Origin of the sequence: Leclercia sp. GLN_9 (genome assembly GCF_043105735.1) — a bacterium.
Classification (GTDB): Bacteria; Pseudomonadota; Gammaproteobacteria; order Enterobacterales; family Enterobacteriaceae; genus Enterobacter; species Enterobacter adecarboxylatus.
In genome coordinates, this window is the sequence record NZ_JBICLV010000034.1 from 1 (window position 1) to 53,570 (window position 53,570).

Below are 53,570 nucleotides of genomic sequence, written 5' to 3' on the forward strand. Positions count from 1 at the left end.
GGCTTAACTCACTAGCATTACAACCCTGATTGCCGCTCTGCTTTTACCGCGCCATAAGGCAATGCCATCAGCACAGCTCTAACTGCAACTTATGATCACGAATCACCTTTAACACCCCTTCAGGCGGCATCACATCGGTATAGATGGCGTTCACCATGCTGATGCTACCCATATTCACCATCGCGTTACGCCCAAACTTGGAGTGATCCACCACCAGCATGACGTGGCGCGAGTTCTCGATAATCGCCCGCTTGGTGCGGACTTCGTGATAATCAAACTCCAGCAGTGAGCCGTCGGTATCAATGCCGCTGATGCCGAGGATGCCGAAGTCGAGGCGGAACTGGGAAATAAAGTCGAGCGTCGCTTCGCCAATAATACCGCCGTCGCGGCTGCGCAGCTCGCCGCCTGCCAGGATAATGCGGAAATCCTCTTTCTGCATCAGGGTGGTGGCAACGTTCAGGTTGTTGGTGACGACGCGCAGGTTCTCATGGTTCAGCAGGGCATGGGCCACGGCTTCCGGCGTGGTGCCGATGTCGATAAACAGCGTCGCGCCGTTAGGGATCTGGCTCGCCACCTTGCGGGCGATACGCTCTTTCTCAGAGGTCTGCGTCGCCTTACGGTCATGCCAGGGCGTATTCACCGAGCTGGACGGCAGCGCCGCGCCGCCGTGGTGGCGCAGAATGCGGTTCTGATCGGCCAGATCGTTGAGGTCACGACGGATGGTCTGTGGGCTGACGGCAAACTGCTCCACCAGCTCTTCGGTACTGACGTATCCCTGCTTTTTCACCAGATCAATAATGGCGTCATGGCGTTGTGTTTGTTTCATCAGTGTTCCCTGCCAGAATTATGTTCGTTTTCGCGCATTTAGCGTATCGGCAAACGCCATCGCCAGCCCGACCGCCAGCCCGGCCACGTGTGCGCCGTTGGCAATCGCCATGCCAAACAGATCAAACCATCCGGCGATAATCCAGATTAATGCAAAGGTCATTAAACCGCGTTGCAGGTAGATGCCGCTCTGCGGATCGCGCTCGCCGCGCAGCCAGACATAGCCCATCAGCGCGTAGACCACGCCGGAGAGGCCACCAAACCACGGGCCGCCAAATTTATGCTGGATAAAGCCGCTGAGCAGCGCGCTGATCAGGGTGAGCACGATGAGCTTGCCGCTGCCGAGCCGCTTCTCTACCGCCCCGCCGAGATACCACCACCACAGCAGGTTAAAGAGGATATGCAGGAACGAGAAGTGCATCAGCGCGTGGGTGAAGTAGCGCCAGAACTCGAACTCAACGGAGGCGTCATACGGCCAGGCCAGCAGCAGCATGATCTGCTGATCGCCCACCACACTCATCAGAATGAAGACCAGAATGCAGGCCGCCATGAGTCCCAGGGTAAACGGCCCGGCGCGTTCTCGCACGGTCGCCAGAAAAGGAAAGCGCTGGTAGCGTAGCCCGCTGCCGGTATGGCCCGCCTGCCAGCTCGCCGCCAGATAGCGCGCATCACCGGGGTTTTCCAGAAAACGCGCCAGCTCGGCGTTGACCCGGGAAGCCTGGCTCTCATCGGCCAGCCAGACGTCGGTCTGGGTATGTTGTTGAATGGTGAGGATAACACCCTGCGTCGCCATGTAGTCGACGAACGCCTGGGCGACGCGCGGGTTGGTAAAAGAGGTAATCATCAGCATCGGCGGCAGTCGCTTATTCCACACAAAAGGGGACAGTATATACCCTAAATGCCCGCATGCTCGACTTCTGCCGGGAAATGGCGGTGCCAGGCATCGAATCCACCGTCCACGCTGTAGACCGCTTCAAAGCCCTGTTGCAGCAGGTATTGCGCTGCGCCTTTGCTGCTATTGCCGTGATAGCACATCACCATCACCGGGGTCTCGAAATCGTTATCACGCATAAACTCACTCAGGGAAGCGTTGGTCAGGTGAAACGCGCCCGGCGTATGGCCCATCGCGAAGCTTTGCGGATCGCGAATATCCACCAGCACCGCCAGCCCCTGGTGCATCTTCTGGTGGGCTTCTTCTACGTTAATGCATTCAAATTGTTCCATGGTGATCTCTGTTGTTTGTTCAGGTGCAGTGCAGCCTGTGCCCCTCGCCCCGTGGGCGAGGATTGGTAAGGCATCAGACCACACTATTTTACTGGGTAGTGTACGTCCTGGCGGCGGGTAAACGCCATTATGTTAGCTGTATCACTCAAAATTGTTTTTTTGATGTTACTAAAATCCATTTCCTTTGCTAATATGAGCGATATCGAACATTTTTGAGCTTTAACGAAAGTGCGTGAGGATACAATGGAAACCAAAGATCTGATTGTCATCGGTGGCGGAATCAACGGGGCGGGCATTGCGGCGGACGCTGCCGGCCGCGGATTATCTGTCCTGATGCTGGAAGCGCAGGATCTCGCCTGTGCCACCTCCTCCGCCAGCTCTAAGCTGATCCACGGTGGCCTGCGTTATCTGGAACACTACGAGTTCCGCCTGGTCAGTGAGGCGCTGGCCGAGCGTGAAGTGTTGCTGAAGATGGCTCCCCATATCGCTACGCCAATGCGTTTTCGTCTGCCACACCGCCCGCATCTGCGTCCGGCGTGGATGATCCGCATTGGTCTGTTTATGTACGATCACCTGGGTAAACGTACCAGTCTGCCCGCCTCTGCGGGTGTGCGTTTTGGCGCAGACTCGGTGCTTAAGCCTGAAATCGTGCGCGGATTCGAATATTCCGACTGTTGGGTGGATGATGCCCGCCTGGTGCTCGCTAACGCGCAAATGGTTGAACGCAAAGGCGGCGAGGTGAAAACCCGCACCCGCGCGATCTCCGCTCGCCGGAAAAACGGACTGTGGATCGTCGAGGCAGAAGACATCGATACCGGCGAGCGTTTCAGCTGGCAGGCGCGCGGTCTGGTGAACGCTACCGGCCCATGGGTGAAGCAGTTCTTCGACCAGGGCATGCAACTGCCATCGCCTTATGGCATCCGCCTGATTAAAGGCAGCCACATCGTGGTGCCGCGGGTACATACCCAGAAGCAGGCCTATATCCTGCAAAACGAAGACAAGCGCATCGTGTTTGTGATCCCGTGGATGGATGAGTTCTCCATCATTGGCACCACGGACGTGGAATACAAAGGCGATCCGAAAAACGTCGAGATCGACGAGAGCGAAATCAGCTATCTGTTGAATGTGTATAACGCGCACTTCAAAAAGTCGCTGGTGCGTGACGATGTGGTCTGGAGCTACTCCGGGGTGCGTCCACTGTGCGATGACGAGTCTGATTCACCGCAGGCCATTACCCGTGATTACACCCTCGATATTCACGATGACCACGGCAAAGCGCCGCTGCTGTCGGTGTTTGGCGGCAAGCTCACCACCTATCGCAAGCTGGCGGAGCATGCGATGGAAAAACTGGCGCCGTACTATAAAGGTATTGGCCCGGCGTGGACCAAAGGCGCGGTGCTGCCTGGCGGTGATATCGACGGTAACCGCGATGACTACGCGGCCAAACTGCGCCGTCGCTATCCGTTTATCAGCGAATCCATGGCCCGTCATTTTGCCCGTACCTACGGCAGCAACAGTGAGGTGATCCTGGGTGACGCGAAAGATCTTACCGATCTGGGCGAGCATTTTGGTCACGAGTTTTACGAGGCGGAGTTACGTTATTTAGCCGACCACGAATGGGTTCGCCGCGCCGACGATGCGCTGTGGCGTCGCACCAAAGAGGGGATGTGGCTGAATGCGGAGCAAGTGTCCCGCGTGGCGCAGTGGCTGGCCCAGCATACGGGAAAGCGGGAGCTGTCGCTGGCGTCGTGAATCATGTTAACGAGCAGGCGTAATGCCCTCCCCGTGTGAGAGAGAGCAAATACAAAAACGGCGACCCTGAGGTCGCCGTTTTGCTTTTACAGTTTCACCGGATCGATATGCCAGATGGTATCGGCATACTCTTTGATGGTGCGGTCGGATGAGAAATAGCCCATGTTGGCGATGTTGTGCATCGCTTTAGTGGTCCACTCTTCCGGCTTGCGGTACAGCTCATCGACCCTATCCTGACAATCCACATAGCTGCGGTAGTCTGCCAGCACCTGGTAATGGTCGCCGAAGTTAATCAGCGAGTCCACCAGGTCGCGGTAGCGGCCAGGCTCATCCGGGTTGAAGACCCCGGTGGCGATCTGCGTCAGCACCTGGCGCAACTCTTCATCCTGCTCGTAATAGTCACGCGGCGAGTAGCCTTTGGCGCGCAGCGCCTCGACCTCTTCCGTGGTGTTACCAAAGATGAAGATATTCTCTTCGCCCACGTGCTCCAGCATCTCGACATTTGCGCCATCCAGCGTGCCGATGGTCAGCGCGCCGTTCAGGGCAAACTTCATGTTACTGGTGCCGGACGCTTCGGTGCCCGCGGTGGAGATCTGCTCGGAGAGATCGGCCGCCGGAATGATCAGCTGGGCCAGACTCACGCTGTAGTTCGGGATAAAGACGACCTTCAGCTTGTCACCAATCTGCGGATCGTTGTTGATCACCTTCGCCACGTCGTTGATCAGGTGAATGATGTGCTTCGCCATGTAGTAGGCCGAGGCGGCCTTACCGGCAAAGATGTTCACTCGCGGTACCCAGTCGGCATCAGGTTCGGCCTTAATGCGGTTGTAGCGGGTGATCACGTGCAGCACGTTCATCAGCTGACGCTTGTACTCATGGATACGTTTGATCTGCACATCGAACAGCGCTTTCGGGTTGGCGACCACGTTCAGGTGCAGCGCCATCCACACCGCCAGCCTCTTTTTGTTCAGCAGCTTGGCATCACGCACCGCTTTGTTCACCGTCGGGAAATCGGCGTGCTGTTCAAGCTCGCTCAGCTGGCTTAAATCGGTACGCCAGTTGCGGCCAATGTTCTCGTCGAGTACGTCGGAGAGCGGCTGGTTTGCCAGCGCCAGCCAGCGGCGCGGCGTGACCCCATTGGTCACGTTGCAGAAACGCATCGGGAAGATCTTCGCAAAGTCGGCGAACAGCGACTGCACCATCAGGTTGGAGTGCAGCTCTGACACGCCATTGACCTTGTGGCTGATCACGACCGCCAGCCACGCCATGCGCACCCGGCGGCCATTGGATTCATCAATGATCGAGGTACGGCTTAGCAAGCCGGTGTCGTGCGGGTACTGCTCCTGCACGGTTTTCAGGAAGTAGTCGTTGATCTCAAAAATGATCTGCAGGTGGCGCGGCAGGATTTTGCCGAGCATGTCCACTGGCCAGGTTTCCAGCGCTTCGCTCATCAACGTGTGGTTGGTGTAAGAGAAGACCTGGCAGGTTACCTCAAACGCCTCGTCCCAGCTGAACTTATGTTCGTCGATCAGCAGGCGCATCAGCTCCGGGATCGACAGCACCGGGTGGGTGTCGTTGAGGTGGATGGCGGTTTTTGCCGCCAGGTTAGCGTAGGTTTTATGCAGCTGGTAATGGCGGTTCAGGATATCCTGGATAGTCGCGGAGACCAGGAAGTACTCCTGACGCAGACGCAGCTCGCGCCCGGAATAAGTAGAGTCATCCGGGTACAACACACGGGAGACGTTCTCGGAGTGGTTTTTGTCTTCCACCGCCGCGAAGTAGTCGCCCTGATTGAATTTACCGAGGTTAATCTCGCTACTCGCCTGGGCATTCCACAGGCGCAGCGTGTTGGTCGCGTCAGTGTCGTAGCCGGGGATGATCTGGTCATAAGCCACGGCCAGAATCTCTTCGGTTTCGACCCAGCGGCTCTTTTTGCCTTCCTGCTGAATACGGCCGCCAAAGCGGACTTTATAGCGGGTGTTGTGGCGTTTGAACTCCCACGGGTTGCCGTACTCCAGCCAGTAGTCCGGGGACTCTTTCTGCCGTCCATCGACGATATTCTGTTTAAACATGCCGTAATCGTAGCGAATACCGTAGCCACGTCCCGGCAGGGCGAGCGTTGCCAGCGAATCGAGGAAGCAGGCCGCCAGGCGGCCAAGACCGCCGTTACCTAAGCCGGGGTCGTTCTCTTCGTCAATCAGCTCTTCTAAATCCAGCCCCATCTCTTCCAGTGCGGTTTTTACGTCGTCATAGATACCCAGCGACAACAGCGCATTGGAGAGGGTGCGACCAATCAAAAACTCCATCGACAGATAGTAAACCTGACGGGTCTCCTGTGAGAGCTGGGCGCGGTTAGAGCGCAGCCAGCGTTCCACCAGCCGATCGCGCACGGCAAACAGCGTGGCGTTGAGCCACTCATGTTTGTTGGCAATCACCGGATCTTTGCCGATGGTGAACATCAGCTTGTAAGCGATGGAGTGCTTTAACGCCTCAATGCTTACCGTGGGAGACGCATAGGAAAAAGGTGCATTCATATCTCTGATTCCAGGATTGTTACATCAAGCGTTGATAAAGATCGCGGTAGGACTGCGCCGCAACTTGCCAGCTAAAATCCATGGCCATTGCCTGGCGCTGAACAAAACGCCACAACGATGGACGAGACCACAACACGAAGGCACGACGAATCGCACGCAATAACGACCAGGCATTACTGTCTTCAAAGACAAAACCGCTGGCGATGCCGTCTGCCAGATTCTCCAGCGAGGTGTCAGATACCGTATCCGCCAGCCCACCGGTACGACGCACCAGAGGCAACGTGCCGTACTTCAGGCCATACAGTTGGGTTAAACCGCATGGCTCAAAACGGCTTGGCACCAGGATAACGTCGGCACCCGCCATGATGCGGTGCGAAAACGCTTCGTGATAGCCAATCTGTACCCCAACCTGACCCGGATGTTCGGCGGCGGCGGCGAGGAAGCCCTCCTGCAATACCGGATCGCCTGCACCCAGCAGCGCCAGCTGTCCACCCTGCTCCAGCAGGCCCGGCAGCGCTTCAAGCACCAAATCCAGCCCTTTCTGGCTGGTCAACCGGCTCACCACGGCGAACAGCGGCACCTTTTCGTTGACCTTCAGCCCCATGGCGATTTGCAGCTGACGTTTGTTCTCAGCCTTATCTTCCACGGAATCACGGTTGTAGCGCGCGGTCAGCAGCAGATCCGACTCCGGGCTCCAGATTTTTTCATCCACGCCGTTGAGAATGCCCGACAGTCGCCCTTCGCGCTGGCGTTGTGCGAGCAGCCCTTCCATGCCGTAGCCAAACTGCGGCTCGGTGATCTCCCGCGCGTAGGTCGGGCTGACGGCGGTGATGTGATCGGCGTAGTACAGCCCGGCCTTCAGGAACGAAATCTGCCCGTTAAACTCCAGCCCATGGATATTAAAGAACGACCATGGCAGTTCGATTTCATCCATGTGTTTGGCTAAATACAGCCCCTGATACGCCAGGTTGTGTACGGTAAAGACCGACTTCGCCGGATGGCCACGCGCCGCCAGATACGCCGGTGCCAGCCCGGCGTGCCAGTCGTGGGCATGCACCACGTCCGGGCGCCAGAACGGATCCAGGCCGGAGGCCATCTCCGCCCCGACCCAGCCGAGCAGCGCGAAACGCAGCACGTTATCGGTATAGGCAAACAGGTTAGTGTCGTGGTAAGGACTCCCTGGGCGGTCATACAGATGTGGGGCATCGATGAGATAGATGCCCACGCCGTTGTAATGACCAAAGAGTAATGTGATGCGCCCGGCAAAGGTTTCGCGGCGGCTGACGATCTGGGCGTCAGGGATGCCGCGACGAATATCGGGAAAAGCGGGTAACAGCACGCGAGTATCAACGCCACCGGCAATTTGCGCCGCCGGTAGCGCCCCAATCACATCCGCCAACCCGCCGGTTTTCAGCAGCGGGAACATCTCAGAACAAACGTGTAAAACCTGCATCATCGCTCCTGTTTGATCTGCAGTTTACGCAGCATTTCACGCGTAACCAGCACGATGCCTTCTTCTGAGCGGTAGAAACGGCGCGCGTCCTCTTCCGCGTTTTCTCCAATTACCATGCCTTCCGGGATGACGCAGGCACGGTCGATAACGCAACGACGCAGGCGGCACGAGCGGCCAACCCAGACGTCGGGTAACAATACTGACGAATCAATGTTGCAGAAGGAGTTCACCCGCACGCGCGGGAACAGCACCGACTGCACCACCACCGAGCCAGAGATGATGCACCCGCCAGAAACCAGCGAGTTCAGCGTCATGCCGTGGCTGCCGGAGCGGTCCTGGACAAATTTCGCTGGCGGCAGCGATTCCATATGGGTACGGATCGGCCAGTTGTGGTCGTACATGTCCAGTTCGGGCGTCACTGATGCCAGATCGAGGTTCGCCTTCCAGTATGCCTCCAGGGTGCCGACATCGCGCCAGTAGGGTTCTGAATTAGGATCGGACTGCACGCAGGACAGTGGGAACGGATGTGCATAGGCCATGCCAGATTTGGTGATTTTCGGGATGATATCTTTGCCGAAGTCGTGGCTGGATTGCTCATCCTTGTCGTCTTCTTCCAGCAGCTGGTAAAGGTAATCTGCATCAAAGACATAGATCCCCATACTGGCCAGCGCTTTGGTGTCATCCCCCGGCATTGAAGGCGGGTTCGCCGGTTTTTCAACGAAATCGATCACTTTGTCGTTTTCATCTACCGCCATCACGCCAAAGGCCGTCGCCTCAGCAACGGGCACAGGCATACAGGCCACGGTGCAGCGCGCCCCTTTTTCGACGTGGTCGATGAGCATGCGCGAGTAGTCCTGCTTGTAGATGTGGTCCCCGGCGAGGATCACCACGTACTCGGCGTCGTAACGACGAATAATATCCAGGTTTTGTGTTACCGCATCGGCAGTGCCGCGATACCAGTTTTCGCCGTGTACGCGCTGTTGTGCAGGTAACAGGTCGACGAATTCGTTCATTTCCTCACTGAAGAACGACCAGCCACGCTGGATATGCTGCACCAGCGTGTGTGACTGGTACTGAGTGATCACGCCAATACGGCGAATGCCTGAATTCAGGCAGTTTGACAGGGCAAAATCGATAATACGGAATTTCCCACCGAAGTGGACGGCGGGCTTGGCGCGCTTAATCGTTAAATCTTTTAATCGGGTACCGCGGCCACCAGCAAGAATCAGGGCAACAGACTTCAATGGCAGCTGACGCGCCAACATTAGAGGGTCGTTCTTATCTAACCTAACCATGATCAACTCCTTTTATTATCATCTCTGGAATACACATACACCGTGCGCAGGCCCATGCCAGGCAGTCATAACGACCGGATTATCCTCTCCGGCAAATGGGGGGATAGCCCGCCACTCCCCTTGGGGTAACGTAATTTCAACAACCTCATCTGTGGCGTTAAGCGTGATAAGCCAGCGATCCGAAAGCAGGATTTGCAGGCACGGCACGCCGCTTTGCCACTCACGCGCTTCCAACGGTTGCGCCCTTTTATTCAGCCAGCAAACATTGCCGTCGCCCTCTTCCCACCATTCATTGAGGGTGAGGGCCGGGATCTGCTGACGCAGATGGATTAGCGCAGCGGTAAAGTCCACTAATCCACTGTTTGCCTGTTGCCAGTCCAGCCAGGTTAACGGGTTGTCCTGGCAATAGGCATTGTTGTTGCCGTGCTGGCTGTGGCCATGTTCATCGCCTGCCAGCAACATCGGCGTTCCTTGCGACAAAAGCAGCGTGGTGAGCAGTGCGTGCACGCTGGCGCGGCGCCGCTCAATCACATCCAGATTGCCACTTAATCCTTCTACACCATGGTTAAAGCTATGGTTATTGAAGGTACCGTCACGATTTTCTTCGCCATTGGCTTCATTGTGTTTCTGATTGAAACAAACGCAGTCACGCAGGGTAAAACCGTCGTGCGCCGTGACCAGGTTGATCGACGCAGAGGGCAGACGCCCGTTGCGCTTGAACAGATCGCTGGAAGCGGCAAAGCGCCCGGCAAACTGGCCGAGTGACATATCGCGGGCCAGCCAGAAGCGACGCGCGGTATCACGATAGTGGTCGTTCCACTCGGCAAACGGCGGCGGGAAATTTCCCACCTGATAGCCGCCAGGGCCGATGTCCCATGGCTCCGCGATCAGCTTCACCCCTGAGAGCAGCGGGCAGTTTTTAATGGCCTCAAACAGCGGTGCCTGCTGGCTGTATTCCGGTGTGCGTCCAATCACGGACGCCAGGTCAAAACGAAAGCCGTCTATGTGGAACGTTTCCACCCAATATTTCAGGCATTCATACGCGTACTGCACCACCGCCGGGTGGCTGAGATTGAGGGTGTTACCACAGCCAGTCCAGTTGTGGTAATCGCCATCTTCCCTTAACCAATAATAGCTAGGGTTATCAATTCCGCGCAGGGAGAACGTTGGGCCTTCCAGATCCAGTTCAGCGCTGTGGTTAAGCACGATATCCAGAATGACCTCAATGCCCGCTTCGTGCAGCGCCTTCACCGCATCACGAAACTCATCCCGCGCCCGCTCAGGATCCGAGGCATAGCGCGGATCGAGGGCAAACATCGCCATCGGGTTATAGCCCCAGTAGTTGCTAAGACCGAGGCGCTGCAGACGTGGCTCGGAGGCAAAATGCGCCACCGGTAATAACTCCAGGGCGGTGATACCGAGGTGCTTAAAGTAAGCAATCATCACCGGGTGTCCGAGCGCCCTGTAGGTGCCGCGGATCGCCTCGGGTATGCCAGGGTGCAGCCACGTCAGCCCTTTAACGTGGGCTTCATAGATAACGGTTTTGCCCCAGGGGGTAGCAGGGGCCGTGTCCTCTTCCCAGTCGTAACGATCGTCGCTGACCACCACGCTTCTGGGTGCCACCGCCGCACTGTCGCGGTGATCGGGCGTGGCTTTGCCGGCATGCAGCAGCACATCATCGTTCAGCGTGCCCTCAACCTGATGCGCACAGGGGTCGAGCAGCAGCTTAGCCGGATTAAAGAACAGCCCTTTTGCCGGATCCCACGCACCATGCACCCGAAAGCCATAGTGTGTGCCGGGCCGGGCATGCTCGAGGTAGCCATGCCATATATCGCCAGTACGGGCCACCAGATCGTAGCGGTGTTCAATGCCTTTACCGTCAAACACGCAGAGTTCAACCCGATCCGCATTCGCCGAAAAGAGGGTGAAATTCACCCCTTTGCCGTCGTAGCTTGCGCCGAGCGGTGCCGGGTTACCTGCAGCGAGTTGCGTCATTCCCCCTCCCGAACCAGCCAGATCGTAGAGAGCGGCGGCAGAGTGAGGCTCAGGGAGTTAGGTCGGCCATGGCTTTCGTGTTCATCGCTCTGTACCAGCCCGCCATTGCCCGCATTGCTGCCGTGGTAATGCATGGAGTCGGTATTGAGCACCTCGCGCCATTTGCCCGGCTGATTGATGCCGAAACGGTAGTGATGGCGTGTCACCGGGGTGAAGTTGCTGGCGACAATGATTTCGTTGCCCACCTTGTCACGACGGACAAAGATCAGCACCGAGCGTTCGTGGTCATCCACCACCAGCCACTCAAAGCCGTAATCATCAAAGTCCAGCTCGTGCAGGGCCTTGTGGTGACGATAGGTATGGTTAAGGTCGCGCACGAGACGCTGAACGCCGTGGTGCCAGTTGTCGCCCCCTTCCAGCAGGTTCCAGTCGAGGCTCGAATCGTGGTTCCATTCGCGGCCCTGGGCGAACTCGTTGCCCATGAACAGCAGTTTTTTGCCCGGGAAGGCGAACATCCAGCCGTAGTAGGCGCGCAGGTTGGCAAACTTCTGCCATGCGTCGCCCGGCATGCGGTCGAGAATCGATTTTTTGCCGTGAACCACTTCGTCGTGGGAGAGCGGCAGGACAAAGTTTTCGGTGCCGTTGTAGAGCATGCCGAAAGTCAGTTTGTTGTGGTGATACTGGCGATGCACCGGATCCAGCTTCATGTAATCCAGGGTGTCGTGCATCCAGCCGAGGTTCCACTTGTACCAGAAGCCGAGGCCGCCCATCGACGGTGGACGCGAGACGCCCGGGAAGTCCGTGGACTCTTCCGCCATTGTCACCGCGCCCGGAGTCTGCTCCCCGAGAATGCGGTTGGTGTTGCGCAGGAACTCGATCGCTTCCAGGTTTTCCCGGCCGCCGAATTCGTTAGGGATCCACTCCCCCTCTTTGCGGCTGTAGTCGCGGTAGATCATCGAGGCGACGGCATCCACACGCAGGGCATCAATGCCGAAACGTTCGATCCAGTAGAGCGCGTTGCCCACCAGATAGTTGGTCACTTCCCGGCGGCCATAGTTGTAGATCAGGGTATTCCAGTCCTGATGGTAGCCTTCGCGCGGATCGCTGTGCTCATACAGGTTGGTGCCGTCAAACTCGGCCAGGCTAAAATCATCGGACGGGAAGTGGCCTGGCACCCAGTCGAGGATCACGTTCAGCCCGGCGGCGTGTGCGGCATTGATAAAGTAGCGGAAGTCATCGCGGGTGCCGAAGCGGCGGGTCGGGGCATACATGCCGGTCGGCTGATAGCCCCAGCTGCCGTCAAACGGGTGTTCGTTAATCGGCAGCAGCTCCAGATGGGTAAAGCCCATCCATTTCACATACGGGATTAGCTGGTCGGCCAGCTCCCGGTAGCTGAGCCAGAAGTTGTTCTCGGTATGACGACGCCAGGAGCCAAGATGGACTTCATAAATGGAGATCGGCATATCGAACTCGTTGGCCCGGATACGCTCTTCGCTCTGGGCGACTTTCTCCGGCAGGCCGCAAATCAATGACGCGGTTTCCGGGCGCATTTGCGCTTCGAAAGCATACGGGTCGGCTTTGATACGCAGCTTGCCATGGGCATCAATCAGCTCGTATTTGTAGAGCTGGCCGTTGTGCGCGCCGGGGATAAACAGCTCCCAGATGCCGGTCTCACGACGCAGGCGCATCGGGTGGCGTCGGCCATCCCAGTAGTTGAACTGCCCCACCACTGACACACGACGGGCATTCGGCGCCCAGACGGTAAAGCGGGTGCCGGTAACGCCATCCATGGTGTCGGCATGGGCGCCGAGCGTTTCATAAGGGCGCAGGTGCGTACCTTCGGACAGCAGCCAGGCATCCATCTCCTGCAGCAGCGGACCAAAGCGATAGGGATCGTCGATCAGGTTCTGCTGACCATGCCAGATAACAGCGAGCTGATAACGGAAGACATTTTTGCGGCGGGCCATCACGCCAGCGAAGAAGCCGCGTGAATCAATACATTCGAGTTTACCGACCTTGCGCCCGGTTTTGGGTTCGATTACCCACACTTCAGTCGCGTCAGGTAGCAATGCACGGACTTCCAGTCCGGCTTCAGTGCGGTGCATGCCAAGTACAGAAAATGGATCCGCAAAGTGACCCGCAATAAGCGCATTAATCACGTCTCTATCAATACGAACGGACATGGTATTCATCCTGTTTTTCTAGTTGCCGCCCCTGTCGCGCAGCGGGTACGACCTTAATGTGACCTGAACGGAACAGCACCTTGTGCATCCTCTCTGTTCCATCCAACCTCCAGGCGGAATATGTGACATCCCGCATAAAGCATAGCCAACGCTTTATATGACTCCCGAAAAATAATGAATCATTTGCGTTTTCGTCCTTTAGTACGCAAAAAAAGGGGTGATAAATCACCCCTTAGTCTTAAGTATTTATTACGCCAGTTGACGTAGCATTCTGCGCAGCGGCTCAGCGGCGCCCCACAGAAGCTGGTCCCCGACGGTAAAGGCGGAAAGGTATTCCGGCCCCATATTTAGTTTACGCAGGCGTCCAACAGGGGTAGATAATGTGCCGGTGACCGCAGCCGGGGTCAGCTCGCGCATGGTGATGTCGCGATCGTTTGGCACCACTTTCGCCCACGGGTTGTGAGACGCGAGCAGTTCTTCCACTGTCGGAATAGACACATCTTTTTTCAGTTTAATGGTGAATGCCTGACTGTGGCAGCGCAGTGCGCCGATGCGCACGCACAGGCCGTCAACCGGGATCACGGAAGAGGTACGCAGGATTTTGTTGGTCTCGGCCTGGCCTTTCCACTCTTCGCGGGTCTGGCCGTTGTCCAGCTGTTTGTCGATCCACGGGATCAGGCCACCGGCCAGCGGTACGCCGAAGTTATCCACTGGCAGCTCGCCGCTGCGGGTCAGCTGAGTGACTTTACGCTCGATATCGAGAATCGCGGATGCCGGGTTAGCCAGCTCATCGGCAACGCTGTGATGCAACTGGCCCATCTGGGTCAGCAGCTCGCGCATATGGCGCGCGCCGCCACCGGATGCCGCCTGATAGGTCGCAACAGATACCCACTCCACCAGATCCTGGGCAAACAGGCCGCCCAGCGACATCAGCATCAGGCTGACTGTACAGTTACCGCCAACGAAGGTTTTTACGCCGTTGTTCAGGCCGTCGGTGATGACGTCCTGGTTAACCGGGTCAAGAATAATGATCGCGTCGTCTTTCATGCGCAGCGAAGAGGCCGCGTCAATCCAGTAGCCCTGCCAGCCGCTTTCACGAAGCTTTGGATAAATTTCGTTGGTATAATCGCCGCCCTGGCAGGTGACAATAATGTCCAGTGCCTTCAACGCTTCCAGATCAAACGCATCCTGCAACGTGCCTGTGGTACCCCCAAAGGACGGTGCAGCCTGGCCGAGCTGGGAAGTGGAGAAGAAGACCGGGCGGATAGCGTCGAAATCGCGCTCTTCAACCATGCGTTGCATGAGTACAGAGCCGACCATACCGCGCCAACCGATAAAACCAACGTTTTTCATAGCTTTTTTTTCCTGCAGAGGGTGTGTGCTGTTTATGCAAGCCAGTATTGAACTGGGATATGCTTCACATTACAAAATGCAGCCAAAGTCGCAAGCGAAATTAATCGATGATTGCCCGGCTATCAGAAAAAGCGCTAATCATCGAAGCAACCACACAAGTATCAGGGATAATTTACAATGAGTGAAATCATTTCCGCAGCGGTTTTATTGATCCTAATTATGGATCCACTCGGAAACCTGCCTATTTTTATGTCGGTGCTGAAGCACACCGAGCCGAAGCGCCGTCGGGCAATCATGATCCGCGAGCTGCTTATCGCCCTGCTGGTGATGTTTATCTTTCTGTTCGCCGGCGAGAAAATCCTCGCCTTCCTGAACTTGCGTGCTGAAACGGTCTCTATTTCCGGCGGGATTATTTTGTTCCTGATTGCCATCAAAATGATTTTCCCGAGCAGCGAAGGTAGCAGCAGCGGCCTGCCTGCGGGTGAAGAACCTTTTATTGTGCCGCTGGCTATTCCTCTGGTCGCCGGGCCGACGATCCTGGCGACGCTGATGTTGCTGTCGCATCAGTACCCGAATCAGATGAGCCATCTGGTGATCGCGCTGCTGATTGCCTGGGGCGGGACCTTTATCATCCTGCTGCAGTCATCGCTGTTTTTACGCCTGCTGGGCGAGAAAGGGGTTAATGCCCTGGAGCGGTTGATGGGATTGATTCTGGTGATGATGGCGACCCAGATGTTCCTGGATGGGATTAGGGCGTGGATGAAGGGCTAGGTAAAAGTAAAAAGGCAACGTAAGTTGCCTTTTTAAGTTTTGTCGGTCAGGTAAGGCGAAGCCACCGCACGACAAACATACACACTCTGCGGCCTGATACCCTCTCCCACCGGGAGAGGGAGAAAAGAGCATCAGCTCAGCAGCGAAAACGCAATCATCCCGACAATCGCCCCGGTGGTGCCGAGGATGGTTTCCATCATCGTCCAGGTCTTCAGGGTTTGCGCTTCCGTCGCCCCGGTAAATTTACCGAACAGCCAGAAGCCCGCATCGTTAACGTGTGACACTACAATCGAACCACCCGCGATACAGATAGACAATGCAGCCATCTGCGCACCGGAGTAATTCAGCTGTTCAATCACCGGCATCACCAGCCCCACGGCGGTTAAACAGGCCACGGTCGCAGAACCTTGAATGATACGCACCGCTGCCGCCAGCACAAAACAGGTGACGGCAATTGGCAAGCCCATCCCGGTCAGGGCACTGCCCAGCGCCGGACCGACACCGGAATCGACCAGTACCTGCTTGAATACCCCGCCCGCACCGATCACCAGCAGAATAATGCCTGCCGGTTGCAGCGCGTGACCGCAGATCTCCATCACCCGGTCTTTCGCCATGCCCTGGCGCATCGCCAGGCCGTAAATGGCCACCAGGCACGCCACCAGGATCGCCGTGAACGGGTGGCCGATAAATTCAAACCATTCGTACGCCGTGGAGCCTTCAGGCACAAAGCGCGCGGCAATGGTTTTCAGCCCCACCAGCACCAGCGGCAGCAGGATCAGCGCGAGGCTGAAGCCGAACGACGGCATTTTGCTCTCGCCCAGATGCGGCTCGGTGATGTCGTCAGGAATATGAAGCTCAACGTAACGGCTGATGAAATTGCCCCATAGCGGACCGGCAATCAGCATTCCCGGTATCGCGGCGCACAGACCGATCAGGATCATCCAGCCGAAGTCAGCGTGCATCTGCGAGGCCAGCAGCATTGGCGCAGGCCCCGGCAGCAGGAACGCGGCAGCGGCTGCTACACCCGCAAACAGCGGAATAACCAGCTTCACGAGATTGGTGCCGGTATGGCGGGCCATGGAGAAGGCCACGCTAATCAGCAAGACGACCGCCACCTCAAAGAACAGCGGCAACGCACAGATCAGACCGGCCAGACCAATCGCATAGTGCGCCCGGCTGTGGCCGAAGGATTTCAGCATTTTGACGGCGATCTGATCGACCGCGCCAGTTTCATGCAGGATCTTGCCAAACATCGCGCCCAGTGCGACGACAATCGCCAGGAAGCCCAGCGTGCCTCCCATCCCCTTTTCCATGGTCGCGGCGATTTTGTCGAGCGGCATTCCAGAAAAGAGACCTGCACCAATAGAAACCACCATCAAGGCAACGAAGGCGTGCATGCGGGCCTTCATTACCAAAAACAGCAGCAACAGCACGGAGCCGACTGCTGTTAAAACAAGCGTTAACGTACTCAAAACTTACTGCCTTTTGTTAATGACCTCAATGGTGCTTGCAACAACACCGTCCAGTGGCTGATCGATATCGACCACCAGTACATCACTTTCATCCGCACCCGGTTCCTGCAAAGTTTCGAACTGCGTCACCAGCATCTGGGTTTTGAAGAAATGCCCTTTACGCGCTTTCAGACGGGTTTCGATCACGTCGAAATCGCCCTTCAGGTAGATGAAGGAGAGATTAGCGTTACCTTCACGCAACTGGTCGCGGTAGGTCTTTTTCAACGCGGAGCAGACGATCAGGGACACTTTGTTGGTGCGCTGCATGGCAAACGCGGCATCATTCAGTGCCTGTAACCACGGCTTACGATCGTCGTCGTTCAGCGGCTCACCAGAAGCCATCTTGTTGATATTGCTGCGCGGATGGAGAAAGTCGCCATCAAGAAACGCGGCATGGATTTGATGCGCCACTTCGCTGGCAACGGCAGATTTACCGCTACCGGAAACGCCCATCAGGACATAAACGTGGTGATCTGGATTAGTGGTGCTCAAGGTATGTCCCTCAGTGAATTGTTACGGGTAACAGTTATCGGTAACATTGTCCTGCCGGGGCTGACGAGAAGCAACATCCAAACGTGTGAGAAATGAATAAGTGTGAGCTAGTTCAAACTTGTCAGGTTAAATCGATCCACCCGGTGACAATGTGAAACCTAAATCTAACATCTTAGGGGTCACCGTCTCACCACGAATGCGCGCCAGCAGGCGTTCTGCACCGATACGGCCCATGCGCTCACGCGGGGTGAGAACGCTCGCCAGGCGCGGTTCCATGACCTGACCAATGTCGTGTCCGTGGAAACCGGCAATCGCCATATCGCCCGGGATAGCAAGCCCCAGACGCTGGCATTCAAAGGCGGCGCCGACCGCGAGGTCATCGTTGGTACAGAAAATGCCATCAAGCTGCGGGTACTCGCGACGGGCCTGACGCATCAGCTCAATACCGGAGGTGTAGGAAGAGGACTGCTCGACCATCACACTGTAGGGCGTTAAGTTGGCGTCGAGCATCGCCTGCTCGTATCCCTTCTGTTTGATGATAGTACGTTCATCCAGACGTGCGCCAAGATAGGCAATATGACGATGACCGCGGGCGATGATGGCCGCCGTCATCTGCCTTGCGGCTTCAAAGTTATCGAACCCGACGGCGATATCGAGACAGGGAGACTGGCTGTCCATCAGCTCCACCACCGGAATACCCGCCACCTCGATCATCTTCAGCGTGCGCGCGGTATGGGTGCGTTCAGTCAGGATCAGGCCGTCAATGTTCCAGGAAAGCATGGACTCCAGACGTTCTTCTTCCAGTTCCGGTTTGTACCCGTAGTGCGCAAGCATGGTCTGATAGCCGAAGGCGTCGGTGACGCTTTCGATGCCGCGGAGCACTTCCGCGAAGACCTGGTTGGTTAAGGAGGGAAGCAGGACACCTACCGCACGGCTGGTCGCATTGGAGAGAATATCGGGTGCGCGGTTAGGGATATAACCCAGTTCATCGAGAGCAGCGGCAATCTTGCCACGTAAGGCCACGGAAACCTGTTCCGGGTTACGTAAAAAACGGCTGACCGTCATTTTAGTCACACCGACGCGATCGGCTACATCCTGAAGTACGGGTCTTTTCTTTTTCATCGTCCTGAGAGAAACCGGTAGTGATAGATTCCCTCAGTTTATCACGGACAAAGACCAACCTTCCCCTGTCATAAGGGAAGGCTGGACATTAATTTAAGATTTAGACCGGCGGCAGGTCGAACAGCAGAATTTCAGCGGCGCTGTCGGCATGCACAGAGATAGCCTGCTCATCCCAGATTGCCAGACCATCGCTGGTGGTCGCTTTGGTGCCGTTAATGGTCACGTCGCCTTTTACCACCTGAATCCACACTTTGCGGTTAGCGGCGATCTGATGCACAGACTGCTCGTCTTTCGCCAGCGCCCAGCGGTAAAGCTCCATGTCCTGATGCACTTTCAGCGAGCCGTCACGGGCATCCGGTGACAGTACCAGCTGTTTACCCTGCTCGGCGTCAAAACGACGTTGCTCGTAGCGCGGGGTGATGCCTTTTTCTTCTGGAATGATCCAGATCTGGTACAGACGCAGACGGTCGGTTTTGCTTGGGTTGTATTCGGAGTGACGCACCCCGGTACCCGCCGTCATAATCTGGAACTCACCCGCCGGAACCTGCTCTTTGTTCCCCATGCTGTCCTGGTGCTCAACGGCGCCTTCCAGTACATAGGTCAGGATTTCCATGTCTTTATGCGGGTGGGTACCAAAACCCTGGCCTGCATCAATCACGTCATCATTAATCACGCGCAGTGCCGAGAAACCCATAAAGTTCGGGTCATAATAATCGGCAAACGAGAAGCTATGCCATGAGTCCAGCCAACCATGATTTGCGTGACCGCGGTCGTTTGCTTTGCGTAAGAAGATCATTGTTTTTACCCTCAGTTCGTTTCGATGAAGTAAGTGTGGACGCAATCGACCTGGGATCATAGAGGGTGAAAATTGACTCCTCTGTTCAAAATATCTGAACAAGAACAAAGGAGTCGTTCAGGCTTATCTGGCAAGGGTTACTGTGGCAGGTGAGGCCTGTTCAAAGCCCCGCTCAAGGATTTCCAGGTTGGTCATCACTTCAATTTCCTTGACGTAATTAGGGGTACCTTTTGTCAGGGTCTCATACAGCGCATCGTAGACGCGACCGTAGTCGCCGACCTCCGGTTTGATCTCCTCTTTCACCGTTACGCCCGCATCGTTAACGTACTCCAGCACGCCCACGGAATCATCCGCCGCAAACCCTGGCTCGCCCGGCATGATGTTGGCCTTCAGGCTGGTCTCCTGCTGGTCGATGCCGTACTTGATGAACGAGCCTTTGGTGCCGTGAACAATGAATTTTGGGTAGTCGGTTTTCACCAGATGGCTGGTTTTGACGATGGCTTTCAGGTCACCGTAGAACAGCTGAGCTTCGAAGGTATCGTCCGGGTTGGCTTTATTGCGCAGGCTGCGGATGTCGTAGGCCACGTGATCCGGGCGGCCAAACAGGGAGATGATCTGATCCATGGTGTGGACACCCAGGCCATAGAACGAGCCATCCTGCGGCAGGCCGGGTTTGGTCTCTGCCACCGGGCGGTAGTAATCGAAGTGGCTTTCGATCTCGACGATCTCGCCCAGCTTGCCGCTCTCAATGGCCTGTTTCGCGGTCAGGAAGCAGGTATCAAAGCGACGGTTCTGATACGGACTGACGGTCAGCCCTTTACTGCGTGCCAGTTCGAACAGCGTTTTCGCTTCGGCCATCGTCGGGGTGAAGGGTTTTTCCACCAGCACGTTTTTCCCGGCTTCCAGGGCGCGTTTCGCGTACTCAAAATGGCTGTCGGCGTGGGTGCAGACGATCACCAGCTTGACCTCGGGGTCGTTCAACACCTCGTCGAGATCGCTGGTGAAATGGATATGGGAGTACTGCGGGGCCTGCTCTTCCGGTTTCGGGTGGCGACGGAAGATGTGCGCGACATGCCAGCTGGCTTTACGGGTGAGAACGTACGGAAGGTGATAGCGGGTCGTGCTCTTGCCAAATCCAATAAATGCGCAGTGTAGTGTCATGGCTCAGTCCTTTTGGAAGGTAATTGCGTCTTACCATAGCGCAATACCTCTGCCCGCGCATCGGCCGTCGGCGTCGCAGACAGTGTGCTCACGGCAGCACGCAGCAACCGGAGCGTACTTAGCGGGCGTGGGGATGGCGAGTACATCCGTGAGGCAAAAGGGTAAGTAAGCCAGGCTGAAACAACACTCAAAAAAAAAGCCAGCAATCGCTGGCTAAAATAATACTGGAAGCAATGTGAGCAATGTCGTGCTTTCAGGTCCCCGTGTCGGTTCTCCCGAAGGCAGAGCAATAATAATCATTCTCATTCGCACTTGTCCACTGATTTTTTGCAAAAAATGCTGGTTGACTCACATTTCAAACTGACGGATGTTGGAAAGGAACCTAACTAACTGAGGATAAAGGAATGAGTGAGATAGTGATACGCCATATCGAAGCCAGCGATGCAGAAGCGTTACGTGACATCATGTCGCATCCTGGGGTTTATCACGACACGCTACAAATTCCTCATCCCTCTATGGCCATGTGGCATGAACGCGTCGCGGTAAAACCGGGAAGACGGCATCTGGTGGCGTGCCTGGACGGGCGCGTCGTTGGACATATGGCGCTGGACATCATGGAAAACCCGCGCCGGAGCCACGTAGCTACCTTTGGCATCGGCGTGGCGGCAGATATGCAAGGGCGCGGCGTCGGAAGCAGGCTGATGACCGAGATGATCAACCTGTGCGACAACTGGCTGCGCGTTGAACGCATCGAGCTCACGGTTTTTGCGGATAACGCGGCCGCTGTCGCGCTGTATCAGCGTTTCGGGTTTGAAATTGAAGGAACCGGCAGGAAGTTTGCCCTGCGCAACGGCGAGTATGTGGATGCGTATTATATGGCGCGGATGAAGTAGTTAACCTTCCCCTCACCCTAACCCTCTCCCCATAGGGGAGAGGGGACTGTAAGGTGCGGTCTTTTGCCCCTCACCCTATGGGGAGAGCGGATTTTACGGTGCGGTCTTTTCCCTCGCCACTAAGGAGAGAAGGCATTGCACGGTTCGGTCTTTTCCCCTCGCCCCTGTGAAGAGAAGGCATTGCACGGTGCAGTCTTTTCTCCCTCTCCCCTGTGAAGAGAAGGCATTGCACGGTGCAGTCTTTTCTCCCAGGCCACTAAAGAGAGAAGGCATTGCACGGTGCGGTCTTTTCCCCTCGCCCCTGTGAAGAGAAGGCATTGCACGGTGCAGTCTTTTCTCCCTCTCCCCTATGGGGAGAGGGCCGGGGTGAGGGGAAACCGTCAGTACCCCGCCGTTAAGTCATCCACCGAACGCGGATCCGATGCACCATACAGCGCACCATCCGGCCCGACCATAATGCTCTGGGTGCTGCCCATCGCCTCTTTCACCACCACTTTTTGCCCGCGCTGTTCCAGCAGCTTCAGCGTGTCCGGGCTAAAGCCCTTCTCCACGCGCAGCTCATCCGGCAGCCACTGGTGATGGAAGCGCGGCGCATTGGTCGCTTCTGCCACGTTCATCCCGTAATCGATGCTGTTGACGACCATCTGCAACACGGTGGTGATAATGCGGCTGCCGCCAGGGCTGCCGGTCACCAGCCAGGTTTTGCCGTCTTTCACCACAATCGTCGGTGACATCGACGACAGCGGGCGCTTCTTCGGCCCAACGGCGTTGGCATCCCCGCCCACCAGCCCGTAGACGTTCGGCACGCCCGGCTTGGCAGAGAAGTCATCCATCTCGTTGTTGAGCAGAATGCCGCTGTTACCCGCCACAATCCCGGTGCCAAACGTGGTGTTGAGCGTGTAGGTCACCGCCACCGCGTTGCCGTCTTTATCCACCACCGAGAAGTGGGTGGTCTGGTTGCTTTCATAGGGTGCCAGTTTGCCCGGACGGATCTCGCTCGAAGGTTTGGCTTTGTTGATATCAATCTGATCGGCCAGGGTTTTGGCATAGGCTTTATTGGTCAGCGCCTGCCACGGCACCTTCACGAAATCCGGGTCGCCCAGATACTCTGAACGATCGGCGTAGGCATATTTTTCCGCCTCGGCCATGACCTGCATCGTATCGGCACTGCCGAAACCAAACTTATGCATATCGAAGTTTTCGAGGATGTTGAGGATCTGCACGATGTGGATCCCCCCGGAGGACGGTGGCGGCATGGAGAAGACCTGATACCCGCGATAGTCCCCGCTAATGGGCGTGCGCTCCACAGCTTTGTATTCAGCGAGATCGGCTTTGGTAATTAACCCGCCGTTCTTACTCATCTCTTCCACAATCTGGTCGGCAATCACCCCTTTATAGAAGGCATCCGGGCCATTTTCGGCAATCATCTCCAGGCTTTTGGCGAGGTTCGCCTGCACCAGCTTGTCGCCCTTCTTCAGCGGCTCGCCCTCCTTCCAGAAAATGGCTTTGCTGTTCTCATGGTTGGGGAGCACTTCGCTGCCGTAGGTTTTCAGATCGTCGGCCAGCGCGTCGTTGACCTCAAAACCGTCGCGCGCCAGCTTGATGGCGGGCTGCACCACTTTGTTCAGCGGCAGGGTGCCGTACTTATCCAGCGCCAGCGAGAAGCCCGCGACGGTGCCGGGTGTGCCGGTCGCCAGATGGGAGGTGAGGGATTTTTTGCTGTCAGCGTTGCCCTGATCGTCGAGGAACATGTCGCGCGTGGCCTGGGACGGTGCCATTTCGCGGAAATCGATCGCGGTCGTCACACCATCTTTGGTGCGCAGCATCATAAAGCCACCGCCGCCGAGGTTACCCGCCTGCGGGTGCGTCACCGCCAGCGCATAGCCGACGGCCACCGCCGCATCCACCGCGTTACCGCCCTGCTTGAGGATATCCACCCCGACCTGCGTGGCGAGGGCATCCACCGAAGAGACCATCCCCTTCTGCGCCCGCACGGGATGGAACACATCCTCTTCCACGCCGTAAGAGACCGGAGGGGCAGCAGGCGGATTCGCTGCCACGCAAAACGTACCGCCTGCCGTCAGGGCAGCAATCGCTACCCAGCGTAAAAACGTTGGTTTCATCATTGTTTTTCTCCAGGTACAGGGACTCATGCTCCCGCTTAAGCCTGGTTCATAACTCTTAAAAAATCATCGTAATGCGGAAGGCGAGGTAAACTTAAAGGAGGCCTCAGAAGGAGGGAGTATCAATGAAACGACTCATTCTTGTTGCGGCGTTCCTGCCGTTTGCCGTGCTTGCGCAGCCCATCAACACCCTGAACAACCCTAACCAGCCGGGGTATCAAAACCCCAGCCAGCAGCGGATGCAAAATCAGATGATGATCCAGCAGCAGCAACAGACAGGGATGCTTAACCAGCAGCTGCAGACCCAGACACGCGTTCAGCAGCAGCATCTGCAAACGCAGATGAATAACGATACCCTGCGGGTTCAGCAGAGCCAGCCGGGAGGGCAGGTCCTGCCTAACACTAATGGCGGTATGTTGAGCGGCGTTGAGTCGTCGGGCGGCGTGCAGCAGCAACATATGCTGCCGCAGCGACAGAACGGCGATCTGCTCAATAACCCTTAGGGCTGAAAGTCCGGGCCTATCAGGGCAATCGCATCGGTACAGATGCAATCCACGCCCCAGCGCAGCAGCTCTGCTGCCCGCTGGGGCTGGTTAACGGTATAGACCAGGATATGCAGACCGGCGGCCTTAATCAGGTTTACTCGCGCCTCATCCAGCAGGCGGTGATTGAGGTGAATCGACACGCAGCCCAGTCGGGTGGTCAGCTCACGCCAGTCTTCACGCCACTCGTCCAGCAGTAAACCGCGCGGCAGCTCGGGGGCCGCAGCCTGCGCTGCCTCCAGCGCGTCGATCTCAAACGACGACAGCAGCGGTGCCGTCATCCCTTCCCATAATTCACGTGCGGCCAGCGCAATCACCTTGCCGGTCAGCGGCCCCGTACCGGTGGTCGGTTTGATCTCAATATTGGCCATCATCCCATGCTGACGGCAGCGGTCTGCCACCTCGGCCAGCAGCGGCAGCGGCTCGCCTTTAAAGTCTTTGCCGAACCAGCTTCCGGCGTCCACCTTCAGCAGATCGCGCCACGGCAACTGCCCCGCCACGCCCCAGCCGTTGCTGGTGCGCTCGAGGTTGTCATCGTGTAGCAGGAAGATCTCTCCGTCCTGCGACAATTTGGCGTCAAACTCGATCATCGTGTGACCGTAGCGCGCACCAACGTCTATCGCCGCCAGGGTGTTTTCCGGTGCCAGTTTCCCGCCGCCACGGTGGGCGACGATGTGGGGATAAGGCCAGTTACTCATACACGTTGTCCTGTTTCACCATCGAATAGATGCAGATGATTTTCCGGCAGATGCAGCCACAACGTGCTGCCCGCTTGCGGGCGCTCCTGATGCGACATACGCACCACCAGCTTCTGCTCGCCCCAGCGTCCGTGCGCCAGATTGTCGGCACCCAGCATCTCGAGGGTGTCCATCACCAGCGGCACACCGCCTTCCGACTGCGAGCTTAACGCAATATGTTCCGGGCGGATACCCAGGGTCATTTTGCGTCCGGCGTAACCGCGATAGAACCAGTTGATGGGCAGCGCCATACCGCTCTCCAGCTCAAAATGGGTGCCCGCCGTGCTGATGCGCCCTTCCAGCAGATTCATGGCCGGGCTGCCGATAAAGCTCGCCACAAAGCGGCTGGCGGGCTTTTCGTATACTTCTACCGGGGTGCCAATCTGCTCGGCGATACCTTTGTTCATGACCATCACCCGCTGGGCGAGGGTCATGGCTTCCACCTGATCGTGGGTGACGTACAGCGACGTGGTTTTCAGGCGACGGTGGAGGTGCTGCAACTCAAGACGCATCTGCACGCGCAGTTTTGCATCGAGGTTAGAGAGCGGCTCATCGAACAGGAATACCGCCGGGTCACGCACGATGGCGCGGCCCATCGCCACACGCTGACGCTGGCCGCCTGAGAGTTCGCGCGGACGGCGTTTCAGCAGGCCGTCCAGCTCCAGAATTCGGGCCGCCTCTTTCACCCGCTCTTCGATATGGCCTTTGCCCATGCCGCGGATTTTCAGCCCCCAGGCCATGTTCTCTTCCACGCTCATGTGCGGATAAAGCGCGTAGTTCTGGAACACCATCGCGATGCCGCGATCTTTTGGCTCCATCTCGGTGACGCGCTGGCGGTCGATCCAGATATCCCCGGACGTCACACGCTCCAGCCCGGCGACCATCCGCAGCAGGGTCGATTTGCCGCAGCCCGACGGGCCGACCATCACGATAAATTCGCCGTCCGCCACGTCGAGCGTCAGCGGCTGAATCACCTGGGTTTTGCCATCCCAGCTTTTGGTTACTGCCTGAAGTTTTAAACCTGCCATCTTATTTCTCGCTATCGACCAGGCCGCGGACAAACGCGCGCTGCATGGCTAAAACAATGACTACGGGTGGGATAAGGGTGAGCAGCATCGCCGCCATCACCTGGTTCCAGAGGGTGGTGCCTTCGCCAGTGGCGATCATGCCTTTGATGCCCGCCACGGCGGTGCCGAGGTTGACGTCCTGGATAATCAGCAGCGGCCACAGGTACTGGTTCCAGCCGTAGATAAAGGTGATGACAAACAGCGCCGCCAGGTTGGTTTTCGACAGCGGCAGCACGATGTCACGGAAGAAGCGCATCGGCGAGGCACCGTCGATACGCGCCGCCTCAATCAACTCGTCCGGCAGGGTCATAAAGAACTGACGGAACAGGAAGGTGGCGGTAGCCGAGGCCATCAGCGGCAGGGTTAAGCCCGCATAGCTGTCGAGCATGCCGAGGTTGGCGATCACCTCCACCGTCGGGAAGATACGCACCTCCACCGGCAGCATCAGGGTGATAAAGATCATCCAGAAGAACAGGTTACGCAGCGGAAAGCGGAACCAGACGATGGCGAAGGCTGAAAGCATCGACACCGTGATTTTGCCCACCGTAATGCCGAACGCCATGATGAAGCTGTTGAGCATCATCAGCCAGAACGGGGCGCTGTTCGCCCCCACGCCCTGGGTCCAGATGGTCGCCATGTTCTCGAACAGATGGCCGCCGGGGATCAGCGTCATCGGGGTTTCAAATATGGCGTTGCGATCCAGCGTGGCGGCGACAAAGGCCACATACAGCGGGAACAGGATGACGACGATCCCCAGGATCAGCATGGTGTGGCTGAAAATCGTCAGCCCGCGACGGTTCTCAATCATTGGTAGCGCACCTTACTTTCGACATAGCGGAACTGCACCACCGTGAGGATGATGACGAGGAACATCAGCACCACCGACTGGGCGGCAGAGGCCGAGAGATCCAGACCGGCGAAACCTTCGCGGTAGATCTTATAGATAAGCGTTGTGGTGGCCTGCACCGGGCCGCCTGCGGTGGCCGCATCGATCACCGGGAAGGTGTCGAAGAAGGCGTACACCAGGTTGACCACTAACAGGAAGAAACTCACCGGCGCGATCAGCGGCAGCGCCAGCTTAAAGAAGCGGCGAACCGGGCCTGCGCCGTCAATCGCCGCGGCTTCCACCAGCGAGCGCGGGATGGATTGCAGGGCGGCGAAGAAGAACAGGAAGTTGTAGCTGATCTGCTTCCATACCGACGCGAACACCACCAGGAACATCGCCTGGCCGCTGTGCTGGGCGTGGTTCCAGTCATAGCCGAACTCGCCAAGGAAATGGGTGATCAACCCGCGGCCAGGGTTAAAGAGGAAGATCCACAGTACGGCAGCGACCGCGGGGGCCACGGCGTAGGGCAGTAACATCAGGGTCTGGTACAGACGGCTGCCGCGCACCACGTAATCCACCAGCGCGGCGAAGAACAGCGAAGCGAGAAGGCCGCTGACGGTGACCAGGGTGCTGAATTTGATCGTCGTCCAGAAGGCGTCGATGTAATAGCTGTCGTGCCACAGCGCAGCGAAGTTATCCAGGCCGACAAACTGGCTGGATAGCCCGAACGGATCAACGCTTTGTACCGAATACCACAGCGCTTCGCCCGCAGGCCAGATAAAGAAGATTACGGTGATCACCAGTTGCGGCGCGACCAGCAAATAGGGCAGCCAGCGGGAGCGGAACACCGGACGGGATGAGGACATTGATATTCGATTCCTGAACAATGCCGGGTAGCGGCTACGCCTTACCCGGCCTACAAAACATACCCCTCACCCCGGCCCTCTCCCCAAAGGGGCGAGGGAGAAAAGACGGCTCCGTGCAGTCTTCTCTCTCCAAAGCCGCAAGGGAGAAAAGACGGCTCCGTGCAGTCCTCTCTCTCCGAAGCGGCGAGGGAGAAAAGACGGCTCCGTGCAGTCACCTCTCTCCGAAGCGGCGAGGGAGAAAAGACGGCTTCGTGCAGTCCTCTCTCTCCGAAGCGGCAAGGGAGAAAGACGGCTTCGTGCAGTCCTCTCTCTTCAAAGCGGCGAGGGAGAAAAGACGGCTCCGTGCAGTCACCTCTCTCCGAAGCGGCAAGGGAGAAAAGCCGCCTCCGTGCAGTCCCCTCTTCCCAAAGGGGCGAGGGAGAAAAGCCGCCTCCGTGCAGTCCTCTCTCTCCAAAAGGGCAAGGGAGAAAAAGATGCCTCCGCACCGTCCCCTTTCCCCAAAAGGGCAAGGGAGAAAAGACAGCTCCCTACCGTCCCCTCTCCCCTGTGGGGAGAGGGTTAGGGTGAGGGGTAAGGTTTTAATTAAGACTTCGTCGACTGCTCAAAGCGGCGCAGCAGCTGGTTACCACGCTCTACTGCGGCATCCAGCGCCTGTTGTGGCGATTTTTTACCGGTCCACACGCTCTCCAGCTCTTCGTCCACAATGGTACGGATCTGCGGCATGTTGCCCAGGCGCAGGCCTTTGGTGTACGGCAATGGTGGCTTGTTCAGCATCTGACGCGTGGCGATATCCGCACCCGGGTTCTTGTCATAGAAGCCCTGCTCGCGGGTCAGGTCATACGCGGCTTTGGTGATCGGCAGGTAGCCGGTCTTCTGGTGCCATTCGGCTGCGTTTTCTGGCTTCGCCAGGAAGTCGAGGAACTCTGCCACGCCTTTATAGGTCGTGTTGTCTTTGCCCTGCATCACCCACAGGCTGGCCCCGCCGATGATGGCGTTCTGCGGCGCGCCTTTCGAGTCGGCGTCGTACGGCATCATGCCCACGCCGTAGTTGAATTTGGCGTAGTGACGGATGTCCGCCAGCGAGCCGGAAGAGGCGGTAGTAATCGCGCAATCGCCGTTGTAGAACTTCTCGGTGGATTCGTCTTTACGCCCGAAGTAGCTGAAATCGCCCTTCTTGTTCAACTCTTGCAGCAGAGCAATATGCTTCACCTGCTCTGGCTTGTTGAACTCCAGTACCGCGTTGGTGCCGTTGAAACCGTTATTTTCGGTGGCGACCGGCTGGCCGTGCCAGGCGCTGAAGTTCTCGATCTGGATCCAGCCCTGCCAGCCGCTGGCGTAGCCACACTTCATGCCTGCGGCTTTCAGTTTGGCCGTGTACGCCGCCAGATCCTGCCAGGTTTTCGGCGGCTGCTCCGGGTCTAAACCGGCTTTCTTGAAGGCATCTTTGTTGTAGTACAGCACCGGGGTGGAGCTGTTAAACGGCTGAGAAAGCAGATGACCGGATTTGGAGTCGGTGTAGTAGCCGGAGACCGTTGGCACGAACTGGGATTCGTCGAAGTTAATGCCTGCGTCTTTAAACACTTCGTACACCGGCTTAATGGCTTTGGAGGCCATCATGGTGGCGGTGCCCACTTCGTAAACCTGTAACAGCGCCGGGGCGTTGCCGGTACGGAACGCGGCGATACCGGCGCTCAGGCTCTGCTCGTAGTTACCTTTGTACACCGGCACAATTTTGTAATCCGGGTGGGTGTCGTTGAAACGCTGCGCCAGGGAGTCAACTTCTTTACCCAACTCCCCTTCCATGGAATGCCAGAACGGAATAGTGGTGACGGCCATTGCGTTAGTCGCAAAAGCCAGACCCATTGCCAGACCCAAAGCTGTGTGTCGTAACGATGTCATTGTCATCTCTCTTATTGTGCCGGATGCGCGATATCACGCGTTTTGTGCTCGCGAGGTAACATGACATGCTCGAATTACAGAAAAATAACCGTTTGTTTACAGTGATATGACAACAAGGCGTCAGGGGGATGATGGTTGTGTGAAGGGGTTGGGTGCGGCCTGTTGCCCTCACCCCGGCCCTCTCCCACGGAGAGAGGGAGAAAACACTAAAAAGGCAACGTGCGTTGCTTTTTGCTTGTACCTTGTGCGGCCCGTTGCCCTCACCCCGGCCGTCTCCCACAGGGAGAGAGAGAAAACACTGAAAAGGCAACGTGCGCTGCCTTTTGCTTGTACCTTGTGCGGCCCGTTGCCCTCACCCCGGCCTTCTCCCACGAAGAGAGGGAGCAAACATTAAAAAAGGCAACTTACGTTGCCTTTTTGCTTTTACTATCCGCCGAGGTAAGCGCTTCTGACGGCTTCGTTCGCCAGCAGCGCCTCGCCGGTATCTTCCAGCACCACCCGGCCGTTCTCCAGCACGTAGCCGCGATCCGCAAGCTTCAGCGCCTGGTTGGCGTTCTGCTCCACGAGGAAGATGGTCATCCCTTCGCTACGCAACTGCTCAATGGTATCGAAGATCTGCTGAATGATGATGGGTGCCAGCCCGAGCGAAGGTTCGTCGAGCAGCAGCAGACGCGGCTGGCTCATCAGCGCGCGGCCGATCGCCAGCATCTGCTGTTCCCCGCCGGACATGGTGCCCGCCCGCTGAATACGACGCTCAAACAGGCGTGGGAACAGGTCATACACCCGTTTAATACGGGTCTGGAACTGTTCGCGCTCGGCAAAGAAACCGCCCATCGCCAGGTTCTCTTCCACCGTCATACGTGAAAAGACGCGACGCCCTTCCGGGACAATCGCCACGGCTTCACGCATGATTTTGGCGGTCTGCCAGTCGGTAATGTCTTTACCATCAAAGACGATACGCCCGCTGGTGGCGCGCGGGTCGCCACACAGGGTGCCCAGCAGCGTGGTTTTGCCCGCGCCGTTGGCACCAATCAGGGTCACAATCTCTCCCTGGTTGATGTGCAGGCTGACGTCGTGCAGGGCCTGGATCTTGCCGTAGTGGGCATTAACCTTGTCAAAAGATAACATCACTTTATCCATCTTATGCCTCACCCAGGTATGCGCGGATCACGTCCGGGTTGTTGCGAATCTCTTCCGGCGTACCGTTCGCCAGCGGCGTGCCCTGGTTCACCACGTAAATGCGGTCCGAAATGCCCATCACCAGCTTCATATCATGCTCAATCAGCAGGATAGTGGTGTCGTGATGGTTACGCAGCTCGACAATCAGCTCGTCCAGCTCTTTGGTCTCTTTCGGGTTGAGGCCCGCCGCCGGTTCGTCGAGCATCAGGATCTGCGGCTGCGTCACCATGCAGCGGATAATCTCCAGACGACGCTGGTCGCCGTAGGCCAGATTGCTGGCCTGACGGTTAGCGTGTTGCAGCAGGCCGATGCGGTCGAGCCAGGTGGCGGCGCGATCCAGCGCTTCATCCTGCGCCCGGCGGAAGGCCGGGGTTTTCAGCAGGCCGGAAAACAGCCCGGTTTTGAGCTGCTGATGCTGTGCCACCAGCAGGTTCTCAATCACCGTCATCTCACGGAACAGACGCACGTGCTGGAAGGTACGCACCACGCCCATGCGGGCAATCTGCTGGCCCGGCAGCCCTTCCAGATGTTTGTCACCCAGCATAATGGTGCCGCCCGTCGGCTTATAGAAGCCGGTCAGGCAGTTGAACACCGTGGTTTTACCCGCGCCGTTCGGGCCAATCAGGGAAACGATCTCTTTTTGATGCAGATCCAGCGACACGTTGTTGACCGCCAGCAGGCCGCCAAAACGCATCATCAGGCCGTTAACGGATAATAATGGCTGACTCATGCCTGCTCTCCTTTCGCTTGCCCGTTTTTCAGTTTCAGCTGTGGACGGGTCATCGGCAGCAAGCCCTGCGGACGCCAGATCATCATCAGTACCATCAAACCACCCAGCATCAGCATGCTGTACTCGTTAAAGTCACGCATCAGCTCGCGGGAGACCACCAGCAGGATAGCCGCGAGGATCACCGCGAACTGCGACCCCATCCCACCCAGCACCACAATCGCCAGCACGAAAGCAGATTCGGCGAAGGTGAAGGATTCCGGGCTGACGAAGCCCTGACGCGCGGCGAACAGCGTGCCAGCGAAACCGGCAAACGCGGCGCTGATGGTAAAGGCGGTCAGCTTGATGCGGGTCGGGTTCAGACCCAGGGAGCGACAGGCGATCTCATCTTCACGCAGCGCTTCCCACGCACGGCCCAGCGGCATACGCAGCAGACGGTTAATCACGAACAGGGTGATGACCACCAGCAGCAGCGCCACCAGGTAGAGCCAAATCACGCGGTCGGACGGGTCGTACTTAATGCCAAAGAAGTTGCTGAAGGTATCCCAGCCGCCTTCACGTGCAGAACGGCTGAACTCCAGGCCGAAGAAGGTCGGTTTCGGGATCTGGCTGATACCGTTCGGGCCACCGGTCACTTCGGTATTGTTAAGCAGCAGGATACGGACGATTTCGCCGAAGCCTAAGGTCACAATCGCCAGATAGTCGCCACGCAGGCGCAGCACCGGGAAGCCGAGCAGGAAGCCCGCTGCGGCAGAGACCAGCCCTGCCAGCGGCAGACAGGTCCAGAAGCCGAGGCCGTAATAGTGGTTCAGCAGGGCAAAGGTGTAAGCGCCGATGGCGTAGAAACCGCCATAGCCCAGCACCAGCAGGCCAGACAGACCCACCACCACGTTCAGACCAAGACCGAGGATCACGTAAATCATGGTCAGGGTGGCGATATCCACCGTGCCGCGTGACACCATGAATGGCCATGCTACAGCAGCCACCAGCAGCGCCACGAGGAACAGCTTCTGTTTAACGGTGGAGCCGTCAATCGCAGGCAATACAAACTTCGGCCCGGAGACGCTTTTCAGTGTCTTCTGGAAAACAGGACGCAGCACCTGGAAGAAAAAGACCACCGCAGTGCCCACAAAGACCCACTGCCAGCGGATATCCGCCGCGGAATCCACGACCAGCTTAGTGCCGCTCAGCTCCAGCTGAACGCCCATGAAGACGCTCGCCAGCACGAAGAACATCGCTGCCGAGAGCAGCGCCATTGCAAAATGCATCGGTTTCATACTTTCTCTACCTCCGGACGACCCAGAATACCGGTAGGCATGACCAGCAGGACCAGAATCAGCAGGGCGAAGGAGACCACATCTTTATATTCGGTACTCAGGTAGGCAGAGGAGAGCGCTTCGGCCACGCCCAGGATCAGGCCGCCGATCATTGCACCCGGAATACTGCCGATACCGCCCAGAACGGCTGCGGTAAAGGCTTTCATCCCGGCCATAAAGCCGATGTACGGGTTAATTACGCCGTAGAACTGACCGAGCAATACCCCTGCTACCGCCGCCATCGCCGCCCCAATCACGAAGGTCAGAGCGATCACGCGGTCGGTGTTGATGCCGAGCAGGCTCGCCATTTTCAGGTCTTCCGCGCAGGCGCGGCAGGCGCGGCCCATACGGGAGTAACGGATGAAAAGGGTCAGCGCCAGCATAGCGACAAAGGTGACAATCCAGATCACCAGCTGCATGGTGGTAATCGACGCCGAGAAGTTCTCGCTCGCGCCAACAATCCACTGGCCGTTGAACAGGCTTGGCAGCGCCACGTCGCGTGACCCTTCGGTCAGGCTGACGTAGTTTTGCAGGAAAATGGACATACCGATTGCGGAGATCAGCGCGATCAGGCGCTTGGAGCTACGCACCGGGCGATAGGCCACCCGTTCGATACTCCAGCCATAGGCGCTGGCAATGATAATCGCCCCGACAAACCCGGCGGCCACCAGCAGCCAGCTGCTGTCGATCCCCATCATCATCAGCGCGGCGATAATCATAAAGGAGACATAACTGCCGATCATGTACACCTCGCCGTGGGCGAAGTTGATCATGCCGATAATGCCATACACCATCGTGTAGCCGATGGCGATCAGTGCGTAGGTGCTTCCCAGCGTGACGCCGTTAAACATCTGCTGCAAAAAATAGAGAAACTGCTCGGACATAAGATAACCTTTCTAGTCCCGCCCGGTCATGCCGGGCGGTGGGATAATGATTATTTGGCGACCGAGGATGAACCGTCGGCGTGCCACTTAAAGACACCAAACTCAAATCCCTTCAGATCGCCTTTCTCGTCCCAGTTCAGCGGCCCAATCACGGTGTTTGCCCCGTGTGCTTTTAAATCTTTAATCAGATCCTGCGGTGCTTTGCTGCCGGTACGATCCATGGCAGTTGCCAGAGACTGTACGGCGGCATAGGTGATCCAGACGTACGGACCACTCGCGTCTTTCTTCTGCGCTTTCAGGGCGTCGACGATAGCAGCGTTAGCCGGATCCTGGTCATAGCGTTTTGGCATCGTCACCAGCATGCCCTCACCCGCGTCGCCGGCAATGTTCGACAGCGAGGCGTTACCTACCCCTTCCGGCCCCATAAACTGGGTTTTCAGACCGACAGCGCGTGCCTGACGGAGCATCTGGCCCATTTCCGGGTAGTAGCCACCGTAGTAAACGAAGTCGATGTTCTCTTTTTGCAGACGCGCCAGCAGCGCCGAGAAATCTTTCTCGCCTGCAGTGATGCCGTCAAAGAAGACCACGTTCGCGCCGCCTTTTTTCAGGCCATCCTGCACCGAACGGGCCAGCCCTTCGCCGTACTGCTGCTTATCGTGAATGATGGCGATACGCTGCGGCTTGACGCTGTCGATGATGTACTTCGCCGCCGTCGGTCCCTGACAGGAGTCCAGACCGGCGGTACGCATGATGTACTGATAGCCGCGCTGGGTCAGCTCAGGGTTAGTGGCGCCTGGCGTAATCATCAGGATGCCTTCGTCTTCATAGATATCGGACGCAGGCTGTGTGGAGGAGGAGCAGAGATGGCCAATCACATACTGAATACCATCGTTAACAATTTTGTTGGCGACGGCGACGGCTTGTTTCGGGTCGCAGGCATCGTCATATTCTACGCCGACCAGTTTGTCGCCTTTAATACCGCCTTTGGCGTTGATGTCTTTAATGGCCTGGCGCGCGCCGTTGAACTCCATATCGCCCCACTGGGCAACAGGGCCGGACAGCGCACCAACAATGGCAACTTTAATATCGTCCGCCGCAGCGGTATGTGAGATCGCCAGTGCAACCATCCCCGCGACTAATGTTTTCGCGTTCATTCTCATCCAGGAATCCCCATTCGTGACGTGATGTATATATTTTGTTTTATTATGGTTAAAAAGCATTCTGTACTTTTATTAAACAACGCAACTTTTGCTATTGCCTTTAATGGTTTAGCGCAGTTTTTTACTAAAAACCAGACTAAAATCTCTATATTTCAGGCGATTAAGCAAAGATAATATTCTGAAAATAGTCAGAGATAAACAAATAAAAGCGCGAGTTGCAGCATAAAATAACGGTACAAAGCGCCGAATAAAACGCTACCTTTTAGGTTAAAATTCTGGTTATTTTTCGATCCCTGCGTTTTAAGACTACGCAACGTAACGCTAAAAAAGTAATCAGCTAGAGAATGGGTTTAAAAAGTGGAAGCGTCTGACAGAATAAATTGAGTACACTGCCCGCACTCTTTTTGATTTGGACAAGCGGCTAATGAAACTGACCATCCACCGTCTGGAGAACTTTAGCGACCAGGATCACATCGACCTCAACAAGATCTGGCCGGAATATTCCCCCTCCTCACTTACCGTTGATGAAACACACCGTATTTATGCTGCGCGTTTTAATGAGCGGCTATTAGGCGCGGTGCGGGTGACGCTGAGCGGTACGCAAGGCGCGCTGGACTCCCTGCGCGTGCGTGAAGTCACCCGCCGTCGCGGCGTGGGGCAGTATTTGATTGAAGAAGTGATACGCGATAACCCGAGCGTAACCTCGTGGTGGATGGCGGATGTCGGCGTGGAAGACCGGGGCGTGATGGCGGCCTTTATGCAGGCGCTGGGGTTTACGGCGCAGGAAAATGGCTGGGTAAAACAGTAATGCGCTAGCCCCCTGAGTTTACGCTACTCATAGCGTGAAGTATGATGCAGGAGTCTCTACAGGATCATGATGATCAGGAATTCAGCATATGGAAATGTATATAGCACTGGCGGCCATTGCCGCCATTCTCATCTGGGCGGTAATCACCTACAACCGCTTTATCTCCCTGCGTCGCTTTAAAGACGAAGCCTGGAGCGGCATTGCCGTTCAGCTCAAGCGCCGTCACGATCTGGCGCCCAACCTGTTAAGCCTGGCGAAACGCTACGCCCTGCACGAAAAATCGTTGCTGGAAGAGATAGCACGTCAGCGTAGCGATCTGACGGGCAATCCCCGTGAGATCGCCGATCGCGAGCGGCACTACGCTGGTATGCTGGGGCGGTTCTTCGCCGTGGCGGAAGCCTGGCCGGAACTGAAAGCCAGCGAAAATTTTATCGCCTTACAACAATCCGTTAGCGAAATAGAAGAGTCGCTCCAGCTGGCCCGCCGCTATTTCAACGGCACGGTGCGTGATTTTAATATCCTGGTGGAATCCTTTCCCAGCCTGCTACTGGCCCGTCTGTTTAATTTCAAAGCGCAAGAGTTCTTCGAACTTGATAATCCGGCAGAAGCCAAAGCGCCACAGATGGAGTGATATTATGTCCGTTCTGCCAGGGTGGAAGGTGCTGATTTCTGGATTGCTGCTGTTTTTTATTGCCGCTCTTGCACCTGATGGGATCGTCAGCGCCTCTCCTGCCGTCCCTCACAACCAGTCCCGTTTAGCGCCAGCTTATGAACATATTCTCTCTTTCCACGCCCGGGCGCGTTTTAACGCGGACGGCAGCATGGAGGTGCAGGAAAATATTGAGGTGCTGGCTCAGGGAAATGAGATCCGTCGCGGGATATTCCGCACGCTGCCGCTTTCCTGGAACCGACAGGACGGCAAAATTTTTCGCGTTGACTACAGGGTTAAATCGGTTTTACGCGATGGTATCAATGAACCCTACAGCATCGATGATGCAGAAAAATCAGTAACCATCCGTATTGGCAGCGGCGAACGGCTCCTGAAACCGGGTATCTATAACTATGAGATCCGCTATCAGGTCAGCAACCATTTCAGCCGCTTCCCGGAATGGGATGAACTGTACTGGAACGTGACGGGCAATGACTGGGCCTGGCCTGTTGACAAGGCCAGCTTTCACCTGGAGTTGCCGGACGGCAGTCATCTGAACGGGGACGGCAGGGACGCCAGGCTACGCTCCATTGACGTCTATACGGGTGTGGCAGGGGCAAAAGAACAGCACGCAGAGATACTGGCTAATGGCGATGTGCAGACCACACGTCCTCTCAGCCGTGGAGAGGGGCTGACCGTCGTCTATACGTGGCCCCGCGATATTCTGGCCAGCGCCCCTAAACCAGAAGCCTCCTTGCCACTGGTACATCTATTATTACCCACGCAGCAAACCAGCCTAATCTGGCTCCCGTTGCTGCTGATCGGTTATTACCTGTTGTGGTGGCGTAAGAACGTGACCGCCGCAGGGCTGACAATGCCACCGGTCGTGCCGCTCTATTCGCTGCCTGCTACCCTGTCGCCGGGCTATCTGCGCTTTATTACCCGGCGTCAATATGATGATGTCGCATTCAGCAGCGATATTCTTCAACTGGTAGCCAGACGGGGCGCAACCCTCACCAGCAGTCAGAACAAACCCGCCGACCCGTGGCATGCAGATAACGGGGCTGAGCAGTGGTTATCCCGATCGTTTGTTGAAGGAACCCCCCGGCTGGATGCCAACGATAAACAGCTACTGAGCATACTGTTTAGCGGTAAACGCAAGACTATTAATCTCAGCCAGGCCCATCAAAAGCTAATGCAAAACGCACTTAAGGAGTTAGAAAAACGGTGTGAGGCGCAGCGACCAGCACTATTTCGAAAATGGTGTAAACCCCTGTGTCATTGCATCGCTATCGCGATGCTGGTGCCGGTGGTATGTGGCGTCTGGTTTGATCCCGAAATAGCGCTGTACACCATTCCATCTCTGTTATTTTTGGCTGTGGGCCTTTCGCTGCTGACGTTTTTGCTGAAATGTTTGCTTAACCCGCTGAAGACCGGCCGCGACTGGTGGCCTAATACAGTGATTTTTGCTCTCTTAGGCTGTCCCGCCAACCTTATAGGAAGTTGGCTTTTTCTGTTCGGTGTCGAACCGGCCATCCGCCATCCTGCCGGCTACTCCGGCGCATTACTGACCGCGATCGTGCTCTGTCTATTCGTTGGCTGGAAAACACCCCGTTATACCCAACGCGGGCTAACGGATTTAGCTGTCGCCAAAGGGCTAAAACGCTATCTGAAAACAGCTGAAAAGCACCGCTTCGAGGTGCTTTATCCCCCTGAGCAGATGATCGCCCATTATGAAAATCTGCTGCCTGCTGCCCTGGCGCTCGACGTAGGTAAAACCTGGGCTAACACCTTTTCCACGTATCTGAGCAAGACCGGGGCCGCGTCAGAGGCCTTTTCCAGCGTCAGTTGGGGGAGCATTCATCATTTCAGCAAGGCATGTTATTCCAGCTCGGCAAATCCTCCCGTTCGCATCTCATTATCCGGTTCTAGCGGTTCTGGCTCTTCTGGTGGAGGATCGTCCGGTGGCGGTTCCGGAGGAGGCGGCGGCGGCGGATGGTAAAACGAAAATGCCCGGCGGTTCGCCGGGCATAATGCGTTATTTAGCGTCGGTCGCCGTGCCGTTAGCATGCCAGTCGAATACGCCGAACTCGAAGCCTTTCAGGTCACCCTTCTCATCCCATGACAGCGGCCCCATCACGGTCTCGACAGAGTTCGCTTTCAGCCAGGTGGCAATTTCAGCCGGTTCAGCTGACTGATTCAGGCCTGCTTGCAGGGTTTGCAGCGCGGCGTAGGTGGTCCACACGAATGCGCCGCTTGGATCTTGTTTCTTGGCTTTGATCGCATCCACGATCGGTTTGTTCGCAGGAACCTGATCGTAGTTCTTCGGTTTGGTCACCAGCAGGCCTTCCGCTGATTCACCGGCAATGTTAGACAGTGACACGTTTGCCACCCCTTCCGGCCCCATGAACTGGGTTTTCAGACCGGCTGCACGCGCCTGACGCAGGAGCTGACCCATCTCCGGGTGGTAGCCGCCGTAGTAGACGAAATCGATATTCTCTTTCTTCAGACGTGCCACCATGGTAGAGAAATCTTTCTCACCGGCAGTGATACCGTCGAAGAACACCACGTTAGCATTGGATTTTTTCAGGTTGTCCTGCACAGAACGCGCCAGACCTTCGCCGTACTGCTGCTTGTCATGAACAATGGCAATACGCTTTGGCTTCACTTTATCAACGATATATTTCGCTGCCGTTGGTCCCTGGTCAGAGTCCAGGCCGGTGGTACGCAACACCATTTTATAACCACGGGCGGTCAGTTCCGGCGCGGTGGCGGCAGGGGTGATCATCAGAATACCTTCGTCTTCGTAGATGTCAGACGCAGGCTGTGTGGAAGAGGAGCACAGGTGGCCGATAACGTATTTGATGCCGTCATTCACGACTTTGTTCGCTACCGCAACCGCTTGTTTCGGGTCGCAGGCATCATCATATTTTACGATTTGCAGCTTTTCGCCTTTGATGCCGCCTTTGGCATTAATATCGGCAACAGCTTGTTCTGCGCCAGTAAACTCCTGGTCGCCGTATTGCGCTACCGGACCGGACATTGCGCCAACCACGGCCACTTTGATGTCAGCCTGAGCCATGGTGCTGAACGCCAACGCGATACATCCTGCCAGTAAGGCTTTGCCCTTCATATTCATCCTGAGAATCCCCATTGTGATGGTTATTGTGTTTGTTGTGATGTTGTTTTATGGCGCTTTATTTCGATTATGCGTCTGCCGTGCGCGCCTTTTCAGCATACTCTGCTAAAACATACCCCATTTTTATCTATTTGGAATAGCTATTTTGAAATGTATATAAGGTATAGGAGGCTTTAACGAGTCAGCGCACAACACAATGGTAAGGGTTTGCCAGGAGGAGGGAATTCGCCATAAAGGGCGCTAAAAAAACAAAACCCCCGGATTCTCATCCAGGGGTTATCGGGTCACTTCGCGAGAATTACGCTTCGATAGCGGCGCGAAGTTTTTTCATGGCGTTTTTCTCAAGCTGACGCACACGTTCAGCGGAGACGCCATAGCGGTCGGCCAGCTCCTGCAGGGTGGACTTGTTGTCTTCGTCCAGCCAGCGGGCACGGATAATATCCTGGCTACGCTCGTCAAGGCCTTCCATCGCGTAAGTCAGCTTGTTCGCAGCCTGCTCTTCCCAGTTGTCGTCTTCGATGCCATCGGCAAAGTTGGACGACTTATCCTGGAGATACAGGACCGGAGCCATCGGCTGGCTGTCTGACGCATCGTCGTCAGAGGACATATCAAAGGTCATGTCCTGCGCGGCCATTCGGGATTCCATCTCGCGCACGTCTTTGCTGGAAACACCCAGTTCGCGGGCAACCATTTCCACTTCGTCCTGGTTAAACCAGCCCAGACGCTGCTTGGTTTTACGCAGGTTAAAGAACAGTTTGCGCTGTGCTTTAGTGGTTGCGACCTTCACGATACGCCAGTTACGCAGCACGTATTCGTGGATTTCCGCTTTGATCCAGTGCACGGCGAAGGAGACCAGACGCACACCCACTTCCGGGTTGAAGCGACGCACCGCCTTCATCAGGCCGATGTTGCCTTCCTGAATCAGGTCAGCCTGCGGCAGGCCGTAGCCCGCATAGTTTCGAGCAACGTGAACAACAAAGCGCAGGTGAGACAGGATCAGCGTCTTAGCTGCTTCCAGATCGCCCTGGTAATGCAGCTTCTCAGCAAGCTCCTTTTCTTCCTCAGCCGTCAACATCGGCCAGGTGTTAGCGGCCCGGATGTAAGATTCCAGGTTACCAACAGGGGCTAAAGCTAAAGTTTGCATTTCTTTGGTCATTCATTCCTCTCAATCGATTCTTTCTGGCGGCGGTTTGTCCCCATCAGGCAACGAACATGCCAGAATTAATGAGCAACGAGAATATCATTCACTCTTTTATCAGACAGTGATTTTATCCACAAGTTCCGAGTGAAACTGTGAATAAATTACGCACAAAATGTGACACGGGGATGATTATGCGGGGTAAGAGACAACAGGGGACTCTTTCCCTGCATAGCGATTCTCAATGCAGGGAAAGATTATACCAGAGATTTTTTAGTCAGGGGTAAAGTGACGTAAATGTTGCACGGTTGCTAACCATGCTGCGATCCAGCCGATCATGGAGCATACCAGCAGCAATAACAGGCACTCATCAAAGGCTAACCCGCTGATATTAAACTTAGTTCCAAAAACCTGAGCCACATCGGTGACCGCTGCGGAAAGGCGCATCACCAAAATTTCTGACAATATCAGTGAAAGAAATGCGCCGGAAAAACCGAGCAATGCGCCGCCATAAAGGAACGGACGCAGGATAAAACCGTCGGTTGCGCCGATCAGCTTCTGCACGTTAATGGTGTCGCGACGGGCAAAGATGCTCAACCGCACGCTGTTGCCGATAACCAGGAACACCGCCGCGACCATCAGCACGCCAATCATCGCCGCCACGCGCCCGACCAGGCCGGTAAGCGCCGTCAGACGGGCAAACCAGCTATCGTCCATGCGCACCTCATCGATCCCGTTGATGCGGGAGACGCGATCGCGCAGGGTGTTCAGCGATTCGGTGCCCTGGAAATCCAGTTTCGGGATCACCACCGCCACCGCAGGCAGGGGGTTCTCCTCCAGCATATCCAGCGCGCCGCCAAACCCGGACCAGTTACGGAATTCGCCTAACGCCTCATCCCGCGACAGGTAATTGACCTTCTCAACGCCCTGCTCGGCCTGTAGCTGCCCCACCACCTGCGCCGCCGCGTTATCGTCGAGCGCTTTGTCGAGATAGACGGTGATCTGCGGGGATGGGTAGTACTGGGACGCCGCCTGGTTAACGTTCTTGTAGACCATGTAGCAGACGCTGGGCAGGGTCAGGGAGATGGCAATCACCATCACCGTCAGGAAAGTGGCAAGCGGTTTGCTTTTCAGATCCTGCAGCGCACCCTGGAAGGCGTACCTCACCTGCTCGTTAAACACATTAGTTTTGCGCGAGTTGGGTTTTGGCGCGGATTTGCTGCGCTTCGGCGCATTGCGGTTGCCGTCACCCGGGCCGCCCGCCGATTTACGAAAACGGTCGAGCTTGCTGCCAAACTGCCGCATCTGGTTTATTGCATCACGCTTATTCACCGAAGCCTCCGTGCAAATGACCGTCGCTCAACGTCAGCATGCGGTACGAACGACGGGAGATAAGCCCCATGTCGTGCGTCGCCATCAGTACCGTCACCCCAACGCGGTTAAACTCCTCAAACAGACGCAGGATCCCTTCGGAAAGGGCGTCGTCCAGGTTACCGGTAGGTTCATCCGCCAGCAGCACCGCTGGCTTGTTTACCACCGCGCGGGCAATGCCTACACGCTGCTGTTCACCGCCGGAGAGCTGGATAGGAAAGTTCTTCGCTTTGTCCAGCAGCCCGACCTTATCCAGCGCCGCCGACACGCGACGACGAATATCATCCCCGCTGGCGCCCGCAATAATCAGCGGGATCGCCACGTTGTCGAATACCGTGCGGTCCATCAGCAGATGGTGATCCTGGAAAATCATGCCGATCTGCCGACGCAGAAACGGCACTTCGCGGTTTTTCAGACGGCTGATGTCGTGGCCGCTAAACCAGATTTTCCCGGCGCTGGGCCGTTCGATCCCACAGATAAGCTTGAGCAGGGTACTTTTCCCCGCGCCGGAGTGGCCGGTCAGGAATGCCATCTCGCCCGGCTGCAGATGGAAGTTAATCCCCTGCAGCGCTTGTCTCCCACCGAGATAGGCCTTGCTGACGTGTTCAAAGCGAATCATTGTTAATCCTCTCGGGCAAAAAGTGCCTCAATAAAGTCGCCCGATTTAAACGGACGTAAATCTTCGATACGTTCGCCAACACCGATGTAACGAATAGGGATCCCGAACTGATCCGCCACCGAGAAGATTACCCCGCCTTTCGCGGTGCCATCCAGCTTGGTCAGCGTAATGCCGGTCAGCCCTACCGCTTCATGGAACAGCTTCGCCTGACTGATGGCGTTCTGCCCGGTGCTGGCATCAATAGTCAGCATAATTTCATGCGGTGCATCTTCGTCCAGCTTTTTCATCACCCGGACGATCTTCTTCAGCTCTTCCATCAGGTGCGATTTATTCTGCAAACGCCCTGCGGTATCAGCAATCAGCACATCAACGTTACGCGCTTTGGCCGCCTGAATGGCGTCAAAGATCACAGAGGCAGAATCGGCCCCGGTATGCTGGGCAATCACCGGAATATTGTTCCGCTGGCCCCACACCTGCAACTGCTCTACGGCGGCGGCACGGAAGGTATCACCCGCGGCCAGCATCACCGATTTTCCCTGCTGTTCAAACTGACGCGCCAGCTTACCGATGGTGGTGGTTTTACCCACGCCGTTAACGCCAACCATCAGAATAACAAATGGCATTTTGCCTTCAATATTAAGTGGTTCGTCAACTTTTGCGAGAATTTCACCCATCTCTTCTTTCAGCAAACCATACAGCGCCTCGGCGTCGCGCAGCTGTTTACGGCTGGCGCTTTCCGTCAGGCTGGTGATGATTTTGCGGGTGGTTTCCACGCCAACGTCGGCAATCAGCAGCTGTTCTTCCAGCTCTTCAAAGAGATCATCGTCGATTTTCTTGCCGCGGAACAGACTGATAAATCCTGAACCGAGGTTCTCTTTGGTTTTGATCAGGCTGCGTTTCAGGCGCGCGAAGAAACCTTCTTTGGTCGGTTTTTCCTGCTCCTGGACAATCTCTTCGACCGGTTCGTCCTCTTCGGCTACCGGGACGACGACGACCGCCTCTTCTGCCGCCGCGGCCGCCAGCGCCTGAGCTTCAAGCTCTTCATCGCTGATGGGTTCTTCAACCTCGGTCTCTGGCAGGTACTCTTCCGGGATCGCTTCCTCAATCTCGTTGAGGATCTCTTCCGGCAGCGGTAACTCTTCGTGCTCAACCGCCTGCGGTGGTTCCACCTCGGCGACCGGCTCAACACTCTCTTCCACTACCGCGGCGACCGGTTCTGGCTCTACGGCTACAGGTTCTGGCTCTACGGCCGCAGGCTCCGGTTCCACCGCTACAGGCTCTGGCTCCACCGGCTGCGGTTTTTCGCTTTCCTGGACCTGCTCAGTAACCTCAACCACCTCTTCAGCGAAGGCGTCAGTCTCTTCTTTGCTGTGGGCAGGCGTTTCTGCTTCTACGTCAGCGACGGTCTCAACAGGGGTTTCTGGCTGCGGCTGTTCAACAACCGCGGGCTGCTGTTCAGCGATCTGTTGTTCTTCGTTTTGCTGCTCAGTTTCCTGCTCTTTTTGACCAAAGCCCAGCCAGGAAAAGAAGCCACGTTTTTTCTCTTTTGCCATCTGCGACTACACCCCTCGCGGTTAATTACTGGCGCTATATACATGGAAGCTAAAAAAATGATGAAATAGTTTATCACTTAACTTAACGCACATCACCGCCTGCAAACGCAGGCCGTTGGTGTACCCGAGCAAAGATATGAAGAAACCCAACCGTGCCGCAGCGGGCCAGATACGCATTATCGGCGGCCAGTGGCGAGGCCGTAAACTGCCGGTACCGGATAGCCCCGGCCTGCGCCCCACCACCGACCGCGTGCGCGAAACGCTGTTTAACTGGCTGGCACCTTCAATGGTAGATGCCCGTTGCCTGGACTGCTTCGCCGGAAGCGGCGCGCTTGGGCTTGAAGCCCTGTCGCGCTACGCCGCCAGCGCCACGCTGCTGGAGATGGATCGCAGCGTTTCCCAACAGCTTCAGCAAAACCTGGCCTCGCTGAAAGCGACAAATGCCAAAGTGGTCAATACTAATGCCCTCGCCTTCCTTGCGCAGGCAGGCACGCCGCACGATGTGGTGTTTGTCGATCCGCCGTTCCGTAAAGGGCTGCTTGAAGAAACGCTGACGCTGCTGGAAAACAACGGCTGGCTGGCAGAAGATGCGCTAATCTACGTCGAGAGTGAGGTAGAGAACGGTTTACCGCCGGTGCCCGCCCACTGGGATCTGCACCGGGAAAAAGTGGCCGGACAGGTCGCCTATCGTCTTTATCACCGTCAATCACAAGGAGAGACTGATGCCGGTACTGATTAATCTGGGCCGTTTGCTGATGATCGGGGTCTGGGCATTTTTGCTGCTCAACCTCGTTCACCCCTTCCCGCGGCCGATGAATATCTTCGTCAACGTGGCGCTGATTTTTACCTCGTTTATGCATGCCCTGCAGATGGTGATGCTGAAAAACGGTATGCCGAAGGACGGCCCGAAAATGACCGGCTGGCAGCAGCTGCGGGTATTCATTTTTGGCGTGTTTGAGCTGCTGGTGTGGATGAATAAGTTTAAGACGCAGGCGAAGAAATAAGCCCTCACCCTAACCCTCTCCCATAGGGAGAGGGAACCGATCGAGCTTCCTCTCCAGGAGAAAATCACGGCGCGATCTTAAATCCCTCAAACTGCGACCCCTTGTAGCTCAACGTTCCTTTATCCCCCACCGTTAGCTGATGGTACTGCTTCTCGTCGAGGCGAAAGGTCATCTCCAGACCGCCACTTTCCGGTTTAAAACTCGCCTCATAGCGCATGGCGGTACCCGCTGGCGTCACCTGCTGCTGTCGTGAACGACGATCGTTGAGCACTTTTTCCCGTTTATTGCTCACCACCACGCGCTTTTGCAGCAGCGGAGCGGCGTCGTTATCCGCCTTTTCCCGGCGCTGTTGCACAAAGCGGAACGAGGCGGCAATCACGATGATTGCCAGCACGATAAGAAAAAAAAGCGGCATCTTGCTCATTGAACCATCCTATAAGACCAGGCTGAAATCAGAATAGCGTGCCGCGCTGTGCATTGCTATTGGCCCGTCTGCACCACTACACTGAAGTGAAACTGTTTATTCAACAATAACAGATACAGGGACTTAATATGCTTTGGTCATTTATCGCTGTCTGTTTCTCCGCATGGCTGTATGTCGATGCGTCCTACCGTGGTCCAGCCTGGCAGCGCTGGGTGTTTAAACCCGTCACCTTGTTACTGCTCCTGCTGCTGGCCTGGCAGGCGCCAATGTTTAATGCTATCAGCTACCTGGTGCTCGCCGGGCTTTGCGCGTCACTGGCCGGTGATGCCCTGACCCTGCTGCCGCGTCAGCGTCTGCTGTATGCCGTAGGGGCATTCTTCTTATCGCATCTGCTCTATACCATCTACTTCGCCAGCCAGATGACGCTTTCGTTCTTCTGGCCGCTGCCACTGGCGCTGCTGGTGATTGGTGCGCTGTTGATTGCGGTGATCTGGTCGCGTCTGGAGGAGCTGCGCTGGGCGGTGTGTACCTTTATCGCCATGACGCTGGTGATGGTCTGGTTGGCGGGCGAACTGTGGTTCTTCCGTCCGACGGCACCGGCTCTGTCGGCCTTCATCGGCGCCACGCTGTTGCTGCTGGGCAATATTGTCTGGCTGGGTAGCCACTATCGCCGCCGCTTCCGCGCCGATAACGCCATTGCCGCCGCGTGCTACTTCGCCGGGCACTTCCTGATTGTGCGTTCGCTGTATATTTAAATAGCGCTTGACTCTGGAGTCGACTCCAGAGTGTATGCTTCGGTTAATGAGAAAGTTATCATTACCGGAGAGTGCCATGTCGACTCCAGAAATACCCAAAAAAGTGCCGCAGTTTTCGGCACTTAAGCTCGCCCCCCTTCCCGCTAAAGAGCCCTGCTGCGCGGCGGATTGCAGCTCTGTGCAGGCCGAAACCGTACAGCCCGTCGAGGGCCAGCGCTACAGCTGGGTGGTCAACGGCATGGACTGTGCGGCCTGCGCCCGCAAAGTCGAGACCGCCGTCAGGCAGGTGGCGGGCGTTCATCACGTCCAGGTTCTGTTTGCCACCGAAAAACTGCTGGTGAATGCGGACAGCAATGTCAGCGCCCAGGTCGAAGCGGCAGTCGTCAAGGCGGGCTATACGCTGCGCAATGAACATGCTCCGGTCGAAAAAACCTCGCTCCTGCGCGACAACCTGCCGCTCATCACTCTTGTTCTGTTGATGGGCGTAAGCTGGATCCTGACCCAGTTCAACCCTCCGCTCGGCAACCTTGCCTTTATCGCCACCACCCTGGTGGGGCTATGGCCGGTGGCCCGTCAGGCGCTGCGCCTGATGAAAAGCGGCAGCTGGTTCGCCATTGAAACGCTGATGAGCGTGGCCGCCATCGGGGCGCTGTTTATCGGTGCCACGGCAGAAGCGGCGATGGTTCTGCTGCTGTTTTTAATTGGCGAACAGCTCGAGGGCTGGGCGGCAAGCCGGGCGCGTAAAGGCGTCAGCGCGCTGATGGCGCTAAAGCCCGAAACCGCCATTCAGGTGATACAGGGCGAGCGCAAAACCGTACCCATCGCCGCGCTGCGCCCGGGGGATGTGATTGAGGTTGCCGCCGGGGGACGCCTGCCCGCCGACGGGACGCTGCTCACTGCCACCGCCAGCTTTGATGAAAGCGCCCTGACCGGGGAATCTATTCCGGTCGATCGTGCGGCAGGTGAAAAAGTCCCTGCCGGGGCCACCAGCGTGGATCGTCTGGTGCAGCTGACCGTGCTGTCGGAACCGGGCGACAGCGCTATCGACCGGATCCTGAAGCTGATTGAAGAGGCAGAAGAGCGCCGCGCCCCGGTGGAGCGCTTTATCGACCGCTTCAGCCGCATCTATACCCCGGCAATTATGCTGGTTGCGCTGCTGGTGGCCGTGGTGCCGCCGCTGCTGTTCAGCGCGCCGTGGTCGGGCTGGATCTACAAAGGGCTGACCCTGCTGCTGATTGGTTGTCCGTGCGCACTGGTGATCTCCACCCCGGCGGCTATTACCTCCGGGCTGGCGACGGCAGCCCGGCGGGGTGCGCTGATCAAAGGCGGCGCGGCGCTTGAGCAACTGGCGCAGGTGCAGCAGGTGGCGTTCGACAAAACCGGCACCCTGACGGTCGGCAAGCCGCAGGTAACGGGTATTTTTCCATACCAGATCCACGAGCAGGACCTGCTCGCGCTGGCCGCCGCGGTTGAACAAGGCTCCACTCACCCACTGGCCCAGGCGATTGTGCGTGAAGCGCAGTCCCGTGGGCTGACGGTTCCGGCGGCAACCGCACAGCGGGCGCTGATGGGATCGGGGATTGAAGCCGAGGTTGCAGGCAGCAAAGTGCTTATTTGCGCCGCGGATAAATTCCCTGCCCCGCATTTTGCGGCGCAACTCGCTACCCTTGAGCAGGCCGGGCAGACGGTTGTGATGGTCGTTCAGGATGGCGAGGCAAAAGGCCTGGTTGCGCTGCGTGATACCCTGCGGGACGACGCGAAAGAGGCTGTGCAGGCTCTGCATCAGCTCGGGGTCAAGGGGGTGATCCTGACCGGCGATAACCCGCGCGCGGCCGCCGCCATTGCCGATGAGCTGGCGCTGGATTTCCGGGCGGGGCTGCTGCCTGCCGATAAAGTGCAGGCGGTGTCAGCATTAAATGCGGAAACGCCGCTGGCGATGGTGGGAGACGGGATTAATGACGCCCCGGCAATGAAAGCGGCCACGATCGGTATCGCGATGGGCAGCGGCACCGACGTGGCACTCGAGACCGCCGATGCCGCCCTTACCCACAACCGTCTGACCGGGCTGGCGCAGATGATAAGCCTCGCCCGCGCCACCCGGGCCAATATCCGGCAGAACATCGCCATTGCGCTGGGGTTGAAGGGGATTTTCCTGGTGACCACCCTGCTGGGGATGACGGGATTATGGCTGGCGGTGCTGGCGGATACCGGTGCGACGGTATTAGTGACGGCGAACGCGCTCAGGCTGTTACGTCGAAAATAAAAACAAAACGGCAACCTGGTTGCCGTTTTTAGTGTTTGCACCCTCTCCCTGTGGGAGAGGGACGGGGTGAGGGCATCAGGCCGCACACATCACTGCATCCCTAACATTCGCGGCAACCACAACGATATCGCCGGAATGTACGTCACCATCCCTAACACCACCAGCAGCATGCCGTAGAACGGCAGCATCTCCCGCACCACCGCCTCAATCTTCTGTTTGCTCACCGCACTGGCAACAAACAGCACCGATCCTACCGGCGGGGTAATCAGCCCGATCCCGAGGTTCACCATCATGATCATCCCGAAATGCACCGGATCGATACCCAGCGAATTGGTCACCGGCAGCAGCACCGGCGTCAGGATCAGGATGATCGGCGCCATGTCCATCAGGGTGCCAATCAGCAGCAGCATGATGTTGAGGTACATCAGAATGACGTACTTGTTGTCCGACAGCGAAGTGAAGAACTCGGTGATACGCATCGGCAGCTGCATGTAGGTCATCACCGCGCCAAACGCCGCTGCGAAGCCGATCAGAATCATCACGATGGTCACCGTCTTCACCGTGCGACACATCAGCTTCGGCAGTTCATTCCACTTGTAGTCGCGGTAGATAAACATGGTGACAAAGAACGCCCACAGGCAGGCGACCGCGGCGGATTCCGTTGCGGTAAAGATCCCCGACAAAATGCCGCCAAGAATGATCACCACCGTCATCAGCCCCCACAGGGCATCGAAGAAGATCTTCAGCGCCTGTTTAAAAGGCACTCTTTCACCTTTTGGATACCCCCGCTTGCGCGCAAAGCCCAGGCACAGCACCATCAGGCTTAACCCAAGGATCAATCCCGGCAGCACACCCGCGATAAACAGCGTGGCAATCGACACCGTACCGCCTGCCGCCAGGGAGTAGATCACCGAGTTATGGCTGGGCGGGATCAGAATCGCCTGCACCGAGCCGCTGGCGGTCACCGCCGCCGCGTATTCGCGCGGATAGCCTTTCTTCTCCATCTCCGGGATCATTACGGTCCCGATGGAAGCAGTATCCGCCACCGACGAGCCAGAAATGGCACCGAAAAAGGTCGAGGCGACGATATTCACCAGCGACAGTCCGCCGCGAATAAAGCCGACAAAGATATAGGCGAAGTTCACCAGCCGACGGGCAATCCCCCCCTCTGCCATGATCGCCCCTGCCAGGATAAAGAACGGGATCGCCAGTAGGGTAAATTTATTCACCCCGCTGGTGATTTGGATCATCAGCGCCTCCAGCGGCAGGTCAATCCATAGCGCCCCGGCCACCGCACTTAACCCGACGGCAAAGGCCACCGGCATCCCCAGCGCCAGTAGAATGGCGAGGGTGAATAACAAAACAAATGCATCCATTGTTCGCCCCTTAACTGTGGTTGCCGATCAGCACGACCGGGCGATGTTCCTGAGAGCCAAACATCAGACGCTCAAGCACAAACAGGATTAACACCGCCGATCCGATCGGCAGCGGCAGATAACTTTCGCCGGAGGTCAGGATCGGGAACTCCGCCACCGGCTGCTCCCAGAGCTCAATGCACAGCAGGTAGCTGTACCAGAACATGATGCCCGAGATCGCCAGCATGAGCAGATCAACCATGCGCGCGCAGAACGTTTTCAGTGAGGCCGGCAATCTGTCAGTGAGCATATTCACCGCAATATGCGAGCCGGCGCGGTAGCTCACCGCCGCGCCGATAAAGGTAAAAGTCACCATGCAGATAATGGCAATCGGCTCCGGCCACGACTCACCGCGGTTAAGTACGTAGCGCGAAAAGATGCCAATCGGGATCACAATGGTCATCACCAGCAGCGATAGCCCGGCAACGGCCATCGCCAGCAGGTAGAGACGGTCCATCCACTTTAGATAAAGTTCGGACATAGAAACTCCGGGTTACTTAACGTCAGCGATGGCTTTCATCAGATCCTGATGCTTGTCGCCATACTGGGCACGCACCGGCTCTGTTGCTTTGATAAAGACCGCCTTGTCGATGTCGTGGAACTGCACGCCGCCGGCCTTCATTTTTTCCAGCGCCTGACTGTTATATTCCTGCCACAGTTTGCGCTGCTCCATCTGTGCTTCACGGGCCAGGGTCTTAATCTTTTCCTGCTCGTCAGCGCTCAGCTTGTCCCATTTCACTTTGGAGTAGAGCAGCATTTCCGGGGTGATAAAGTGGCCGCTCAGGGTGTAGTTTTTGGCGACCGGCATGTAGTTATGCGCGATGAAGGTCGGCGGGTTGTTCTCAGCCCCGTCGATAACGCCGGTCTGCATGCCGCTGTACACTTCACTCACTCCCATTGCCACCGAGTTGGCTCCCATATCTTTCAGCGTGGCCAGCGCCACCGGGCTACCCTGGACGCGGATTTTCATCCCTTTCAGATCTTCCGGTTTCACCACGGGGTTTTTGGTGATCAGATTACGGGTGCCGGAGTCCATCCAGCCGAGGAACACCAGCCGTGATTTCGGGTTGGCGGTCAGCTTCTCACCGATGGATTTACCGATATCGCCGTCGATCACTTTGTGCATGTGGTCTTCATCGCGGAAAACGTAGGGCAGCGTAAAGACTTCGATATCCGGCAGGATCGCCGCTACCGGGGCCATGGAGACGCGAATCATGTCGATGGCGCCCATCTGCGCCTGCTCAATCATCTGCTTTTCATCACCCAGCACGCCGCCGGGGAAGACTTTGATCTCCAGCTTGCCGTCGGTTTGTTGTTTGAGTTTTTCACCCATATGCTGCACCGCCACCACGTTCGGGTAGCCTTCAGGATGGACATCGGCGGCTTTAATGGTTTGCGCCGACACAGAGGCAGCAAAAGCAGACAGGCACAGAGCAGCCAGCAACGGCTTGAGGGTCGTTTTCATCGAGTCAACTCCAGGGTAGTGAGGTAAGTATCGGAACGTTGTTTTATTTTTGAACGTCTAAAAACTAGCCTATGGCCTGGAAAGCGAGGGTGAAGCGCCTCACAAAAAGCGCTAAATATTGAAATGGCGGTTCAAATTGGTGATGAAGGTCAAACGAAATGGCAACCCCAGGCTCGCGCAAGCATCAACTTGCCGGGTGGCAGCTTCGCCAGGGCCAATGCAAAACGGCAACCTCAGGTTGCCGTTTCAGGATTTGCGCCCTCTCCCTGAAGGAGAGCGTTGGGATGAGGGCATCAGGCCGCACACCGCCTGGCAGGTTTAGCCCTTGCGTAACAGGTAACGGTACGGCAGCGCCCCGGTATCCTGCGCCAGCAGTTCATGTTCCATGAAGGTACAAAAACCGGGGATATCGCGGGTGGTCGCCGGATCGTCGGCAATGATCAGCAGGGTTTCGCCGGATTGCATATTGCGCACGGTTTTGCGCACCATCATGACGGGTTCCGGGCAGCGCAGACCCTGAGCATCAAGGGTGTGGTCCGGGTGGGTAAACAGATCGGTCATCGTGGTCTCGTCCAGATAAAAACGGCAGTAGTTTACGCCGCGTACAGAGCAAAGCAAACCAGGTTAACGATTGCGTGAAAATTAGCCATTGCAAAGCGGAGTGAAAGCAGTATCATGCGGCGGTTTTCCGACCCAGGCCCATCAACCGCTATTGTTGAAGCCAGTCAGGAGACGGACAGCGCACAGAAACCGAAGCGTACAGAGAGTACGTAAGGATTTACTCGCTTCGCTCGCCCTTTGGGCCGCTACAAGCGACGTTCAAAACGCCAACGCGTTTTGATGAGCACTGCCCGGATTCAGAATGGTGAATAAAATAGCCTGATAAGCCAGGTTCATATTGGGTTCCCTCACCCCAACGTTAAAAAGGTCACAATATGACGCAGTTCTCTCAATCGCAGCGCGTAAAAGCGTTGTTCTGGCTTTCCCTTTTTCATCTGCTGGTGATCACCTCCAGTAACTATCTGGTGCAGCTGCCAATCTCCATTTTTGGTTTTCATACCACCTGGGGCGCGTTCAGTTTCCCGTTTATCTTCCTTGCGACCGATCTCACCGTACGTATCTTTGGCGCCCCGCTGGCCCGACGCATTATTTTTGCCGTCATGCTCCCGGCGCTGTTTATTTCGTACGTGATCTCCTCCCTGTTCTATATGGGCAGCTGGCAGGGCTTTGAGGCGCTGACGCACTTCAACCTGTTCGTTGCGCGTATCGCTGCCGCCAGCTTTATGGCCTATGCGCTGGGGCAGATCCTCGATGTGCATGTGTTTAACCGTCTGCGGCAGAACCATCGCTGGTGGATGGCACCGACCGCCTCCACGCTGTTTGGCAACGTCAGCGATACCCTGGCCTTTTTCTTTATCGCTTTCTGGCGCAGCCCGGATGCCTTTATGGCGCAACACTGGATGGAAATCGCGCTCGTGGACTATGCCTTTAAGGTGCTTATCAGCCTGGTCTTCTTCCTGCCGATGTACGGCGTACTGCTGAATATGTTGCTGAAAAGATTCGCGGATAAATCTGAAATCTCAGCATTACAGGCTGGTTAAAGGTTCCCTTTAACAGTTGTGATAAGATGGATTGATGCGCCGTTATGGCCGTTTATCGAAAGGAAGAATTCAATGCGCAATCTGGTTAAATATGTCGGGATTGGCCTGCTGGTGATGGGGCTGGCAGCCTGTGATAACAGCGACACTAAAACGCCTGCTCAGGCTGCGTCTGCTGAAAGCAACGCGACGGGTCAACCGGTCAGCCTGATGGATGGCAAACTCAGCTTCTCTCTGCCGGCGGACATGACCGATCAGAGCGGCAAGCTGGGCACCCAGGCGAACAATATGCACGTCTATTCCGATGCCACCGGACAGAAAGCGGTGATTGTGATTGTCGGTGACGACACCAATGAAGACCTGGGTGTGCTGGCGAAACGTCTGGAAGATCAGCAGCGCAGCCGCGACCCGCAGTTGCAGGTAGTGACCAACAAAGCCATCGAGCTGAAAGACCACAAACTGCAGCAGCTGGACAGCATTATCTCTGCCAAAGGCCAGACCGCTTACTCTTCCGTTGTGCTGGGCAAAGTGGACAACAAGCTGCTGACCCTGCAGATCACGCTGCCTGCTGACGACCAGCAGAAAGCGCAAACTGCCGCAGAGAACATCATTAACACGCTCGTGATTCAGTAATCTGTCACGGTGAAATGGCCTCCTCTGGAGTAATGCCAGTCAGTTAAGCC

At 56.7% G+C, this 53,570-nt stretch carries 48 protein-coding genes; 13 read left to right on the top strand and 35 right to left on the bottom strand.

Translation table 11 applies throughout. The features are described 5' to 3' along the window. Positions 1-67 precede the first annotated feature (67 nt). Genes ACF8PE_RS19910 through glpE form a run of 3 tightly spaced genes read right to left on the bottom strand, consistent with a single transcriptional unit; the run spans position 68 to position 2,049 of the window. Positions 68-826, bottom strand: a complete 759-nt coding sequence (locus tag ACF8PE_RS19910) for a DeoR/GlpR family transcriptional regulator (protein ID WP_032614859.1) — start codon at positions 824-826, stop codon at positions 68-70. Positions 827-844: 18 nt separating this feature from the next. After that, positions 845-1,675, bottom strand: coding sequence for a rhomboid family intramembrane serine protease GlpG (gene glpG, locus ACF8PE_RS19915; RefSeq protein WP_077227707.1), 831 nt, complete (start codon positions 1,673-1,675; stop codon positions 845-847). Between the two features lie 44 nt (positions 1,676-1,719). Next, positions 1,720-2,049, bottom strand: a complete 330-nt coding sequence (glpE, locus tag ACF8PE_RS19920; protein ID WP_032614862.1) for a thiosulfate sulfurtransferase GlpE — start codon at positions 2,047-2,049, stop codon at positions 1,720-1,722. Between the two features lie 243 nt (positions 2,050-2,292). Here glpE and glpD point away from each other — a divergent pair, with 243 nt between their 5' ends. Next, positions 2,293-3,801, top strand: a complete 1,509-nt coding sequence (gene glpD / locus ACF8PE_RS19925; RefSeq protein WP_144884138.1) for a glycerol-3-phosphate dehydrogenase — start codon at positions 2,293-2,295, stop codon at positions 3,799-3,801. An 86-nt stretch (positions 3,802-3,887) separates the two neighbouring features. Here glpD and glgP read toward each other — a convergent pair whose 3' ends face one another. From glgP to asd, 6 genes are all read right to left on the bottom strand, one after another. Continuing rightward, positions 3,888-6,335, bottom strand: coding sequence for a glycogen phosphorylase (glgP, locus tag ACF8PE_RS19930; protein ID WP_032614866.1), 2,448 nt, complete (start codon positions 6,333-6,335; stop codon positions 3,888-3,890). 19 nt (positions 6,336-6,354) lie between these two features. Then, a complete protein-coding gene (gene glgA / locus ACF8PE_RS19935) occupies positions 6,355-7,788 on the bottom strand; it encodes a glycogen synthase GlgA (RefSeq protein WP_032614868.1) in 1,434 nt (477 codons plus the stop codon). Further along, the gene (gene glgC / locus ACF8PE_RS19940) at positions 7,788-9,083 is read right to left on the bottom strand and encodes a glucose-1-phosphate adenylyltransferase (protein WP_032614870.1); all 1,296 of its coding nucleotides are present in this window, start codon (positions 9,081-9,083) and stop codon (positions 7,788-7,790) included. Before glgC ends, glgA begins: the two co-directional genes overlap by 1 nt. A gap of 18 nt (positions 9,084-9,101) precedes the next feature. Further along, complete coding sequence (gene glgX / locus ACF8PE_RS19945) at positions 9,102-11,078, bottom strand: glycogen debranching protein GlgX (protein WP_392495206.1); 1,977 nt, start codon at positions 11,076-11,078, stop codon at positions 9,102-9,104. After that, entirely contained in the window at positions 11,075-13,261 is a 2,187-nt protein-coding gene (glgB, locus tag ACF8PE_RS19950) for a 1,4-alpha-glucan branching enzyme (protein WP_059307036.1), read from the bottom strand. The genes glgX and glgB overlap by 4 nt, the downstream gene beginning before the upstream one ends. Positions 13,262-13,510: 249 nt before the next feature. Beyond that, complete coding sequence (gene asd / locus ACF8PE_RS19955; RefSeq protein ID WP_032614877.1) at positions 13,511-14,614, bottom strand: aspartate-semialdehyde dehydrogenase; 1,104 nt, start codon at positions 14,612-14,614, stop codon at positions 13,511-13,513. Positions 14,615-14,791: 177 nt separating this feature from the next. Here asd and ACF8PE_RS19960 point away from each other — a divergent pair, with 177 nt between their 5' ends. After that, a complete protein-coding gene (locus ACF8PE_RS19960; protein WP_032614883.1) occupies positions 14,792-15,385 on the top strand; it encodes a YhgN family NAAT transporter in 594 nt (197 codons plus the stop codon). A gap of 131 nt (positions 15,386-15,516) precedes the next feature. Here ACF8PE_RS19960 and gntU read toward each other — a convergent pair whose 3' ends face one another. From gntU to ACF8PE_RS19985, 5 genes are all read right to left on the bottom strand, one after another. Further along, on the bottom strand, positions 15,517-16,857 hold the full coding sequence (gntU, locus tag ACF8PE_RS19965; RefSeq protein ID WP_032614885.1) for a gluconate transporter: 1,341 nt from the start codon (positions 16,855-16,857) through the stop codon (positions 15,517-15,519). A gap of 3 nt (positions 16,858-16,860) precedes the next feature. After that, positions 16,861-17,388, bottom strand: coding sequence for a gluconokinase (gntK, locus tag ACF8PE_RS19970; RefSeq protein ID WP_032614887.1), 528 nt, complete (start codon positions 17,386-17,388; stop codon positions 16,861-16,863). 126 nt (positions 17,389-17,514) lie between these two features. Further along, positions 17,515-18,510, bottom strand: a complete 996-nt coding sequence (gene gntR, locus ACF8PE_RS19975; RefSeq protein WP_032614889.1) for a gluconate operon transcriptional repressor GntR — start codon at positions 18,508-18,510, stop codon at positions 17,515-17,517. 100 nt (positions 18,511-18,610) lie between these two features. After that, on the bottom strand, positions 18,611-19,306 hold the full coding sequence (locus ACF8PE_RS19980) for a pirin family protein (RefSeq protein ID WP_032614891.1): 696 nt from the start codon (positions 19,304-19,306) through the stop codon (positions 18,611-18,613). 123 nt (positions 19,307-19,429) lie between these two features. Beyond that, on the bottom strand, positions 19,430-20,467 hold the full coding sequence (locus ACF8PE_RS19985) for an oxidoreductase (protein ID WP_392495207.1): 1,038 nt from the start codon (positions 20,465-20,467) through the stop codon (positions 19,430-19,432). A 404-nt stretch (positions 20,468-20,871) separates the two neighbouring features. On the opposite strand from ACF8PE_RS19985, the gene yhhY reads away from it, so the two are divergent. Beyond that, the gene (yhhY, locus tag ACF8PE_RS19990) at positions 20,872-21,360 is read left to right on the top strand and encodes an N-acetyltransferase (RefSeq protein ID WP_032614896.1); all 489 of its coding nucleotides are present in this window, start codon (positions 20,872-20,874) and stop codon (positions 21,358-21,360) included. Positions 21,361-21,740: 380 nt separating this feature from the next. On the opposite strand, the gene ggt is transcribed toward yhhY, so the two are convergent. Further along, positions 21,741-23,486, bottom strand: a complete 1,746-nt coding sequence (ggt, locus tag ACF8PE_RS19995) for a gamma-glutamyltransferase (protein ID WP_072250908.1) — start codon at positions 23,484-23,486, stop codon at positions 21,741-21,743. Between the two features lie 122 nt (positions 23,487-23,608). Between ggt and ACF8PE_RS20000 the strand changes: the two genes are divergently transcribed. Then, complete coding sequence (locus ACF8PE_RS20000) at positions 23,609-23,986, top strand: DUF2756 family protein (RefSeq protein ID WP_130588133.1); 378 nt, start codon at positions 23,609-23,611, stop codon at positions 23,984-23,986. Here ACF8PE_RS20000 and ugpQ read toward each other — a convergent pair. From ugpQ to livK, 10 genes are all read right to left on the bottom strand, one after another. Next, positions 23,983-24,723 carry a glycerophosphodiester phosphodiesterase gene (ugpQ, locus tag ACF8PE_RS20005; protein ID WP_032614900.1) on the bottom strand — a complete coding sequence of 247 codons (741 nt, stop codon included), beginning with the start codon at positions 24,721-24,723 and terminating at the stop codon, positions 23,983-23,985. The genes ACF8PE_RS20000 and ugpQ overlap by 4 nt on opposite strands. Then, positions 24,720-25,790: a sn-glycerol-3-phosphate import ATP-binding protein UgpC gene (locus ACF8PE_RS20010; protein ID WP_103793262.1), complete on the bottom strand. Its 1,071-nt coding sequence runs from the start codon at positions 25,788-25,790 to the stop codon at positions 24,720-24,722. Before ACF8PE_RS20010 ends, ugpQ begins: the two co-directional genes overlap by 4 nt. Before the next feature lies 1 nt (position 25,791). Beyond that, complete coding sequence (ugpE, locus tag ACF8PE_RS20015) at positions 25,792-26,637, bottom strand: sn-glycerol-3-phosphate ABC transporter permease UgpE (RefSeq protein ID WP_059307032.1); 846 nt, start codon at positions 26,635-26,637, stop codon at positions 25,792-25,794. After that, positions 26,634-27,521: a sn-glycerol-3-phosphate ABC transporter permease UgpA gene (gene ugpA / locus ACF8PE_RS20020; RefSeq protein ID WP_032614907.1), complete on the bottom strand. Its 888-nt coding sequence runs from the start codon at positions 27,519-27,521 to the stop codon at positions 26,634-26,636. Before ugpA ends, ugpE begins: the two co-directional genes overlap by 4 nt. A gap of 582 nt (positions 27,522-28,103) precedes the next feature. Beyond that, positions 28,104-29,420: a sn-glycerol-3-phosphate ABC transporter substrate-binding protein UgpB gene (ugpB, locus tag ACF8PE_RS20025; protein ID WP_059307031.1), complete on the bottom strand. Its 1,317-nt coding sequence runs from the start codon at positions 29,418-29,420 to the stop codon at positions 28,104-28,106. 426 nt (positions 29,421-29,846) lie between these two features. Further along, entirely contained in the window at positions 29,847-30,560 is a 714-nt protein-coding gene (gene livF / locus ACF8PE_RS20030) for a high-affinity branched-chain amino acid ABC transporter ATP-binding protein LivF (RefSeq protein WP_156424690.1), read from the bottom strand. A 1-nt stretch (position 30,561) separates the two neighbouring features. Beyond that, positions 30,562-31,329, bottom strand: coding sequence for a high-affinity branched-chain amino acid ABC transporter ATP-binding protein LivG (gene livG / locus ACF8PE_RS20035; RefSeq protein ID WP_032614920.1), 768 nt, complete (start codon positions 31,327-31,329; stop codon positions 30,562-30,564). After that, a complete protein-coding gene (locus tag ACF8PE_RS20040; protein ID WP_032614922.1) occupies positions 31,326-32,603 on the bottom strand; it encodes a high-affinity branched-chain amino acid ABC transporter permease LivM in 1,278 nt (425 codons plus the stop codon). The genes livG and ACF8PE_RS20040 overlap by 4 nt, the downstream gene beginning before the upstream one ends. After that, on the bottom strand, positions 32,600-33,526 hold the full coding sequence (livH, locus tag ACF8PE_RS20045) for a high-affinity branched-chain amino acid ABC transporter permease LivH (RefSeq protein ID WP_032614924.1): 927 nt from the start codon (positions 33,524-33,526) through the stop codon (positions 32,600-32,602). Before livH ends, ACF8PE_RS20040 begins: the two co-directional genes overlap by 4 nt. A gap of 50 nt (positions 33,527-33,576) precedes the next feature. Beyond that, entirely contained in the window at positions 33,577-34,686 is a 1,110-nt protein-coding gene (gene livK / locus ACF8PE_RS20050) for a high-affinity branched-chain amino acid ABC transporter substrate-binding protein LivK (RefSeq protein ID WP_392495208.1), read from the bottom strand. Positions 34,687-35,110: 424 nt separating this feature from the next. Between livK and panM the strand changes: the two genes are divergently transcribed. The 3 genes from panM to ACF8PE_RS20065 all read left to right on the top strand — a co-directional run bounded on the left by panM (position 35,111) and on the right by ACF8PE_RS20065 (position 38,145). Then, positions 35,111-35,494, top strand: coding sequence for an aspartate 1-decarboxylase autocleavage activator PanM (panM, locus tag ACF8PE_RS20055; protein WP_032614930.1), 384 nt, complete (start codon positions 35,111-35,113; stop codon positions 35,492-35,494). Positions 35,495-35,582: 88 nt separating this feature from the next. Continuing rightward, positions 35,583-36,125, top strand: coding sequence for a LemA family protein (locus tag ACF8PE_RS20060; protein ID WP_032614932.1), 543 nt, complete (start codon positions 35,583-35,585; stop codon positions 36,123-36,125). Positions 36,126-36,129: 4 nt separating this feature from the next. After that, positions 36,130-38,145, top strand: a complete 2,016-nt coding sequence (locus ACF8PE_RS20065; RefSeq protein WP_392495209.1) for a DUF2207 domain-containing protein — start codon at positions 36,130-36,132, stop codon at positions 38,143-38,145. Between the two features lie 36 nt (positions 38,146-38,181). Here ACF8PE_RS20065 and ACF8PE_RS20070 read toward each other — a convergent pair whose 3' ends face one another. The 5 genes from ACF8PE_RS20070 to ftsY form a co-directional block, all read right to left on the bottom strand. Continuing rightward, positions 38,182-39,282, bottom strand: a complete 1,101-nt coding sequence (locus tag ACF8PE_RS20070) for a branched-chain amino acid ABC transporter substrate-binding protein (RefSeq protein WP_077227699.1) — start codon at positions 39,280-39,282, stop codon at positions 38,182-38,184. Positions 39,283-39,580: 298 nt separating this feature from the next. Further along, a complete protein-coding gene (rpoH, locus tag ACF8PE_RS20075; protein ID WP_032614938.1) occupies positions 39,581-40,438 on the bottom strand; it encodes an RNA polymerase sigma factor RpoH in 858 nt (285 codons plus the stop codon). 255 nt (positions 40,439-40,693) lie between these two features. Then, positions 40,694-41,752 (bottom strand): permease-like cell division protein FtsX, encoded by a 1,059-nt coding sequence (gene ftsX / locus ACF8PE_RS20080; protein WP_059307030.1) that lies wholly within the window; start codon positions 41,750-41,752, stop codon positions 40,694-40,696. Continuing rightward, positions 41,745-42,410 carry a cell division ATP-binding protein FtsE gene (gene ftsE / locus ACF8PE_RS20085; RefSeq protein ID WP_032614942.1) on the bottom strand — a complete coding sequence of 222 codons (666 nt, stop codon included), beginning with the start codon at positions 42,408-42,410 and terminating at the stop codon, positions 41,745-41,747. Before ftsE ends, ftsX begins: the two co-directional genes overlap by 8 nt. A 2-nt stretch (positions 42,411-42,412) precedes the next feature. Continuing rightward, positions 42,413-43,963, bottom strand: coding sequence for a signal recognition particle-docking protein FtsY (gene ftsY / locus ACF8PE_RS20090; protein ID WP_150872634.1), 1,551 nt, complete (start codon positions 43,961-43,963; stop codon positions 42,413-42,415). 136 nt (positions 43,964-44,099) lie between these two features. Between ftsY and rsmD the strand changes: the two genes are divergently transcribed. Both rsmD and ACF8PE_RS20100 read left to right on the top strand, forming a co-directional pair. Then, a complete protein-coding gene (rsmD, locus tag ACF8PE_RS20095; RefSeq protein WP_032614946.1) occupies positions 44,100-44,702 on the top strand; it encodes a 16S rRNA (guanine(966)-N(2))-methyltransferase in 603 nt (200 codons plus the stop codon). Continuing rightward, complete coding sequence (locus ACF8PE_RS20100) at positions 44,686-44,967, top strand: DUF1145 family protein (protein ID WP_150872636.1); 282 nt, start codon at positions 44,686-44,688, stop codon at positions 44,965-44,967. Before rsmD ends, ACF8PE_RS20100 begins: the two co-directional genes overlap by 17 nt. Positions 44,968-45,031: 64 nt before the next feature. Here ACF8PE_RS20100 and ACF8PE_RS20105 read toward each other — a convergent pair whose 3' ends face one another. Continuing rightward, on the bottom strand, positions 45,032-45,391 hold the full coding sequence (locus ACF8PE_RS20105; RefSeq protein WP_150872638.1) for a DUF2500 domain-containing protein: 360 nt from the start codon (positions 45,389-45,391) through the stop codon (positions 45,032-45,034). 128 nt (positions 45,392-45,519) lie between these two features. Here ACF8PE_RS20105 and ACF8PE_RS20110 point away from each other — a divergent pair, with 128 nt between their 5' ends. Beyond that, entirely contained in the window at positions 45,520-46,146 is a 627-nt protein-coding gene (locus ACF8PE_RS20110; RefSeq protein ID WP_032614952.1) for a lysoplasmalogenase, read from the top strand. 76 nt (positions 46,147-46,222) lie between these two features. Next, a complete protein-coding gene (gene zntA, locus ACF8PE_RS20115; RefSeq protein WP_392495210.1) occupies positions 46,223-48,409 on the top strand; it encodes a Zn(II)/Cd(II)/Pb(II) translocating P-type ATPase ZntA in 2,187 nt (728 codons plus the stop codon). 89 nt (positions 48,410-48,498) lie between these two features. On the opposite strand, the gene ACF8PE_RS20120 is transcribed toward zntA, so the two are convergent. The 4 genes from ACF8PE_RS20120 to tusA form a co-directional block, all read right to left on the bottom strand. Then, positions 48,499-49,785, bottom strand: a complete 1,287-nt coding sequence (locus ACF8PE_RS20120; protein ID WP_032614956.1) for a TRAP transporter large permease — start codon at positions 49,783-49,785, stop codon at positions 48,499-48,501. 10 nt (positions 49,786-49,795) lie between these two features. Next, positions 49,796-50,305 carry a TRAP transporter small permease gene (locus ACF8PE_RS20125; protein ID WP_032614958.1) on the bottom strand — a complete coding sequence of 170 codons (510 nt, stop codon included), beginning with the start codon at positions 50,303-50,305 and terminating at the stop codon, positions 49,796-49,798. Between the two features lie 12 nt (positions 50,306-50,317). Beyond that, positions 50,318-51,289 carry a TRAP transporter substrate-binding protein gene (locus ACF8PE_RS20130; RefSeq protein WP_032614960.1) on the bottom strand — a complete coding sequence of 324 codons (972 nt, stop codon included), beginning with the start codon at positions 51,287-51,289 and terminating at the stop codon, positions 50,318-50,320. Between the two features lie 318 nt (positions 51,290-51,607). Further along, complete coding sequence (gene tusA / locus ACF8PE_RS20135; protein WP_032614962.1) at positions 51,608-51,850, bottom strand: sulfurtransferase TusA; 243 nt, start codon at positions 51,848-51,850, stop codon at positions 51,608-51,610. Positions 51,851-52,224: 374 nt separating this feature from the next. On the opposite strand from tusA, the gene ACF8PE_RS20140 reads away from it, so the two are divergent. Both ACF8PE_RS20140 and ACF8PE_RS20145 read left to right on the top strand, forming a co-directional pair. Then, positions 52,225-52,890, top strand: a complete 666-nt coding sequence (locus tag ACF8PE_RS20140; RefSeq protein ID WP_032614964.1) for a 7-cyano-7-deazaguanine/7-aminomethyl-7-deazaguanine transporter — start codon at positions 52,225-52,227, stop codon at positions 52,888-52,890. Between the two features lie 72 nt (positions 52,891-52,962). Further along, positions 52,963-53,520 (top strand): DcrB family lipoprotein, encoded by a 558-nt coding sequence (locus ACF8PE_RS20145; protein WP_032614966.1) that lies wholly within the window; start codon positions 52,963-52,965, stop codon positions 53,518-53,520. Positions 53,521-53,570 lie beyond the last annotated feature (50 nt).

Excerpts from the sequence above, each read along its gene's own strand:
- ACF8PE_RS20105 (WP_150872638.1), bottom strand. The coding sequence starts at position 45,391 with ATGAGCAAGATGCCGCTTTTTTTTCTTATCGTGCTGGCAATCATCGTG.
- yhhY (WP_032614896.1), top strand. The coding sequence starts at position 20,872 with ATGAGTGAGATAGTGATACGCCATATCGAAGCCAGCGATGCAGAAGCG.
- glgP (WP_032614866.1), bottom strand. The coding sequence starts at position 6,335 with ATGAATGCACCTTTTTCCTATGCGTCTCCCACGGTAAGCATTGAGGCG.
- livG (WP_032614920.1), bottom strand. The coding sequence starts at position 31,329 with ATGAGTCAGCCATTATTATCCGTTAACGGCCTGATGATGCGTTTTGGC.
- ugpA (WP_032614907.1), bottom strand. The coding sequence starts at position 27,521 with ATGTCCTCATCCCGTCCGGTGTTCCGCTCCCGCTGGCTGCCCTATTTG.
- ugpB (WP_059307031.1), bottom strand. The coding sequence starts at position 29,420 with ATGACATCGTTACGACACACAGCTTTGGGTCTGGCAATGGGTCTGGCT.
- glpE (WP_032614862.1), bottom strand. The coding sequence starts at position 2,049 with ATGGAACAATTTGAATGCATTAACGTAGAAGAAGCCCACCAGAAGATG.
- tusA (WP_032614962.1), bottom strand. The coding sequence starts at position 51,850 with ATGACCGATCTGTTTACCCACCCGGACCACACCCTTGATGCTCAGGGT.
- ACF8PE_RS20145 (WP_032614966.1), top strand. The coding sequence starts at position 52,963 with ATGCGCAATCTGGTTAAATATGTCGGGATTGGCCTGCTGGTGATGGGG.
- ftsE (WP_032614942.1), bottom strand. The coding sequence starts at position 42,410 with ATGATTCGCTTTGAACACGTCAGCAAGGCCTATCTCGGTGGGAGACAA.
- glgB (WP_059307036.1), bottom strand. The coding sequence starts at position 13,261 with ATGTCCGTTCGTATTGATAGAGACGTGATTAATGCGCTTATTGCGGGT.
- panM (WP_032614930.1), top strand. The coding sequence starts at position 35,111 with ATGAAACTGACCATCCACCGTCTGGAGAACTTTAGCGACCAGGATCAC.
- ACF8PE_RS19980 (WP_032614891.1), bottom strand. The coding sequence starts at position 19,306 with ATGATCTTCTTACGCAAAGCAAACGACCGCGGTCACGCAAATCATGGT.
- ACF8PE_RS20060 (WP_032614932.1), top strand. The coding sequence starts at position 35,583 with ATGGAAATGTATATAGCACTGGCGGCCATTGCCGCCATTCTCATCTGG.
- glgC (WP_032614870.1), bottom strand. The coding sequence starts at position 9,083 with ATGGTTAGGTTAGATAAGAACGACCCTCTAATGTTGGCGCGTCAGCTG.
- ACF8PE_RS19910 (WP_032614859.1), bottom strand. The coding sequence starts at position 826 with ATGAAACAAACACAACGCCATGACGCCATTATTGATCTGGTGAAAAAG.
- ACF8PE_RS20070 (WP_077227699.1), bottom strand. The coding sequence starts at position 39,282 with ATGAATATGAAGGGCAAAGCCTTACTGGCAGGATGTATCGCGTTGGCG.
- ACF8PE_RS20110 (WP_032614952.1), top strand. The coding sequence starts at position 45,520 with ATGCTTTGGTCATTTATCGCTGTCTGTTTCTCCGCATGGCTGTATGTC.
- ugpQ (WP_032614900.1), bottom strand. The coding sequence starts at position 24,723 with ATGAGTAACTGGCCTTATCCCCACATCGTCGCCCACCGTGGCGGCGGG.
- glgX (WP_392495206.1), bottom strand. The coding sequence starts at position 11,078 with ATGACGCAACTCGCTGCAGGTAACCCGGCACCGCTCGGCGCAAGCTAC.
- rpoH (WP_032614938.1), bottom strand. The coding sequence starts at position 40,438 with ATGACCAAAGAAATGCAAACTTTAGCTTTAGCCCCTGTTGGTAACCTG.
- ACF8PE_RS20130 (WP_032614960.1), bottom strand. The coding sequence starts at position 51,289 with ATGAAAACGACCCTCAAGCCGTTGCTGGCTGCTCTGTGCCTGTCTGCT.
- glpD (WP_144884138.1), top strand. The coding sequence starts at position 2,293 with ATGGAAACCAAAGATCTGATTGTCATCGGTGGCGGAATCAACGGGGCG.
- ACF8PE_RS20040 (WP_032614922.1), bottom strand. The coding sequence starts at position 32,603 with ATGAAACCGATGCATTTTGCAATGGCGCTGCTCTCGGCAGCGATGTTC.
- ggt (WP_072250908.1), bottom strand. The coding sequence starts at position 23,486 with ATGATGAAACCAACGTTTTTACGCTGGGTAGCGATTGCTGCCCTGACG.
- livH (WP_032614924.1), bottom strand. The coding sequence starts at position 33,526 with ATGTCCGAGCAGTTTCTCTATTTTTTGCAGCAGATGTTTAACGGCGTC.
- asd (WP_032614877.1), bottom strand. The coding sequence starts at position 14,614 with ATGAAAAACGTTGGTTTTATCGGTTGGCGCGGTATGGTCGGCTCTGTA.
- ACF8PE_RS20140 (WP_032614964.1), top strand. The coding sequence starts at position 52,225 with ATGACGCAGTTCTCTCAATCGCAGCGCGTAAAAGCGTTGTTCTGGCTT.
- ACF8PE_RS20000 (WP_130588133.1), top strand. The coding sequence starts at position 23,609 with ATGAAACGACTCATTCTTGTTGCGGCGTTCCTGCCGTTTGCCGTGCTT.
- ACF8PE_RS20120 (WP_032614956.1), bottom strand. The coding sequence starts at position 49,785 with ATGGATGCATTTGTTTTGTTATTCACCCTCGCCATTCTACTGGCGCTG.
- rsmD (WP_032614946.1), top strand. The coding sequence starts at position 44,100 with ATGAAGAAACCCAACCGTGCCGCAGCGGGCCAGATACGCATTATCGGC.
- ACF8PE_RS20010 (WP_103793262.1), bottom strand. The coding sequence starts at position 25,790 with ATGGCAGGTTTAAAACTTCAGGCAGTAACCAAAAGCTGGGATGGCAAA.
- livK (WP_392495208.1), bottom strand. The coding sequence starts at position 34,686 with ATGAGAATGAACGCGAAAACATTAGTCGCGGGGATGGTTGCACTGGCG.
- ACF8PE_RS20100 (WP_150872636.1), top strand. The coding sequence starts at position 44,686 with ATGCCGGTACTGATTAATCTGGGCCGTTTGCTGATGATCGGGGTCTGG.
- ACF8PE_RS20065 (WP_392495209.1), top strand. The coding sequence starts at position 36,130 with ATGTCCGTTCTGCCAGGGTGGAAGGTGCTGATTTCTGGATTGCTGCTG.
- gntR (WP_032614889.1), bottom strand. The coding sequence starts at position 18,510 with ATGAAAAAGAAAAGACCCGTACTTCAGGATGTAGCCGATCGCGTCGGT.
- livF (WP_156424690.1), bottom strand. The coding sequence starts at position 30,560 with ATGGATAAAGTGATGTTATCTTTTGACAAGGTTAATGCCCACTACGGC.
- glgA (WP_032614868.1), bottom strand. The coding sequence starts at position 7,788 with ATGCAGGTTTTACACGTTTGTTCTGAGATGTTCCCGCTGCTGAAAACC.
- zntA (WP_392495210.1), top strand. The coding sequence starts at position 46,223 with ATGTCGACTCCAGAAATACCCAAAAAAGTGCCGCAGTTTTCGGCACTT.
- ACF8PE_RS19985 (WP_392495207.1), bottom strand. The coding sequence starts at position 20,467 with ATGACACTACACTGCGCATTTATTGGATTTGGCAAGAGCACGACCCGC.
- ftsY (WP_150872634.1), bottom strand. The coding sequence starts at position 43,963 with ATGGCAAAAGAGAAAAAACGTGGCTTCTTTTCCTGGCTGGGCTTTGGT.
- ACF8PE_RS19960 (WP_032614883.1), top strand. The coding sequence starts at position 14,792 with ATGAGTGAAATCATTTCCGCAGCGGTTTTATTGATCCTAATTATGGAT.
- ACF8PE_RS20125 (WP_032614958.1), bottom strand. The coding sequence starts at position 50,305 with ATGTCCGAACTTTATCTAAAGTGGATGGACCGTCTCTACCTGCTGGCG.
- glpG (WP_077227707.1), bottom strand. The coding sequence starts at position 1,675 with ATGCTGATGATTACCTCTTTTACCAACCCGCGCGTCGCCCAGGCGTTC.
- ugpE (WP_059307032.1), bottom strand. The coding sequence starts at position 26,637 with ATGATTGAGAACCGTCGCGGGCTGACGATTTTCAGCCACACCATGCTG.